This window comes from Xenorhabdus budapestensis (assembly GCF_017743015.1).
GTDB lineage: Bacteria > Pseudomonadota > Gammaproteobacteria > Enterobacterales > Enterobacteriaceae > Xenorhabdus > Xenorhabdus budapestensis.
On the sequence record NZ_CP072455.1, the window covers coordinates 2,682,388 to 2,740,058 of the forward strand.

A 57,671-nucleotide genomic window follows, 5' to 3' on the forward strand; every position below is an offset into this window, starting at 1 on the left:
ACTCAATTTCATCAAGCGCAAAAGGGATTAAACATTTAGGTGGAATAGGTCTATTGAGATCACCAAAACGCATTAATAGCCCGACGGATGAAAGAAGAGCGCCATCCATTAAGCAAGGATGCAAAACAAACTGTTCTCTGGTCGGCTCCAGAGATTCAGGCAATGACAGTTTTGCCAATACATGATCCATCCCCACATATAACTCTTCAATGCCCTGATAGTCTGGTGCCATATATAAGCCCAGGGCATAGTACATTTCATAGTATTGCTTAGGAGAGTATGCGTTTTGCAGATATCTAGATTTCAGATTGTCAATATCATAAACCGGTGGCGGTGTGAGTACTCTTCGTACAGCAACGCCGGAGTTATGAATAGTCTCCTCTTCTACGCGGCTGTACAGTTGGTACTCTGCTTCATCATTTCCATGATTGATAAAACGAATATGCACCCGCTGAGGCTTATCAATAACGCCGATAATCTGGGCCCAGACGACATTTTTCAGTGTCAGCCCTGTTTTTTCGCTCTCTTCTAACAGGGAATTCGGTTTTGAGCCGAATGAGTGATGTGCAGCAACACGGGCCAGTTCTAAATGTCCGACCCCCGGCAACACGCGAATCCCATGGATCACATGCCCTTTCAGGCAGAATTCCTCACCAGAAAATGTGGTGCTAAAACGTTGTTCCGCAAAATCAGAGGTATTTTGATGGACAAACGGATGGATAAATTGACTGGCATCTTCCTGAGACGATATTTCCTTAGACAATAACTTGCTGGCTTCACCTTTAGGGAGCCAATAACGCTCCTTAGCAAACGGATAGGTAGGTAAAGGAATACATCGATATTCAGCACTGCCCCAATATTGCATCCAGTCAATATCAACTCCTGCAACCCAACATTTTGCGACGGTTTCTAATGAAGCTATCGGAAAACCATTGTTCGCCACCGCTTCAAGTTCAATGTGTTGAGCCGTTAAAGCCTCTCCGCGTGCGTTTTGCGCTTGTGTTCCCAGATATTGTGTTCCCAGATATATTGCTGCGTGTTGTTTTTCCGGGTATTCAACAAACGCTTCTAATACACGCCGTAGTTGTTCAATTGATGAAACTATCGTTGCCCAACGATGCGTAAATGCTTCTCTCCCGGTACTGAGCGTCCAGGCCAGTTCGTATAGATTGAAATTCTTTGTAAAATCCGGTTCATTGACCGTTTTACGCAGGTTTACTGCCTGTTGGTAAAGCTGTTCATCGCTTTTTGCAGACAAACAAACCAATACAGGCGTTTCTGTTGCTGTTTCCGCAAAAGGGCTTATGCTGGCGGCAGATTTGTTATCAGGTTCACGCAAAACTATGGCCGCGTTCACATTACTGAACCCATAACTGCTGAAAAATATATGCCGGCGTGTACCCTCCTGAGATGGTGACCAGTCTACCGTCTCTGTCAGGAACTGAATTCCCTTGCTATCTGATGGAATGTCGGCATTCAATTCTGCTTTATCCAGTCCGCGAATCAGGGGGATCTGGTTATATTTGAATGCCAAAAGCCCCTTGATGATGGCGTAAAACCCTGAGCTGGCGTGGTTATGACCAATATTGGGTTTGACCGTACTCACATAACAGGGTGAAGCATCCTGTGAGCGGGCAAAAACATCCACCAAAGCATTAGCCTCAATCGCATCTCCCATTTGAGAAGCAACACCGTGTGCTTCCACATATTGAATTTGCTCAGATAAAAGGTTCGCCCGTTTTAATACGGTCTGAAACAGACTGATTTGTTGCTCTTTATTGGGTTGAGCAAATGAATTGGTTTTACCGCCCGAATTATGACCGGTAGCCTGTACCACACCATAAACATGGTGGCGCTGGTTTAAGACGTCGCTGTTTCTTTGCAAAAGTAAAGCAGCGCACCCTTCTGACGTTCTGTACCCTGAAGCCTTTTCAGAAAAACTGTGGATATTCTCTCCGCCCGTTTCAAATGGCGTCGCAGTGGTTTCTCCCGCTTTCCAGGGATTCAAAAACAGCGAAACACCTCCCACAATAGCGTAGTCACAATCACCCGCTTCAAGTGCCTGACATGCCATATCCAAAGCAACAAAAGCACTTGAACATGTTGTATCAACAACGATGGAGGGCCCATTGAAGTTGAAAAAGAAAGAAATACGATTTGCCAGAAAACAAGGATCGTTCCCCGGAACAATAAACTCCTGGCTTCCCTTATGTTCATCAGGGATCCTGTCTACATAAGAGTTTAAATACCAGCCATCCTGGGCAACAAATACGCCCACCTTCTTGCCAGATAGCGTTGATGCCGCTAACCCTGCATCTTCAAGGAGCTGCCAGCAAGTTTGTAGAAACAATCTCTGCCTTGGGTCGGCAAACATAATTGCAGAGCCCGAGAGAGGAAAGATATGTCTATCGAAGTTATCAATATCTTCAAGAAACATACCGCGTATCTTTTCCCTAAGCCCCCATTTAACCGGTGTTTGGCGGTTATTAAGTTGATAGCGCTCTTCTCCTATCACACCAATCAGAGATCCGCCGTCAACTAATGTCTGCCAATAATGAGATAATGACAAACCTCCACCGAAATGTGCAGCTACGCCGATGATAGAATATTCCATCAATAGCTCTCCTCTTTTTATTTTGGCAAACAATAAACAATCATTTATTTTAAATGAGTGAAACCAACCCTTCGCATAGAGTAAATAGTTCCCCTATGCAAACAGGTTATTTTAAAATAACGATCACAGTGATAATTTATTAATTCGTTATCATGAATAGAATTAATTTTTGTTTATTTTAAAAAATAAAATCATTATTCCATCAGCGTAATACGCTCACCTAATATTTTTTTAGCTAATGGGCCTACCACCGGCTTTGGCCCATATTCAAAACCAATAATATGTTTATCTGCATGTAATTTCTCTATACATTGTTGCCAACGGACAGGGTACGATAATTGTTTAACTAATAAATCTATTAATTGCTCCCGATTATTTAATGGATAAAAGTCAGCAGTCACATTAGATAATACAGAGGCTTTCAGTGGAAAAATATCAATACGCTCAAGAAAACCTTTAAATTCTTCTGCAATATTCGCCATTCTTTTTGAGTGGAATGCGCCATTAACCTGCAAAGGGTGATAAATACCTTTCGCATTTAACACCTTTTCTTTAAATTGAGACAATTCAGATTTATCACCTGAAATAATAAATTGTGTGGGTGAATTAAAATTGGCTATCGTTAAATCACGCAATTTAGAATCCGCCAATAAAGATTCTACCTGTTCCAATTTAAGACCAATGACAGCAGCCATAGCACCCTCAGAGCAAAGCGCCATACATCGGCCTCGTTCCTGAACAATAGCTAAAGCAGTCTCGAAACTGAAAGCACCTGCTGCAAACAAAGCACAATATTCACCTAAACTATGGCCCACAAAGATTTCAATGTTTGTACCGTGTTTTTCTAAGCTTTCTAAATAATAAAGAATGTTAATGACAAACAGAGCGGGCTGCGTGAATTCAGTTCTGTTAAGAACGCGGGTTTCACCTTCACACACCTGAACAAGTGAATACCCCAATACCTGTTGTGTGAGCCTCATATGATATTCATATTTATCAAACAGGTTGCGTCCCATACCTTGAAACTGGGCCCCCTGTCCAGGAAACATTGCGACAGTACATGTTTTCATTGTTCACATCCATCCTGTTTTCTAAATGAAGTGTTTATTTTTTTTCCTCAACTTATAAGTGAGTGACATTTCAATACATATACTCAACTCATTTGTTGGTAAATCGTCTTCTGGATCTAAGACTATTGCCCGATTTTTTGAATAAATCAGTTCGGGAAAAAGTGTTCTGAACGTATCGACCAAGGTGGTTTGGCAGTGAAAAAAGATAGCCACATGCGAATGACCGAAACGATCTAACCGGATTGTGGTTCCCGATCCCGTTTCAAGAGTAAGGTAGCTGGGTTGCCCCCATTTCAAAGTCTCAGTAATTAAACCAACTCCTGCCGTTTTTGATGCGACGTCAAATATTAATTCTCTTATCGTCAATAATATTTTTTGATATCGTTCAGGATAATTATTAAATACCGAGTAAACTTCGTTATTTTGAAATTCTTTCATAAGATTGCTACCTTATCGTTAATTTGTGCGTTGTGGCTATCTCACACAACACGGTCTTTGGATTTAAAAACAAACCTTATAATATTACGGTTTCTGGATTTTATCCAAAAGACATGCCACTTTTAGCAATCAATTCCCCACCCATCCCATCTCTTTATAAGAGACATATTTCTTACGTAATTCACTGTCAGGTACAACAACATCGTTTTCAGACATTTTCTTCCCTTCCAGAGTAAGTCTTTCTACTCTTTGGGATTGAACAAATTCATAGAGCGGATTCTGATGCTGATAAGGCATTTCAATCTTCCAACGGGAAGCAATAGCAATGGATACTGGCGGTTGATTATTAATTGCATGCCACCACCAGGGAGGATTAATTAACATATCGCCCGGCTCCAAAGTAATTCGCAGTTTAGGGATACGGTTATAAAGTGGCTGATGTTCTTCTAAATATCTTACCGGCGCATTGTGTTTAACAAATGAACCAACAAAAATCCCTTTATTAAACATGGAGCTATACATAGCTGCGGAATATTTAGGATGAACAAATATCCACTCTTTACGGCCATAAATATTCAAGAAACAGTTAAGTTCATTAGCACAATGATAAACCGCACCTGTGCCAGGGCCACCGATGAAAAGTTGGGCAATCTTATGATATGAGGCAAAATCACCTAAAAAATTATCAATGCGGTCAATACCAATTTGTTGATGCAAAATAGGATATTCATTAAAAATATCACTTAAGTTCTCAAGATATGCCCGGCTGACATCACCATTTAATACTGCATTGATATAATTACGTAGTGATGTTCCATCTTCTTCAAACAGCTTTTCTGTTGTCGAATACCACAGTTGAAAATCGCCAAAGTTATCCCTGAAATACTCTGGCGTCCATAGCTTCCCACAGGGGAAAGATGAAGCAAATCCTTTAATGACAATAGGACGAATATCTTCAGCATAGATCTGAGCCAATTTCTGCCAGGTAAGTTCCCCAACCTCATAAGTTTCTATTTCTGAATACCCGAATTCTAAAGCCGGTAATGCAAACGCCATACTTTGTTCAGCTTGTTTTAACTCGTTCTGAAACAGATCCGGTTTTGAAAAAAAGTTCCTTAGAAAAAAGATACGCTCATATTCCAAACGTTCTTTTTCAGGTAGATCCACGTAATCATAATTTGAATATGATGTTGTCATGATATTTTCCCCTCAAGTATGGAGTGAATAAAATTAGCCGCCTTATTAACGCTCTGATACGGTAAGATATCCTGTACAGAGAGATTAATAAGAAATCGTTTATTTATGTTCACCACTATTTTTACCAAAGTGACAGATTCCAAACCATAACTTGAAAATAAAGTATCTTGATCTAATTCATCCGGGGTCATATACATAGCAATCATAATTTCCCGGCTAAGAAAATCTTTAATTTCTTCGAGCTTCTCCATATCAAAGTCTCCCTTCCGGAAGTTGAGATATGATCTCTTTATACAGCGGGAGTATTTCATCGGCTGCTTTTTCTATTCCCGCGACTGTCAGAAAGTGATTTGTTGATTCATATAGCGACATTAATTTTGACACTATATCGACATTCTGCTCATCCAAGATGCTACCCTGCATTTTATTTTCAGAACACGACAAGCCTAGCATCACAGCTCTTGCCATCATCTCTTTTAGTGCATTGATTACTGAATCTTCAACCTTACCTTCCATAACTTATGTTCTCCATAGTTATTCTCGCATCGTTATTTCTCACTATTAATATGCAATTCTGAAGTCTTTTATTTCTCATTTAGCCCCACATTTTTTCTCTTTGGTACAATATCAATATAAAGCCGTGACGAGCGATCAAATGGGTATTTCGGCCAAAAACTCCGTTTATTCGCGGTAAGTTTCACCCTTTCATTATCTCCTTTTTTCTCTAACCACATACGCAATGCCTCTGGCAATGCTGCCAGCATTACATCATTATCCTGACAGTTCACAGATGTATGTAATCCATCTACGATGTGTCCTGCCAAAAATGCCGCCAATTTATCAAGCAGTTCCTCATAACTGCCGACTTTTACCACTAATCGAACATCTAAATGTTTACGATAAAACCGTAATGTCGATATTAATCGGGATAACCGTGTGATATGGCGATACTGGTGGATTTGTTCTATCACTGAAATCACATACCGTTTTAATGACTCAATATTATTTGCGGACAAGCAGAACCAATGTTCTTTATCTTCAATAAATAGATTTTCAGATTGATCAATAAAAGGTTCTAAAAGTACAAATGCAGAAACCCCACCTAATCCATATGAGAGTAAACCAACTAATCCTCTGGATTCATTAAATGGCTGGCTGGTATTTTTGATATGTAACCGCTTGCTATCAATATTTTCATTAAGCGCATGTAATTCAGAAATGCCCGGTATCTGTTGATGTTTAATCGCCAGTATTGTTCGCACAAATCCTGCAATACCGGAACATACCTCAAAATGACCTACATTCGATTTCATTGAACTGACCACACAGGATGCGTGCTCTGACTGTGATAAAAACGCTGCAATGGCATCTGCTTCACTGAGATCCCCAACATTAGATGCAATACCATGAGCTTCAACATATTGTAGTTTTTCAACATCCGCCTGTGCTTTTCGAAACGCTCTTTCCATAACGTTTACATGAGTAGAAGCATTTGGTGCAGTAAAGGAATCCCCCTGCCCTCCGTGCCAAGTTGCCGCACTTTTTACTTTGACTAATACCTCATCGCCATCTGCAACCGCTAATTTCAGATCCTTTAACAGAATACAACCAACACCTTCGCTGCGAACAAATCCGTGTGCATCTTTATCAAAGGGTTTCACCATACCATCCGTACTCAGCAGGTTTCTTTTTTGCAATGCGTTAAAACGAGAAGGCAATAAATTGATTTGTGCAGCGGCAATAACAGCTTGTTCCACAACACCTGAGTTGATTAATGCTTCAGCTTTTTCAACCGCGGAATAAACACTCGCGCAAGCAACATTAATCGTTTCGCTTGGCCCCTTAAAATCAAACAAATGGGATAGCCGATTGGCGGATAAATAAGGTGTTGATGAACCAATTGAGAACTCATCTATTGATGAATCAAATTCAGCAATTAATGCGTAATCATTAGCATCAATACAAACAAAAACCGCAGTACTTCGTTGATTAAATTGCTCAGGTGAATAGCCCGCATCAGTTATTGCAGACCAGACACTTTCTATCAGTGTTCTATGCTGTGGATCCATCAGCATGGCTTCCCGGCGAGACAGACCAAAAAACTTATGGTCGAAAGCCAGACAGTCCTTTATGAAATATCCCTGTATTTTTTCTCTTTCGATGTCTTTAGTTAATTCATCCGGCAATATCTGCCAGCGAGACTCTGGGTAAATTTCAGGAGCCAGTACTTTCTTGCTAAACAATGGCCAGGCATCGCGCCAGTGTTCAGAACCACACATACGTAAATCAATTCCAATAACACCAACATCCTCTTCATTAATGTCGATTTGTGGAGATGTATGAAGTTCAGGCTTACTCTGTAGATGAAGGTCTTCATTACATGGTTTGTCAGAATATTGACTCAGGTACTCTACCAAAGCATGTATGCTAGGTTTTTTTGCCAAAACCACACTATTTATCATTAATCCCGTTACCTGACTGAGCTCCCGCGAGATCCCCTGCATCGCGATAGAATCTATTCCCATATCGGAGAAACGCGTTTTTAAACCAATATTCTCTGGCTGTAATCCCGTCATATCCGTAATAACCGACAAAATGGTGGAAATCAGCCCTTGCCTGTCTTTCAATATCGATTGACGTGCAAGCCGGTGATTAAGCGCCTCATCGATTTTCTCACCCACACCAGCCACAACACAGAGTTCTGCCGGTTGATGAATAAGTGCATGATTAAAAATCCTGATGCCATCATCGGTTAACAGAGGGTCAGTACCCGTTGTTTCCTGTAACATGGATACCGCTGATTTATTAATTCTCATGCCGCCATCCAACCAGTAAGGCCAGTAGATCACCGTTGTTCGTCCGGCTCGCAACCCTTCTGATTGTTTCTTATTACGATTATGAGCAAACTCGACGAGGTAATGATTAGCTGCTGCATAATCCGTTTGCCCGGGGTTTCCGAACAGAGCAGTTATTGAGGAGAACACAATAAATTGTTTAACAGGAAGCGAACTGGTGAGTTCATCTAACAATTCACATCCAATAATCTTACTTTCAACAATGTTTCTGACATGCTGTTCCGTCTTTAAAAACATACTTCGATCATCAATACTTCCTGCACTGTGTATGATGAGATCAATGTTTTTATATTGAGTGACAATATGTTCAACGACAGCGGTGAGTGCCTGACGATCGCAACAATCTGCCTGAATATATTCAATAGTTCCTTTTTCTGATGCTCTATAATTCACGGGCAATTCATCACACTTTCGACGACCAGTAATCACAACATTTGCATCAAACGTATTTGCTAAATATTTGGCAAATATTTGCCCAAGACCGCCAGCTCCTCCACTGATTAATACTATCGGTTTAAAGCCCAATAGAGATTTAAAACCAAACAGCGCTTCACGTTGTTGTGCTGATTCAGCTGGAAATACACTGACGTGATAGTGTAAGGCTTCTAACAGGAGAGCATTTGATCCTTTTCCATCATTCAAACGCCGACAGAAAGAGCCAGATACCGGTATTTGAAATAGCTTAAGACATTGCTCTATATGTTGTGAAACAGTGACATTATGGAATTGATACCAACCACAAGGGAGACCGAATTCTTTTTCAAGCGATAGTGCATGTGCATAGAGTGTATTTGCCCAGATGTTTTTTCGGTCAGACAATAATATCCACGAACCGGGCCTTGTTAATTCGATGGCTCTGATGAGTTGCCCCAGAAAATGTAAATACCAGCTAATCCAGTCGCTACCTGAGGCATCATTTGGCAAGCAGGGAAGTTCAAAATATCGCTCAGATGAAACATGCTTTCTCAATGCTGAAGATTGATCTTCATCCAACATAGAAAAAATAATTGGCGGCCTGTTTTTCTCATGACTTAGCTCATCATAAAATGATGTAATTGAAGAAAATAGCGGTTCAACTTGGTATAAAGTAGTGTCATTATTCTGCTTTTCATTTTCGATTATTTCCTTTTTTTTCGTTTCAAGCTCATCAGGAAAATAAGTATTATGCTGAAAAGGATAAGGCGGAACATAAGTAATACGGTCATTAGCTGCTGAAAATAAATCTTTTAAGCTATCCCGTTCTCCATTCAACCAGGCAGCCACTTTTTCATATTCTGGATATCCGCTGGCAGGGAATGTTTCAGCAGCTAATCCATTGGCAAAAGAGATAATTTTTCCCAATAGCTCTTGCCGAGTGTGATATATAAAAGCGACACGGTATGGAAGGTTTGTTCTTTTGGCCAAGGTGTAGGCACAATCACTCACTGAGGCTGTAGGCGTGTTCTGAAGAAACGTCGAAATCAACAGGGCATATGCTCTTAATGCCTTATCTGAGAATGCTGAAAATGCAAACAAATGGTGGGTAGATTCTGGCCTAAAGATCTTCTTATCTTGATACTCAGAAATAATCGCATGAGCATTGACACCACCAAACCCAAAACTACTAACACCGAAGCGTCGTATTCCTCCGTTTGATGGCTGCCAGTCACACTCTTTAGTGAGGATACGGAAAGGACTTTCCTCCAAAGCTATTTTGGGGTTTAATTCATTAAAATGAAGCATAGGTAACAGGCGTTTCTTTTGAATAGAAAGTAGCCCTTTAATCAAACCAACCATACCCGAAGCTGATTCAAGGTGTCCAACATTCGCCTTGGAGCCTGATAACACACAATAAGCCGTTCCTAATGTTTCTCCACATTCTTTGGCATGGGCACGGAATGCACGTTTCAATCCATTAACCTCAATCGGATCCCCTTTTGGCGTTCCCGTACCATGAGATTCAACATAGGAAATTGAATTTGCTGAAATATTGGCTTTCTGAAGCGCTTTTCTTATTACATTCGCCTGAGCATAAGCACTGGGGGAAGTGATCGTGGCAACACTACCACCATGATTTACGGCCACAGCATCAATGATGCCATAGATCCGATCATTATCTGCTAACGCCTTTTCAAGCGGTTTTATCAGGAGCATTCCTGCCCCTTCTCCGCGAACATAACCATCCGCTTGTTTATCAAACGTTTTACAACTCCCGGTTCGAGACAACATCCCGGCTTGGGAAAAAGCAACAAAATACGTGTGACTGAACAGGTAACTCACTCCTCCTACAAAAGCAGCTTCACAATCACCAGACTGAATAGATTGCACTGCGTAAGAAAGTGCCACCAAAGAGCTCGAACATGCGGTATCAACAGGGACACTGGGGCCTTTTAGATCCAAATAGAAGGAAATTCTATTGGGAATTAGCGTAGTATAAGTTCCGGTTGAAAGATGCCCTTGAATATTAGTTACTGATTTTTCCAAACGTTCCTTATAATCAAAATTACATACACCAAGAAAAACACCAATATCAGCAGATTTCACATCAGAAACGCCATATCCCGCGTCCTCTAAACATTCAACCGCTAATTCCAAAGAGATGCGCTGCTGCGGATCCATCAATTCGGCTTCACGAGGCGTGATATTAAAATAAGGGGCGTCAAAACGGTCAAAATTTTCTACTAAACCAGCCCAACGACTTAAAGATTTATTTTTTTCAAAATGTGGCGAATAATATTCACTAACCGGCCATCTGGATTCAGGAATTTCAACAACAGCAGATTTTTTTTCTTGATATAATTTCCAAAATGACTCTTGGTTGTAACATCCAGGGAAACGGCAAGATATCCCCACAATCGCAATTTTTTTTCTGTCATGCATGCACGTATCCCTCTTCTGTTCCTTCTCTTTAACCATATGAAAACCCCAGTTACCTATAGAAAACTATAAGCTCTATTTCAAAGAAAAAAGCTCAAAAGTGAGCATATTAAGAAATTATTTATTCATTTCTAAAATGGACTATGAAAATGATTATTTTTGACTTGTGAATTAATAAAATAATATTCTTTCAGTTTTTAAAGATACTTTAAGCAGATCTATTTTAGTCATAAACACCTTTTGGAGATTTTTGGTTGCCTAAACATTTCTCAAATTCAGTGCTGAGATAAATTACCAATTCCTATCTTTTTGATGCTTTTGTCAAAACTCTGGCACAACACAGTCATTTAACTAATAATGTATTCTTAGAAATTGGTATTTTTTCCCGCCATTATTGCCCGTCCTTCTCTTCTTATTGATATAATAAGTTCAATAACACATTATATTAATAAACTTTTTTACATTAAGTTTCACTTTTAACCTGTTTAATGGTAAATACAACCTATTTATCAATAAATGTCCAATCTTTTATCTATTCGAATGTGGAAGATATCGGCATAAATGCTACTTTACGTTGATACGAATTGAAGGATAAAGTCAAATAAACAGTCGATATAATATTTTTTATATTGGGTTAAGTATAATTATTTCGGCGATTTTTTAGCATTATGACTAATACAGTATCTATCGATATTCTATTTTTATAAATACTTCAATAAAAAATATAATAAAGCATCATTTAAGGTGAGAGCATGAATGTTAAAATGAATTATATTCAAACCAAATTGATATAAAAGTTAATAGTTTGCTTTTAATGCAATCAATATAAGGATGGTTTTCATCCTCAATATGTTTGAAAATAAATGCGCTGGAAAAACGCCCACGCTCTCACCCCGGATATAATTTAGCCAAATCAGATATTTTTATCCAAAGATGAATACATTTAAAAAAATCTTTGATAATAACAATTTTGTATGTTGACTTTCTGGGCTACGTTTTAGCACTGAACAATTTTTCAAACTCTATCAATAGAATTATTCTATTGTTTCCCAAGATGAATATAAGAAATAAGTCACCAAATTATTTATTACTCTACTAAATATTCTTCAATTCTTTTCTTATCAACAATCAGAAAGCAATCTTTAGACTCCTTAATGATCCCTTGCCTAAGAAAAACATTCATAAAATATCCGACACGGGATCGGGTTGTACCTACCATATAAGATAGATCCTGATAAGAAATTTTGTTCTTAATAGAAGATACATTATCATTTTTAATTTCTGAGGCCATCCTCATCAAAGAATAGGCTAATCTCTTCTCACTATTAAAGATGACAAAGCTAGAAATTGTCTTCTGGTGTTCTATGATTTTATTTGCCATATAAATTACAAAATGATAAAGGATGACTTTACCTTTTATTTCTTCTAAAAATGAAGAAAAATTTATCTTTTTTATTGCGCAATCAATTAAAGCTGTCGCCGTTTCAGGTATAATGTCCCCAGATAAACCACTTTCACCAAAAAAATCTCCTTCTTTATAAAAACCAATGTTACATGTTCTGCCATCTTCGGTTTGGGTAGAGACTTTAACATGCCCTTTTTCTATAAAATAGAAATTTCCTCTCCCTCCTCCAACATATATATATTCATCTTTGTAAAATCTTATATTCTTAACAGAAGCACTATCGCCACGGATAAAGTCAACAATACTACCATTGAAATTTCCAGCACTATTGCTCATTAGCATTACCCCATTGTTTTAATTAAATAGATAACCCTGGAAAAATCATTATAATTTTAAAAAGCCATACAAAACCTTTAACTTTCCTTTAACTTTCCGTAAACGTAACTCATATTTTTGGGACAGGATGCTCAATATTGAGCATTCCAGCCTTAATAAGCTGACAATCTGCTATTTTTTCCAGAAAAATCTTATTCGCCAAACGAAGCTTGGAGCCATATTAAGAAGGTTATTTCCACAAAATTTCCATTATAAATTCTCTCGCTTGGCGACTTAGTACCTAAAAATCATTTGAGGTGTAAAGTAGATGGGCTATTACAGGAACGGTAGCCGTTTTTGTTCAAAGAAGACGGGCGGGTTCCCCTTAAAACTGGGTTGCCGAGGGAGCCAGTGCTGGTAACGATCACTTCCAAACAGCGATTACGATCTGTCCGAACACACTGCTTTCATTCCTCCATACATACACCCTTGATTTATGGAATCGAGAAAGGCTTTAACATTATCAAATGTTATCATTCGGCTTGCCTGAGTTCGGGCAGACTCTCCTTTTGCGCATTGGTGAGCGAGGTTTTCTTTTATGCTATTTTACTTATCCTATAAAATTTAGTCGCTTATTAACTTCACCTGAAATTGAATTAAAACTAGTCAATTTATGTGAACATAAAAAGGTCTATGTTCAATGAATTTCAAGTTGCGTCGTGGCGGCAAAAGAACGACAAATTCGTCGGGAACGAATTCGCCCAGCCAAAGGCTGGCCTCCGGTGAGAGGCAGAAGCCTCTCATTAATTCCCGGGAGCATAGATAACCGGATGTTTATAAAAACGGTGACCGGAGTGAGTGAGCGCAGCCAACAAAGAGGCGACTTGAAAGACGAAGAGTATATTCATATGAATAAATTGGTCTCTACTAAATGCGGTGACAAAATGAAAAAGGCCACGCCGGAACGCAGCCTTTGATTATTTAAAAATGGTTCTATTCAATAAACCCTAAGTCATCGCGCCTATGTCGTTTCTGTTCCTGATAAAAATTTTCATGTGGACCAAAGTTCAATAGGTATAACTCTAATTTTCCTTCAATCCAGTGATAACCGATCAATGTTAATTGCTTATTCAAGCGAAATTTATGAACACGTAGAAAACTCAAATCTCCTTTCTTCTGTTCACCAATTTCAGGATTATCAATGATCATGTCTATTTCATCTTCTACTACGCTAAGAAGATTTTCAGGTAACTTTGATAATGCTTTAGAAAAACGCCTTGTTTGGTAAATCTCAATTTTGGCGTTTTTTGGTCTTTCTGACATAGGGAGTTACCTTTTGGTTGCCCACTTCGCTCTTTGCCAGTAAAGATTCAAGAATAAAAGCATATGGCAAATCAGGGTTTTCCTCAGCTATCTTGCCGATTTTAGCCCAATATTCTATTTGCTTAGGTACGCTTCTACTTGCAACTTCTGCATGAATCTTCACTTCATTAACGAAGTCATCATCAAGTCGAACACTAGTTGCCATTAGAAAACCTCGCTTTCTACGCATAAACATACTGATTATTGCATTCTTTTGTCTCTTTTTGCATCTATTTATTGCAATAAAGAGTACAAAATGATCTAATCTCCTTCACGGCTGCTGGACTGGATAATATGCACCATAAGGTCAGCTGGCTTTTCACAGGGCTGTTTGCCCGAATAATTTTGAACAGGTGAAAAATACCAGACATCGGGATAAGGCACCTCTGCCGTTACCGAGAACGAACGGCGCAATAAACCGTATTCCTGCCGCAACTCTTCATACTGACGTGACAAGGTAAGGTGAGATTCTACCAATTCATGGTATAGTTTGTTCAACTCCACGTTGGCCTTTTCTTTAATTAATCATGTGATTTTTCATCCAAACGCTTATCAATGATACGGTTCACAATCTCACGCAATTTTTCTACACCAATAAAGCCCACAGCACCACCAAGTGCAGGTGACATACTGCTGGGAATACCAACCAGTTCCAGCGCACTTGAGAATCCCCATGACAACGCCCCGCATAAAAAAGGTTCAGCCCAACGGTTTTTTCGTTCTACACCGTCATAAATCAGACGTCCATAACAGATCATAATAGCCAGCAAGGAGCCGGATATCTGTGGCCAGGCATCTCTCAGGCTATCCATAAGTTCAATCCATAAATCAGGATGTTCTTTCATCATTAGTCCCATAATTGAATAATTGACGTCACAGATATAAAGTTATTTCTGGCGGTTCAATCACGGTTCCGATGATATTGCCCAAATCAGAATCGGTCAGACAGGGATTGATCCAATACTGAGTGACGTTTGTATATATCCATATTAGCCTCAGCATAAAGCAATCACACTGTCATATACTTGTGTCTTGCTCAGTACTAAATCACACAGTCAAATGTTCCTCAACGTGTGCCACAGGTCATTAATTAGTTTCATCGCATTCATTTTTTCGTTGGTTACCACAATGCCAATATCACGGCAGCGTTCTTCGGAACATTTTGCTAGTACCTTGTCCCAACAGTACGCCTATAATAGTAAGAGTACCTCCAATAAACTGAATTAAGTTGAACCTGTTTTCTACAATTATCTGTATTATTAATGCAAAGACAGGTACAAAATTAAAAAATATCGCTGTTTTACCTGCCCCACGAATAGTAATACCTATATTCCAAAATAAATAAGCAAGAAAAGAACCAGCAATACCCATATAAATACTCGCCAAATGGCTCTCAAGTGGAGCTGATAATAATGCAGGAACAGGAGATTCAACAACAATTGTAACTATTACCAATATAATCATGCCAAAAAACATTGTCCAACTTGTGGTTTCAAGTGGAGTTGCTTCTGTAACAAATACACGAATTCCAACGGTGTAAATTGCCCAACTGAGACTCCCTGCAAAAATAATCAATACCCCTTTTTCTATATGAACCGTGCTACCAAAGATCAACTGACCATTGGTAATTACCAATGCCACACCAAGTAAACTAATAATCATTCCAATTGTTCGTATTATTTCAGGAAAACGACGATTAATAATAGCTTCTAAAATATTGGCAGAAACTGGAGTCGTTGCCATTATTAATGCAGCAGTCACAGGATGTCCATGTTGGAGACCAACAAACAATGCTCCATTAAATCCCGAAATACCAATTCCTCCAAGGCAAATAAAAGCCAACCAATTTTTCTTAAACGCCCTGCCATTAATTTTTCTTCTGAACATCATAAAAATGAAAATACATAAGACAGCAAAAACAAAACGTTCACCAGAAGCTGTCCACGGAGGGAGATCTACAAGAGCTATTTTAGTTACCTGAAAGTTTGAACCCCATAAAAATGTCGCAATTAACGTCAGAACAACCGCTATCTGTGGTGTTATTCGTATGTTCATGATTTAACTCTCTTAATTTTTAAAAAGATAACTGGGTTGTTTTTCCTGGAATTATTGTGGCATAGTTCAAAAATGAAATATTTAGACATAAACAGAAAATAATTTTCCAAAAATGGAAATCATAATATGCAATCACTTATTTGGGATGATATTCGAGTATTCCTGGCAGTCGCACAAACTGGAACTATCAGTAATGCATCAACGCTTCTTAATATTGGTATCGCAACGGTATCGCGAAAAATTGAACGGCTTGAAACAATTTTCGGAATGCCTTTATTCCTCCGTCATCAGACAGGTTATCAGTTAACGGAAGATGGAAGAGAACTACTGGAAAAAGCCAAGGCAATGGAAATAGCTGCAAATTCATTTCTGGCTGAGGCTGATATACGTACAAAAATCGCTGGTAAAGTCCGCCTCGCAACAACCGAACTTCTTGCCAATAATTTAATTATTCCTAATCTATCAACCTTACAAAAAAACTACCCAGATCTGACGCTGGAAATCATTACTGATGTACATACTGTAAATCTTCATCGCCGTGATGCTGATTTAGCCCTTCGCCTTGTCAGACCTGAACAAGGTCATGTTACAGTGCGTCAATTAGGTATATTGGGTTTTGGGTTATATGCCAGTGAAAAATATTTTATAAATCATCCGGCTAAGATACCTGAAGGCGTATATGACAACATCCACTTTATCAGTTGGACTGATAAATACCTGCAACTCCCATCATCCAAATGGATAGAGAAAATCCTGAAAGGCCGCCCACTCTCTATAGCTACAACTTCACTTTCAGCCCAAATTGCAGCAGTAAAAGCAGGTTTAGGATTAGCAATACTGCCCCACTTTATTGCCAACACTACAGATTTTATTTGTGTTTCACAGCAACCGGAGTTAGAACAACCTCTTTGGCTTGTTATTCAGGCAGATTTGGCACACTCTCCCAGGATAAGGAAAATCGCGGATTTTCTAACAGATGTTGTTTCTCAAAATCGAAAGCAACTCTCCGGGTAAATTAAAATTACGAAAAAAGATAAAGAAATCAAATTATCTTTAACAATACATACATTACATAAACATACCCCTCTTTCTTGTCCGCGAACCCCCTTTTACTATTTGTCTATAATATTTACTACAAAGTGATTGTAGTAAATATTATATAGTTAATTAATTCTACTGTTATAGTAAAATTTACAATAATCACTATATAAAAATAATTTCATGCCAATTTATGGACAATATTCTTATTGCAAAAGAAAAATATTTAACATAGATTACTCCGAAAGTGACATTGATGTCTTTTTCAATGGCAATAAAATGAAAGCACAGAAAAAGCATCAATATATTTTAGAACAAGCATACAAAGTCTTTATCGAGTTGCCAGATATGAATTTATGATCCAGGAATCACAGACAAACAATAGTAATATTGCATGTGAAACATATGAATTCAATGTAAAAATCATTCTTAAATTAACTGATTTTGACCAAAAACAGGCAGAAAAAACTTTCCTCATATTAGATCAAGCCCATACGACTTTGGATACATCGATACGCAAAGTAATGTTATTACTGAATAATCCAATAGTATTTAAGCAAAAAATTCTCTTTTTAGGGGATGATGATTTAACATCTTTAGCTTTAATGATGGCATCTAAAAAACTAGGCCATTATTGCAAAAATAATATTTATGTCAAAGATATAGATAAAGAACTATTGGAGTTCATTAGAGAGGTATCAAAAGAAAATAATTTTATCATTAATACAGAATTCGTAGATCTGAAGCACTCTAATAAATATGCTAAATCCTTTGATGTTATCTTGACAGATCCACCATATACTTTCGATGGATTAAAATTATTTTTATCATAGAGATGAAAAATTGCGAAACAGATAAATTAAAGTCTGTGTCAGCTATCGAAACCATGATGATTGATATTGCTCATAAATGTGAATTCAACATTATCAACTGCCATTTTCATCAATCCAAACTCAGGGGAGTTAGTGGTGCTGTGATATTAACAGAGTCACATTTTACTATGCATACCTGGCCTGAATATAACTATGCAGCCCTTGATTTACTAATATGTAGTGATTTTGAGCATCATGAAACTCTTATGAAACAGCTACAAAGCCAATTAAATTCATAAGAATATGAGTGGAAAATATTACAACGAGGTTTTTAATTATCGGATAAATTTAACAATCCACTAATACCCTCCCTGGTATTAGTAAATTATTTCAATGATGAGGAAAATACATGGTTATATCCAGTTGATTTTACTAATATTTTTATAATTCATGTCTGGCAGATAGGTCCATCTGACCAAACATGACTAAAATTTGATTTATTATCGAAATAAAAATCTGGTTATGACATAAATGAAAGAATAAAAAGCAGTTTTATTTAGTATTTTAAGATTTAATAAAATATTATAATATCCGATTATTTATTAGGGACATTGCCATAACATCACAATATTGACCATTTTTAAAGGCAGCTTTACGTTGAATGCCTTCCATTTCAAAACCAAATTTAGTGTACAGCTCTATCACTTTCTCATTATCAGTGAATACTTCCAATTCAATCCTAGTACAAGCAAGCCAATTGAAAGCATAGTCAATGGCAAATTTCATCATCTTTGAGCGAATACCTCTACCTGAATAGCCAGCATCAATACCGATACCAATGCCTACAACATGTCTGCGTCTTGGATTAACGTAAGTAAATAATCCTATTGTACCTACTACCTTGCCATCTATTATTTAAATATAGTTATTTTTACTGAATCCATTACTTTTTGAGGTGGCCTATGAAGCAAGAAAACTCAACTATTTTTTCATTGATAAAAAATCTTGAAATGAGCCTGCATAGAGAAAAAAGAAATGATAATAACTGGGTAAATACCATCTTACATGATGATTTTTTGGAAATAGGAAAGTCAGGTTATGTTTATACTAAAAAAATTGTTGAGGATGCATTAAAAGAAGAAAGAAATACTATTTCACAGATTTTTTCAAAAAACTTTAATATGCAGAATTTGGATAAAAATATTGTACTTCTTACTTATCAATCTTATGAAATGGATAAGTCAGGACATCCACATAACAAAGTCCTGCGTTCATCCATTTGGCAGTTATCGGCATCTGGTACATGGCAACTAAGATTCCACCAAGGGACAAAAATGGCAGACTGACCATACAAGCTATCTGTCACAAAGCTGTAGTAAAAAGCAGGTTATTTAGGAATGATAAAAAATGGCCCTACATCGGGGCCATTTTTTATACAGAGTGATTATTCAACAATTAAATACGGACTCTGCGCCTTTTCACAACCTGAAACCCAATCATTAAAATAATAAACCAGGCTGGTGTAACAATCAGTGCCTGCCCGGTATCAGGCTGCAAAGACAGCAATACCAAAACAGAAGCAAAGAAGGCTAAGCACACCCATGACATAACAATACCGAATGGCATTTTATAAATAGATGCTTTATGCAACTCAGGGCGGCGTTTCCGATAAGCCAGATAGGAACACAAAATCATGCTCCAGATGAACATAAACAGAATGGCAGATACTGTCGTTACCAATGTAAAGACACGCATTACATCGGGGATAAAATAGATCAAAATGACGCCACAGGAGAGGCATAAACACGTAAATATCAAACCCGATGCAGGCACCGAGCGCCGGGAAAGACGGCTGAACTGTTTTGGTGCATCCCCTTCTTTTGCCAAACCAAATAACATCCGGCTAGTGGAGAAAACCCCACTGTTTGCCGAGGAAGCAGCAGAAGTCAGAACCACAAAATTCACAATACTGGCTGCTGCCGGTAATCCAATCAGAACGAATAATTCCACAAATGGGCTTTTATCTGCCACAATCGCGCGCCACGGTGTAACCGACATAATAACAGTCAAGGCTAACACGTAAAATGTGATAATTCGGATCGGAATGGCATTAATTGCTTTTGGCAGGGATTGCATTGGATTTTTGGTTTCCGCAGCAGCGGTTCCTACCAATTCAATTCCAACAAAAGCAAATATAGCGATTTGAAAGCCCGCAAAGAAACCACTCAGCCCCATTGGAAACATACCTCCGTCATTCCAAACGTTGGTAAGGGAGGCAATGTGCCCCGCAGGTGATTGGAAATGGATGCCAATCAGTACTCCCCCTGTCACAATCAGGGCAACAATGGCAACAATCTTAATCATCGCAAACCAAAACTCCAATTCTCCGAACAATTTTACTGTCGCGAGATTCAGAGTCAGCAATACCAAAACACATAGAAGTGAAGTGGCCCACTCAGGAAAATCAGGTGTCCAATATCCGACATAAGAGGTAATAGCGACAACATCAGCGATACCGGTAATCACCCAGCAGAACCAATAAGTCCAGCCTACAAAAAAACCGGCCCATGGCCCAAGTAGATCTGTGGCAAAGTCACTGAATGACTTATAATGCAAGTTGGAAAGTAATAACTCTCCCATTGCACGCATCACAAAAAACAGCATAAATCCAATGATCATATAGACAAAAATGATCGATGGCCCCGCCAGAGAGATAGTTTTACCTGATCCCATAAACAGACCAGTTCCGATAGCTCCTCCAATAGCAATAAGCTGTATATGTCGGTTAGTCAGACTTCGCTGAAGGTGCGAGCCCTCAGTTTCAGGTGGGTGTGTGAGTTGTATTTTTTCTTCCATAGTTGTATCCAGTTTATTCTCACAGCATGACCTCAATAGCAGCAAGCTGTGTTTAAGGAGCCATTGTGACATAGACAACTACAGTATTAACAGAAGGAATTTACACGAAAAACCAATAGGTTGTATTTTACGCTACTCACAAAATTAGATGTTGTATTTATTTTATTCATTTACTGAAAGTGTATATAGAGATAGAACATTGACTAATTAATTGCCAGGGGACGATAATCAATATATTGGGTCGTTAGCTCAGTTGGTAGAGCAGTTGACTCTTAGACCCACCAGAATTATCAAGGAATTGCGTTAATTTTGTGAGTCCTTTGTTTTTTCTAGGATACCTCTAGGGAGTAATAGAAAGTATAAATGATTAACTTTTTTCCATTAAATGACTTACGGCGCTGCTGTTGCTCTTCACTTAATACCACAACTACAGACAAAGTAAGGACAAAGCAGCTTGTCCCTAATACCGACAGAAGGTGGGAGAGTTATTTTGAGTAGAAAATAACAAAAGGGGCGTTAAAAACCGCCCCAATGAAGTGCCTCGAAAATTAGGTATCTAGCAAATGCAATTTTTTTATTCTAATCTATACCATCCCATCAGAATAATATAACTATTGGTAATATTGATTACTTCCCTATACCCAGTACTTGATGTTGTTCCAGAAACAGTATGGTTATGGGCACCAATATTTACAGAATGAGAATGATTGCCCTGAGTATCTGTATATGCAACTTTATAATTATCTGTATATTTAGCTCCGATAATTGATACTCCTTTCTGAACATATCCACCCCATATAGGTTCCCGACTTTGATCATATGATAATGCCGTAGCATGCTGATGATCACCCGCAACACTGGTTGATTTTATTCCATAATCAAATGAATCTGTTGTAGCTGAAAATGAGTGATTATGAGGAGGCAGTTGTGAAGCTTTCAATGTGATAGTGTCATTTCCTCCTATTGATAAAATGTCGGAACCATCTAAAGCTCCTAGTCTGATAGTTTTATTTTCGCCAATATATTCCCAGACTGTGTCAGGGAATAGGATGTTTGGATTTTTACTTTGAGCAAAAAATGTAACAATCCCAACAGGATATAATATATCAATGGTTACAGCATGTTTTTCCCGTTCTAACGCTAATTCATCTTCAGTTAACGTTTTTATTGTGCGCTTCTTATTTTGAATGCTCATATTGATTCCTCATGTATTAACAACGTACATTGCTAGTTAATTAAGCCAAAGAGGTTTAATTGAAAATATCTTTGGCAATATGAGGCGGTAGAATACTTCTCCGCCTGTGAACATCAATAAAATCAGTTCATCAATACTGGAGAGTACGGCTTGGATAAATTCAGCTGGTTAATATTTGGTAAATTGTATGCTTTGATGGCAGAATGGCACAAAATAACAAATAGTAAATAATAAAATTTATCAAATAACTGATAACACTTGGTGCTATAAAAATGAGATATTCCATAAAGATGGTTGAAATAGCGACCATCATAGTTCATTGATTATTAATAATTTCTTCTCATTGATAGAAGCAAGTAAAGTCCATTAATTAACTAAACGCTGTCAAAGTTAGCCAATCGCTGCTGTTGTTTATCACTCAAAGTAAACGCAAATTCTTCATGCTCAATCTGCCATGTACCAAACTCTTAACCGTTAACAAAAGTCATTTAATAAAAAATCTTACCTCAAGTAAATTTATACCATCGTTTCTTCTGCAAAAAGGATAAAGTACATAATTGACAATTAAATAAATTGGCTAAATATCCGAGGTGATTATGGAAAATATTTCTTCTCAGGAATTAAAGCAAAGAAATACTATCAAAAAAGATAAAATAAAATCAGGTAATATACAGGTACAGGATGTCATTAATATAGATAAAATATTAGAAGATGTGAAGCGATTTAATTTAAACACCGTAAATGTTCCTGTTGAAATAGATATTCCAGAGGTAACATCTTCTAAATTTACTGTGAACCAATATCAAAAACAGCATGCTATTAATCTGATTAAAGAATTATTAAAGCATGATATAAAAATTATCGTTGAACCGTTCCCATTCATCCAGCAAGGTTCCATCGGTGAAACGGAATGGAACCCAAACGATATTAATGAATTTTTCTGGAATTGGAAAACAGTTGTATTACAAGATATTTTTGATTCAATAACTAATAAATATAATATTTATGGATTAAAAATTGCTTCTAATTTTATTCATATGGAGTATGCAGAAGGGTATTGGAATGATGTTATCGATTTTACCCGTAAGCAATATGATGGTAACGTTATATATCAGATGAATTCGTGGATAACGGCGGTTTGGGATCCTTCCTATGAAGCTAAATTTATACAGAGGATAAACCGGCCTTATTTAAAGAAAGTGGATTTTGTTGGCATCGACTGCTGGTTTGAACTTTCAGACAAGAAAATTCCATCTTATGAAGAAGTAATAGAATGTTTGTTTTCAACGACTATTTATAGTCGTGCTCAAGAAGTTATCTACCAAATTGAACGGTTACATCGTTCAACTAAAAAATCGGTATATTTTGGTGGGTTTAATATTCCTGCATGTGAATATGGACTGCGAACTCCGTGGAATCCTCATACATCAGATACATTCTCAGCAGAAATACAAATTAATGGATGGCGTGCTTATAGAGAAATAATGGAGCCAAAATCCTATTTTAAAGGTTTCTCCATATGGTTTATTGGATCTTGTGATAAAAAACATCCATATCAAATCCATAGTAAAGAAGCGGAAATAATTATTAATGAGTGGTACAAGGAATAGTTTTAGTTATTCGACATTAAAATATAATGGTTAAAGAAAATACCGTAGTTTAAAAAATATGGGTAGTTTAAGAAAAATAAGTAGTTCAAGCTTGCTATTTTCTTCTGTTAATTACCAGAAAGAGCTTGAACTACGTTATAGGGCTGAAGATTATGGAATTATTGCAAACGAACGTACTGGAAATCCCGCAGCCTTTTCTGGTTTAGCAACAATATTAAAAATAACCGCTCCACGAGTTGGCACTTGATCTAAATTGGTCATTACTTCTATTTGATAAGTATCTTGTGCCAATACATAATTCTCGCTGAGTAACGCACTATTCTTTCTGGAGTCTTTGGCTGAATCAGTATCAAAAGTCTCGTGCCCGATAGCTTTTATTTTTCTTTCTTCAAAGAGAAAATTGAGAGCATCTAATCCCCAGCCGGGTGTCTGGTTATTTCCGTTGATATCTTTATTATCCATTTTTTCCTGAGATGGCCAGCGTTTACTCCAGTCTGTTCTTAGTGCGACAAAAGTGCCTGCTTCAATAATGCCATGTGTGGCTTCAAACTGGAGAATATCATCTTTAGACAGTGAGAAATTAGGCTCTTGTTTTGCCCGTTCTGACTGGTCAATGACAATTAATGGTAACACTAGTTCTTTTAATTCCAATTCATTCAAGAAACGAGCATCAGGTATAAAATGGCAAGGGGCATCAATGTGAGTACCATATTGACCAACAAAGGTAAATTGTTGGGCGAAAAATCCATCTGGATAACTAAACAGTGTTTTAATTTGAGCAGGGTTAAACATAAAAAAATGGGGTGAGTCTTGATCAAAACTATGTGTCAAATCGATCCATTTTTTGGATTTTAATAAAGTGAGTGCCTGTAAGATATCGTTTGTCATAACAGCCTCATCTTGTTTAATTGTAGGGGCGTTTTTGAGAAAGACAGGGTACATTTTCAATGTAGGTGACTGCTTAAGCAGTCACCAAGACCTGTCTGTTTGTGAATATTAATATCTTCCAAGAGTGATATCAATATAGGTGAGATTGGTAAATGAACACTCCTACTCTGAGATAATTAATGAGGTAATAATAACCATTGGAGATTTGTCATTATCGATAAAAGGGTTAGTAACTGCTATTGTTTGGTAATAAAGTGGTTCCCATTCTGAATAGGTTATTGGTAACTTATTTTTTACCAGTGGATGCCTGCCGATTAATAGCATAAAATTAAAAAAAATTTTCATATCATTCCGTTGAATATCTGGTTTTTAATTAATAATAAATTTTTATTATTCTTCCATCTGCTTATTGTCTGAAAAATCCATTATCATCATCCATGAGTTAATTTTTTGTTTTGAAAATGTTTGTGTTTTTATATTTATTGTTTACAGGTTATGCATACAATATAATGCCGAATTAGACTACCCGAAAAAGGGATGGTGACTAAATGACACCACCTGAAATGAATATGAATAAACGATACCGCTAATTAATATTATATTAATAAAATATCATGGTGTTGTTGTTATATTTATGTCTTATCTGTTGTAGATGTCAGCTCCATTTCATAATCACTGATAGGGAATTGCCCATAAGTATCATGTAATAATTGCTTACAGCTTTCCTGTTTAATCAGGTCGCTAAGTTCATCTAATCGTTTTTGCAATAATCTCCTAGTTTCTTTTTCATTATCTAAGACAGTCTGCAAAATTTTGGTTAATTTCTGCTGCAATGAAATAGGAGCATCTGAATCTTTTGATAATAAAGTAACCACTTCCACTGCTTTCAGGTAGGTGATTTCCATATCAACAAGTGCATCCCACTTTTCATTTCTAGCTAAATCAAGCATCTGCTCACTTAAATTAAGGATCTGCTGGTAAGCTGACAAAAGATCCAGATCATTTTTCATCAAACAATATCCTGACTGGCGTTGTAATGAGGACCTATTTGCCGCCAAGAATCTGAAATCTCGGAAAGTAAATCAATCACTTCGGTAATAGCCTTCTCATCGTTGCGTAAATTAGCATGGAGTAAACGACGACTCATATAATCATATAAAGCAAAAAGATTCTGGGCAATCTCTCCGCCTTTTTCGAAATCAAGTCCCTCTTTGAGACCATTATCAATGATATTTATCGCCTTTGAAATAGCTAAACCTTTTTCCGGAATATTCCCCTGCTGCATCAGAATAATTGCACGACGCAGGGCGCTGAGCGCCCCATTGAACAATATCTGAATCAACTGGTAAGGAGAGGCATTCATAATTTCGCTCTCAAGATCTACCTGAGCGTATAACTGGCTTGCCGAACGTTGATACATAATATCCTTTATTATTTTAAAAGCTGGGCCAAGGATAAACCTGATTGGTTCATTGAACTGATAAGCTTATCCAGTGCTGTAAATTGTTTTTTATAACGCGCCATCGTAGCATCAATATTTCTGTTGGTCTGTTCTACTTGCCTTTCTAGTGTTTTCAGACTTTTATTGATACCTTCGGTTACTGTTGCGATAGTTCCTTCATGGCTATCCAACGTTTTTTTCAATAAATTATAGGTCTGGGTTGCAAAACCAGTTTTTTCTCCATCCCCCATAAAGAAAGCTTTAACGTTGGCAGGTTTTTCTTTCAGGTTTTTTTCCAGTTTTTCGTTGCTGATTTCCAACGTACCATCCAATTTCTGTTTGATGCCCAATTTATTCAGGGTAGCAATATCAACGACTTTTTGTGCTGCAAACAATTGTTGCCTTAGTTGGCTTTGAATACCTTTTAAAGTACCGTCACCCAATAAGGGACCATTGTCTTTCGAAGCCGCTTCACCTTTTCCAACCTTTTTAAATTTGGTCAGTGAATCAAAAGTGGTTTGTACTTCATTATAAGCATCAACCCACTTTTTGATCGCCTCTTTCATTGGTTCGATATCACGGGATATAACCAAAGTTTCTGGTTTAACCACTTCTTGAGTTTCGTCACTTTTTCCCGGGACTTTTTCTGTGACTTTTTCCGAGACTTTTTTCAGGCTTAGGGTAATGCCTTCCGGGGCATCTTTTATCTCATTAGTTTGGCGTTCAATTTCAATGCCATTGACTGTTAATTTCGCATTGGTCGCTTTCACTGTTTGTGTCATTGCACTAGTGCCGCCACCTTTGCCGCCAGATGTATAGTTCAGCAAATTACCCAACTGATCATCACCTTCAACTTTGATGGTCATGACGGATTTTGTGCCGGCTTTTTTCGAAGTCAGGATCAGATAGTTTTTATTATCTTCTGCTTTGATGATGCTGGCATTAACGTTACCCTCTTTTTTATTGATGACATCACGGATTTCAACCAGAGAAGTTTCATTATCTTTCAGGGAAATAGAAATGCGCATTGGCTCTTTTTTACTTGGTTCACCTGGCTGATCGATAATAATGGTACGAGTACCTTTACCTTGTTCTCCTTGCAGGGCTTTTACATCAGCAACTTCCGTAGAGCGCAGAGACTGGGCCTTCGCAAGTTGTTTTATTTCAATAACATAGTTACCCGGACTGGCTTTAGAATCCGTACTGGGCGTAAATGTTTTATGATCTTCGCTGGTTTTGGTCGTATTGAGTTTATCGAATTTTTTGAGTTCTTCGGATGCGCTCTTTAACTTTTCCAAACTACCTTTTAATGTGCCAAAACCGGTTAGCTTAGCTTTATAGCTGCTTTGTTGTTGTGTTAATGGTTGTAAACGTTTTCTTTCATTTGCTTCAAGTTTATCCAGTAAGTTTTGATCCATCATCCCAGATCCGATTCCTACTGAGGAAATGCTAGCCATATTGACTCCTTTTAATAAAAAGCATCACTGGACTTGTTATCGGATTAATTTGTGAAAAGTTTACTGACAAAATGATTTTTTTGATTGACAGAATAATTGATGAGAACAGGCGCTGTTTGGGTTATCGGGGAAAAGGGAGAAAAAAATAAAAAAGTTTTTTCAAGAAATATTAAAGGTTCTTTTTAAGGGGCCGATAAAACTGTTGGCGGTGATGAACACCGTGAGCGAATAGGCTCAAACTAATTATATCGACTTGATTTTAAAAGGAACTCTACTATGGCATCAGTCATTAATACTAACTATTCATCTCTGCTGGCTCAGAACAACTTGACCAGATCTAAAGGCGTTTTAGGCTCTGCTATTGAGCGTCTGTCTTCTGGTTTACGTATTAACAGCGCGAAGGATGATGCTGCTGGTCAAGCGATCGCTAACCGTTTCACTGCTAATGTTAAAGGCTTGACTCAGGCTGCTCGTAACGCAAACGACGGTATCTCCATTGCTCAGACTACCGAAGGTGCTCTGAACGAAATCAACAACAACCTGCAACGTATCCGTGAACTGACTGTTCAGTCTCAAAACGGTAGTAATTCTAAAAGTGATATCAAATCAATTCAGGACGAAGTTAAACAGCGTTTGGACGAAATTGACCGTATCTCTGAACAAACTCAGTTTAACGGCGTGAAAGTACTGAGCAAAGATAGCAAAATGACTGTTCAGGTTGGTGCAAACGATAATGAAACTATCACCATCGATTTGAAAAAAATCGACAGTACTGTTCTGAAACTGGATAAGTTCGATGCAACTAAAGCTTCTACTTTTGGTGAGCAATTAACCGAAGTTAAAGGTAAAGTAGATGATGGTACTGGTAAAAAAGTTGACGGCAAAGTGAAAGTTGATACTTCTGCTCTTAAAGATATCTCTGAAGCTAAGGTCTTTCAGAAAATGAAAGAAGATGGCAAAGCTGACGGAGATAATCTCCTGATGTCTTACAAAGATGATAAAACAGGTGAGACTAAGTATGCTGAAGTAAAAGCCGATGAAAATGGAAAAATAACTATTAGTAAAGAATACCCTCCAAAAGTTAACGATCGCCCTCTGGATGCTCTGGACAGCGCTCTGGCAACAGTCGATGGCCTGCGTAGCTCCCTGGGTGCAGTTCAAAACCGTCTGGAATCCACTGTTAACAACCTGAACAACACTGTTAACAACCTGAGCGCTGCTCGTAGCCGTATCGAAGACGCTGACTACGCAGTTGAAGTTTCTAACATGAGCCGTGGTCAGATCCTGCAACAGGCTGGTACTTCTGTTTTGGCTCAGGCGAACCAGATTCCACAAACTGTTATGTCTCTGCTGCGTTAATTTTTATTTTCCAGCTAAGGATTTATGCAGGGCAACCTACATAGCTCCCGCTTATAAAATAGGGATCGGCTTGCCGATCCTTATTTTTTAGCCTCTGTTTTACAGAAACTGTTTAATAAAAACGGTTTTAACGTTCGTCAGGGACAGCCTGAAACTTGCGATGCATTCGGGCGGACAACAAAAATTTCGCATAGGTGAAAAAGAAGCGCTTTTACTTCATTGTTCAAACGATTGTACCGATTAGGTGATTGGATAATGGTATCCAGTCTCTTATCCAAAGGTGTCTGTTGTTGTGAGCGATTTGTATACCGCCGAAGGCGTGATGGACAAAAATAGCCTCTGGAAGCGCTATGTACCACTGGTTCGCCATGAAGCACTGAGGCTACAGGTAAGATTGCCTGCCAGTGTAGAGCTTGATGACCTGCTTCAGGCCGGTGGCATAGGGTTACTGAATGCAGTGGAACGTTATGATTCCTTACAAGGAACGGCGTTTACCACCTATGCGGTGCAGCGCATCAGAGGTGCAATGCTGGATGAGTTGAGGAGCCGTGATTGGGCGCCGCGTAGTGTTCGACGCAATGCACGGGAAGTCACGCAAACCATCCGTAAACTTGAGCAAGAGTTAGGCCGTCCAGCCAGTGAGCAGGAAGTTGCTAAAGAATTAAAGATTAATCTGATAGAATATCGGCAAATACTGTTAGAAACCAATAACAGTCAACTATTTTCTTATGACGAATGGCACGAAATTCATGGTGAAAGCTGTGAGCCGGTAATTGAGGAAGAGCATGAGACAAACCCTCTCCAACAGTTACTGGAAGGTGACCTCCGTCAACGGGTTATCGATGTCATTGAGTCGTTGCCTGAAAGGGAAAAAATGGTTCTTACGCTGTATTATCAGGAAGAACTTAATCTTAAAGAGATTGGCGCGGTACTTAATGTGGGGGAATCTCGCGTGAGTCAGCTCCACAGCCAGGCAATAAAAAGGCTGCGGGCGCGTTTGAATCCAGAGAAGTAACTTTTTGCTTATTTGTTTTTTGTTAAGACTACACACAGGGCTTTATCTCTTATGTCTGTTACAACACAAAAGAAACGGCCTCTTAGCCGTTATATTAAGGATTATAAACATAGTCAGACTCATTGTTTGCATTGTCATAAGACTCTTGACCGTATTTCCCTTGTTTTTAACGGTCAGGTCATCAATAAAGAAGCAATTTCTGAGATGACTGAACTGGTTGATGACAAAACATGGAATGAGTTACAGGGTAAATTTGTAGCGCTGTGCCGCTTCTGTAGTGAAATTTATTGCAATAGCCAAACTGATTACTTCGACATAATGTCATTTAAACAGTATCTGTTTGAACAAACAGAGATGAGCCATAGCACAGTACGTGAATATGTGGTTCGTTTGCGGAGACTGGATGAGTTACTGACATCAAGTAATTATCCTGAAGAAGAGTTCACACCAGAAAAAATTCAGGAAAAATTGAGTGAGAAATTGTCTCAGTCCGCTTTCAGTAACTACAATATCGCGCTGCGTAAATATGAACAATATCTGAGCTGGCAACAGAACGGACATTGTTAATTAGACAAAGACATAACGTCTGTTGGGCTGAACAATTTAAGAGGGGAATGTGATAATAACGCATTTCCCTCTGCTTTTTTAACCCATCTTTTTTAACCAATAGTCATTAAGCTGGCATTACCACCTGCCGCCGCAGTATTAATGCTTAAAGAACGCTCGTGCAATAAACGCTCCAGTAGCAGATTAGTTTCACCACGGGCAAAGCCTTGTACAGAAATAATCGGCCCTTTACGTTGCGCGACAGTTTCACAAACATAGCGAAGTTGATCACAATCACCATGATAAATGACCGCTTCCATTGCTGTGTCTTCATTCTGCCAGTCATTGACCAAATGAATAGAATAACGAATTTCATCCGGTAACTGTTGCAGCAACTGTTGGTGCAGATCATCTTTTTCCCAAATAGCTTGGCAGCCGACAGAAAGCACCGCCGCCAATTGGATCAGCGCATCCTGCTCATTATCCGCAAGACAAAGGACTTGACCACGCGGTAACAGGGTATAGGTATTACGTTCTCCCGTAGGTCCCGGTAATACACGCGTTATTCCTCCCTGAGCCAGTAAACTATATTCCTGAATAACCTTGTTCAGTTCTGAATGATTACATACTGTTGCCCATTCAGCCAATGTGTTGAAAGGAGAATGTAGGGCAATTCGGGCTTTGGCATCCAGTGAATACTCTTCATCCTGTCGCGCCAGTGTTTGAGTAGCAGCATTGACTGGACGTTGGGACAACAGACGATAAAGATAGAGTGGCCCGCCTGCTTTTGGCCCTGTTCCCGATAATCCTTCACCACCGAATGGCTGTACGCCGACGACAGCCCCTACCATATTGCGGTTGACATATAAATTTCCGACTTTCGCTTTACTGGTAACTTGAGCGATGGTTTCATCGATACGAGTGTGAATACCCAATGTTAAACCGTAGCCGGAGGCGTTAATCTGATCCAACAACTTATCCAATTCATCCCGTTTAAAGCGCACAACATGCAGAACCGGGCCGAAAATTTCTTTTTTTAATTCATCAAAGCTGTCCAGTTCGATAAGTGTTGGTTTGATGAACGTACCTTGTGACCATTCTTGGCTGTCTGATGTATTTTCAGCCTGATAAATCGTTCTGCCTTTGGTACGCATGGTTTGAATGTGGCGTTCGATATTTGCTTTCGCTTCAGCATCAATCACCGGGCCGATATCTGTAGCCAAGTGTTCCGGGTTGCCCATCCGGCATTCAGTCATCGCCCCTTTCAACATAGTGAGTGTTCTGTCGGCTACGTCATCTTGTACACAGAGAATGCGCAAGGCAGAGCAGCGTTGACCAGCACTGTCAAAGGCAGACGCAATAACATCGGTAACAACCTGTTCTGTCAGGGCAGAAGAATCGACAATCATCGCATTCATGCCGCCTGTTTCTGCAATCAATGGCGTTGGACGCCCTTGTGCATCAAGGCGACCGGCTATATTGCGTTGTAACAGGCTGGCAACTTCGGTAGAGCCGGTGAACATCACACCACGTACGCGCTCATCACCTACCAGCATTGCGCCGACGGTTTCCCCTTGTCCCGGTAGCAATTGCAGGACGTCGCGGGGAATGCCTGCCTGATGTAGCATTCTAACGGCAACTGCTGCAATCAACGGTGTTTGCTCTGCTGGTTTTGCCAATACACTGTTACCAGCGGCTAATGCTGCGGCAATCTGACCGGTGAAAATTGCCAGAGGGAAGTTCCATGGACTGATACAAACCACAGGTCCCAGCGGGCGATGTGTATCATTGGCGAAATCCTGACGAACTTGATCCGCATAATAATAGAGGAAATCCACCGCTTCACGGACTTCTGCAATAGCATTGTTAAACGTTTTACCCGCTTCACGCACCAGAATACCAAGCAGGGATTGCAGGTTGTTTTCTATCAACTCCGCAGCACGCACTAAGATAGCCGCTCGCTCTGATGGTGGTGTTGCAAACCAGATTGCTCCTGCATTAGTGGAAACTTCCAGCGCATGGTTGACTTCCTGCTCAGTGGTTTCACGAACATAACCAACGGTATCAGAAGATTTGGCCGGGTTATTGACAGGTTTGGCTACAGGTAACTCTCCGGTATGGGTGTAATCACCACCCAACAGCGGTTCACTATTCCATGTTTCCATTGAAGAACTCAGCAGGGCGCTGGAAAGTGAAGCCAGACGGTGTTCATTGGAAAGATCAAGCCCCGATGAATTGACGCGGGTTTTACCATACAAATCAATTGGCAATGGGATTTTCGGATGCGGCAGGCCGATTTGCCCTTCGGATTTAGCCAACTCTTGTACCACTTTCACTGGATCGGCAACCAATTCATCAATCGGCAGGGATTTATCTGCTATGCGGTTGACAAACGATGTATTAGCCCCATTTTCTAGCAAGCGGCGCACCAGATAGGCTAATAACGTCTCATGTGTTCCGACTGGCGCATAAATGCGACATGGTCGATTGAGCTTACCATCAGCAATTTTGCCAACCACCTGTTCATAAAGCGGCTCACCCATACCATGCAGGCACTGGAATTCATATTGGCCCGGATAGTAATTTTGCCCGGCGAGATGGTAGATAGCAGACAGAGTATGGGCATTATGAGTAGCAAATTGTGGGTAAATAAGATTAGGAACGGAAAGTAACTTGCGGGCGCAGGCAAGGTAAGAAACATCGGTATACACTTTGCGGGTATAGACCGGATATCCTTCCAGCCCATCGACTTGAGCACGTTTGATTTCGCTGTCCCAATATGCGCCTTTTACCAAACGGATCATCAACCTGTGACGGCTACGTTGTGCCAAATCGATAATACTGTCAATCACGAAAGGACAGCGTTTCTGGTAAGCCTGAATCACAAAGCCAATTCCGTTCCAGCCTTCCAGTTGTGGTTCAAAACAGAGTCTTTCCAGCAAATCGAGAGAAATTTCCAGGCGATCAGCTTCTTCTGCGTCGATATTGATACCAACATCATACTGGCGAGCCTGTAAGGTCAGCGCAAGTAAGCGCGGATAGAGTTCATCTATAACACGCTCATACTGGGCACGGCTATAACGGGGATGTAGGGCAGAGAGTTTGATGGAAATTCCCGGCCCTTCATAAATGCCACGCCCGTTTGATGCCTTACCAATCGCATGGATAGCTTGTTGATAAGAAACCATATAAGCCTGTGCATCTTCTTCAGTCAGAGCGGCTTCACCAAGCATGTCATAAGAGTAACGGAATCCTTTTTCTTCCAGCTTGCGCGCATTGGCGAGAGCCTGAGCAATAGTTTCCCCTGTCACAAACTGTTCGCCCATCAGACGCATTGCCATATCTACGCCTTTGCGTACTAATGGTTCACCGCTCTTACTGATGATCCGATTTAAGGATTTAGAGAGTTTGGCTTCATTGTGGGTAGAGACCAGTTTACCTGTAAACAACAATCCCCATGTAGCAGCGTTAACGAACATGGACGGGCTTTGACCAAGATGTGAATACCAATTGCCGTTACTAATCTTGTCACGGATCAGGGCGTCACGGGTTGCTTTATCGGGAATGCGTAGCAGCGCTTCGGCAAGGCACATTAATGCAACACCTTCCTGTGAAGAAAGTGAAAACTCTTGCAATAACCCCTGAACCAGACCGGAACGACCAATACCATGTTTCTGTTGGCGTAATTTCTCTGCGATGGAATAAGCAAGTTTATGGGTTGCCTTAGTTTGTTCTTCTGATAATTGAGCCCGTTGCAGCAACATAGGAACTGCTTGTGTTTCAGGCAGACGATACGCAGCAGTAATTGCGGAACGTTTCACCGATTGGGGTAAAATATGTTCGGCAAAATCCAGAAATGGTTGATAAGGGGCCTCAATCTGTGATTCTTCTTCGGAAATCTTTTCTTCTTTGTTATTCTGGGCGGCTGATATTTCTGGGATCTTTTCCTCATTTTCCAGACGTTCGAGATAATTAAAGATGGCTTGCTTAATCAGCCAGTGTGGTGTGCGTTCAATTCGTTGTGCAGCAGTTTTAATACGATCACGCGTTGCTTCATCGAGCTTCACGCCCATAGTGGTACTACCCATTCTCACTCCTTAATAGGTAAGACTAATCAAGTTACAGAACAATATCTTCCATGTTGCAACTTTGTGCAACCATGTTAAAAGCTGTTGTTTGGAATTTGTGAAATTAATCTGATTTTGATGAATGTAGTTGGTGAGCTTATTATTAATGAATTATCTATATGATACATAATATATTTTTATCATATTTATGAATCAAATCATAATCGACCGTTTTATAAAAGGTACAACTTCTGGAGCATAAATGTGACTTGGCAAGCGTTTCTTGTAAAAAATACCGTTAATCAGTTGTTAAAAATGTTTTAGCTAATCTAGGATAGAGAGTGATTTAAAAACAATTACAAATATAAACTATACATACCGGAATAACTCCACCTTCAGTAAAATTATCTTCGGGTACAACTCTGGTATAACCGGACAAGTGGATACTTGCTTTGAAGATATATTGGGCTGATAGGGGAATTTTAAATACAGATAACATCATTGACGCAAATCAGACCGTCTGAATAAACAGGATTTGCAAAAAAATACTATGGAGAAGAACCTGCATGACAGTAAATTCACCAATGCTAATTACCTTTATTGTCTATATTGCTGCGATGCTGCTAATAGGCTTCATGGCTTACCGTGCCACCAAAAATTTCGATGATTATATTCTAGGTGGCCGGCGATTAGGCAGTGTGGTAACAGCATTATCTGCTGGCGCTTCTGATATGAGTGGCTGGTTATTAATGGGGCTACCGGGTGCGATTTTTTTAGCGGGTATTTCCAAAGCTTGGATTGCATTAGGTTGTCTGCTTGGTGCATATCTGAACTGGCGATGGGTTGCAGGGAGATTGCGTGTACATACTGAAGCTAATAATAACGCCTTAACATTACCGGATTATTTTACCAATCGTTTTGAAGATAAAAGTAAACTTCTGCGCATTATTTCCGCATTAGTCATTTTGATTTTCTTCACAATTTATTGCGCATCTGCTGTTGTGGCTGGCGGATTGTTGTTCGAAAACACATTCGGTATGAGTTATGAAAAAGCGATTTGGATTGGTGCATTAGCTACCATCGCTTATACCTTTCTCGGTGGTTTTCTGGCTGTAAGCTGGACCGATACAGTTCAGGCATCTTTAATGATTTTTGCTTTGATTCTGGTGCCTGTTTTGATCCTTTTTAAACTTGGTGGATTTGAATCAGCTATTGATATTATCAAAGCAAAAGATCCTGCTTATCTGGATATGTTTCAGGGTGTACAGACCATCACTATTATCTCCTTATTAGGGTGGGGATTCGGTTATTTTGGTCAACCACATATTCTGGCTCGCTTTATGGCGGCTGATTCTCATCAGACTATCCATAAAGCCCGTCGTATCAGTATGACCTGGATGTTTTTATGTCTCGCAGGAACAGTTGCCGTTGGCTTCTTCGGTATTGCCTATTTTGAGCAAAATCCAGCACAAGCTGGGAATGTTATGCAAAATAGTGAACGTATTTTCATGGAGTTGGGGGTCATTTTATTCAATCCGTGGATTACTGGGGTATTACTGTCTGCTGTTCTGGCTGCGATTATGAGTACCTTGAGTTGTCAATTGCTGGTTTGTTCCAGTGCATTAACAGAAGATCTTTACAAAGCATTTATACGGACTAAAGCAAGTCAAAAAGAACTGGTGTGGATTGGTCGTTTGATGGTTCTGGTGGTCGCAGCTATCGCGATAGCGATAGCGACCAACCCGAACAACAAAGTATTGGCTTTGGTCAGTAATGCCTGGGCTGGCTTTGGCGCTGCATTTGGCCCGGTAGTGTTAATTTCAGTGCTCTGGAAACGGATGACACGTGATGGGGCATTGGCTGGTATGGTGGTGGGTGCAATCACGGTACTGGTATGGATGGAATACCAATGGTTTGGTTTGTATGAAATCATCCCAGGGTTTATTTTTGCTTCTTTTGCGATTGTGGTAGTGAGTTTGTTGGGTAAAGCTCCAAACCAGGCTATTCAGCAGCGTTTTACTGAAGCAGAAGCTCTGTATAAGACTAAATAAATTCTACTAAAAAGCCTCTGATATTTCGGAGGTTCATTCATTAATTATCCCCTGTATCTTTCAAATTACAGTTTTGTTGAATGCAACTTGAAAGGTGGAGGGGTTATTATCAATTAATCCCTTCATGTCCAATTTCAATCAAACAAAGCTGGTCTCCAAAAATTTATTGGAGAACCAGCTTGCCTAAGTTTTAATTAGGACTCTGATGCAGATCCAGACATGGATGCAGGATAAAGATAAGCAGACCACTCATTATACTGACAAACAAATATAGAAGCATGTTTTGATGACAATGGATTAGCTAAATTAAAAACTTTGTTTCTTAAATCAGTAGCAGAACTTAGTGATTTTCCAATATAAGTTCCGGCAGGTAAAACCATAATTTCGCCATTGTTGTATCTGACTGTTCTATGAAAATCAATTATTTTCATAGATTCATTAAGAGCATTATGTTCTCTTGGACCTGCACCAAAAATTTCAACACGAATCAGATAATTATTCATATATCGTCTCTCTTTTATTTAAGAAAATATCAGTTATCCACTTTTTTTGACCACAGAACGTTATAATTACATCCAATCTCTTTCCGAGGCTGGTGTGCCGGTGAATTTAACAGGTATTAATGATATTTTGCCATATCAATAATTCACAGTTATTTGAGGAAATAGTCATGTAATCGGAAATAGCAAAGTATAGGAAAGGAAATAGTATTTTTTGCGGATTTTAATATTCTGAAAAATGAATATTTAATTATAGAGTTAAGAAGTAAAGTAGCTTTGTAATAATGAGAAAATAAAAGTTATTAAATTATTTGTTGTCTGATAACGTTTGTAAGAGTACAGTTTTCAAATTGGGGTAATGACTTTTATTTATTGATAGTGATGAATATTTAAATAATGACGACACTGTTTCAAGTCATGTATTAAATAGTTAGTTGTTGTGATATGCTTCCCGCCTTTTAAGGGTAAAGCATGGTCAAAGTTGACGTCTATTGCCGTTATTGTCACAAATCAGAACAGGTCAAAGGACATAGAATACACTTATCAAGCCTGCAAACCCGGCGTTAAAGAGCAGATTGTCGACATAGCGATGAATAACGGGGGAATTCGTGACACCGCTCGAATCCTGAAAGTCGCAACAGCCACCGTCATGAAAACGTTAAAAACCTCACGCCCCGAAACGTAACGACGCTGCCCCTTGATGGAAATAACATTCAGCTTATCGGTGAAATAGACGAGCAATGGTCATTTGTGGGGAACAAGAAAAATCAACGCTGGTTTTGGTATGTTTGGGAGTCCCGCCTAAAACGAATAGTGGCCCATGTTTTTGGCGATCGCAGTAGAAAAACGTTAGACAAGCTACTTGCTCTCTTATCGCCCTTTAATATTCGGTTTTACTGCACAGATGATTATGTTGTTTATGATAACCTTCCCGAGGAAGATCACCTGACTGGAAAGACGTTTACTCAACGTATAGAGAGAACGAATTTAACTCAGCGTACTCGAGTAAAAAGACTGAATAGAAAAACTATCAGTTATTCAAAATCCGAAGAAATGCACGATAAGGTGATAGGGACTTTTATTGAGCGTGAGTACTATTTTTGATATTCAATCTAACTATTTAATACATAACCTCCCCCCGAACTGAATAATTACCCGCAGGCTGATAACTTCCAGCAGGTTGATAATTCCCGCGCGGCTGATATTTATCGTCCGATTCCGGTTTGGTGTAACTTTCTCCCTTTGAGGCATAATTGCCAGCTGGTGCATAGTTGCCCTTTAGTTGATACTGTCCGTCACTCTCCTCTTTGGAATAGCAGTAACCGGCAGTCAGATAATTTCCCATCGGCTGATATTTAGCATCGGATTCAGGTTTGGTATAACTCTCCCCTTTCAATGCATAATTCCCGGCAGGCGCATAGTTGCCTTTTGGCTGAAAACGTTGATTGGCCTCTTCTTTGTTGTATGCCCCCACTTCACCGGCAGTCAGGTCGGCTTTTAACTCTATTCAGGCATTGCCTGCGGCGGGGGCTTCCTTATTGTTCTCAATGCGGGATTGCCAGAGCTTTTGGTTGTGGTACACCAACGCCCGCAACGGGTACGGTTGTACATCGGTTAACCATTGCGCCGCGCCGAACGTCTGGATTTCCCCCACAGCTTCCGTGATATCGTGGAAAATCCCGCTCATTTTCTCGCGTTCGATATCTTTCGCTGCCGGATCGATATTCTGGTCACGCTCGTAATCGTAGCCATAGCCCTGCGTATAAGATACTGCGCCATCTGGCTGGACTTCATTAGGAATAGCCACTCTGTCCCCTTACGCGGCAAAGGGCGTTTTAAAGATTTTAGTCATGGATTTAAGCTCCGAAATTACTGCTTAAGTAATTGGTGTGTTTTTTGCCCAGTGGTCAGTTGCAGGATGTAATCACTGTTACGCCGGAAGTTGCCTTTAAAGTTTCGTTTCTTGTCAAAACCAATGCCTGTCTTAGTCTTGTCACTGGGGGCAACGTCGATCCCCAGCGACACATCCAGAATGCGTGCCCAGACTGCTAGCCCAAAATCATTAGCGGTGTCGATATTGAACACGTCTCGATACCAGTGGTGCCAGAATGCCACATTGCTGTGCTCAAAATAGGCAGCTTTGCGATGTGCTAGCGTATTCAGCTTCGGGGCGTTTTCGTACTGCCAGAGAATGGCGCGCAGCAGGTCAGAATGAAAATCAAACGCTTGTATTTTCATGTCATCACCACCTGCACTGAGCCGCGATGCAGCCGGGCGACTTCGTTAAGTTTGATGGGGATCGTGCCCATCAGCCAATTCTGACCATCCCTTGACAGCTCCACTTTGGTGATAAACAATCGGGCCTCAATGCTGTTAATCGCTGCTGAGATGTCAAACAGTGACACTTCCTGCCCGACCACCAGACCGCTGTCGCCGTCCAGTTCCCCGCGTACCCACTGTTCAATGGCATCAGGGATCAGGCTTTGGGCGTCCATCGTGGATTTTTTCACCGTTACGCGACAGAAGATGATTTTTTCACTAGGGCGATCAAAGCGAATTTCATATTCCTGCCCGCTCACCCGCTCAGTGACGGTCACCACTTCTTGCCCATTATAGGCCGCACCGATGGTTTTACTCTCCTTGCCGATAATCAGGGTGCTGATAGTTTCAAACCGCGCCCCAGTTACTGACTCGGCCTGTGCACCTTTCGGGATTATCGTATCGGGCACACCGCCGAATTCGACATTGCTGAGGTAAGAACGCGTGGCGGCAAAGCGGCTGCCGCCCATCAGTGCCCAGATCGCATCTAAAAAGATGCCTCCGGCGATATCAGGGTTAATCTGGTTGGCAAGTTCGGCATTGTTCCTGACCATAGCGTCACGGTTTTCGATCTCCATCGTCACCAGTACGCCTTGCGGAGTTTCCGGTAACAGGTCGATGTCCTGCCCGAACGCGGCGTAAAAATCATTTTCCTCCGCCTGCCGACCAAATACGGTTTTCCAGTACGGCAGACCCTTATCCACTTTATGCAACATTTCCCCGCACCAAATCATTATTGGTATCGACTGCAAAGCTAATCATAGTGGTGCTCCCGTGTAGCCATTCCCCGTGTGAACACCGCTGTGTTGATGGGTATCACCAATATTGCGCCCGTTATGGCGCATCGTGCCACCATAGGAATCACTGTTACCATTGACCGCATGGTTGCCATTAATCGTGACATTGCCGGTGAATATCGTTTCCGGCGTATTCACTTCAAATTTCGGCGTGTCCAGTACAGCCTTATCTTTGTGCAGTGACAGACAAACGCTGCCATCCATTGACTGGATCACCAAGGCATCAATGTTTTTGCCCTCAATCACCCAGCCTTTCAGGGTATCGGGGAAGAACATGGCGTCACTGAACGAATGCAGCCGCGCCGTGTTGGGCTGGTCTTCCTGCCCTCCACGCTGGCAGATCAGGCTGATATCCCGGTCGTTGGCTTTTAACCAGCCAAAATCACCGGGTTTAATAGGAACGCGCAGAAAAAAGCCCCCGCCACCAAAACGAAACACTGGGATGTTATGCCCCGATGCGCGAGATATCATCTGTCCTTCGGTCGTGGCTATCATTACCAGCGGTTTAATGACTGTACGGTTGGTTTGGTCGTCATAACTGACCACCGTGGCGGGCAGCATATCTTCAACATTGAGCAACAGGTTACGAAATGCCACCATAAACTGCCCTGCCAAACTGCCTTCACTGGCGATATCGCTATTGGGTTGATTCATCTTTACGCTCGCTTACAGGTGGCGGTGTAGAAAAAGGCATTATCGTGAGAGGCAATATCAAATTTCAGTTGCTCAATAATGTAATCGCCGTTGAGGGATTTATTCAGTTTACTGTCCAGACGCAACATGCCGCCAAGGAATGTTCTGCTCAAGAAAAATCGGACACTTTTACGAAGGCCATTTCATATTCCACGGGTGTTAAATCATTATTGGCCGTGTGCAATCGTGTTAAATTGTAATAATGCAGATAATCCAATCCATCTTTTTTCCTCTCTGCCTGGTTTTCATGATGGGTTTTGAAGAGCCAATCCTGTTTCAAACTGCCAAAGAAACGTTCGACAACAGCGTTATCCCAACACGCCCCGACATCCCCCCAAACATTCCCCCACCAATACAATCCATTAACTCAAATACGCTTTTTTGTTGCATTCCTATAAATTAGCTCTCTTTCCACTTCATAGATGTAAGCCATCCCTGATCAACGGCTCAGCAGAGCTAATTTATTATAATGGGTTACTTTATATTTCTATGATGCTTTCGGTCACGACTTCAACCATCCTTACTTGAGTATCCATAACTCATTGAAAAATTCTAATCATCAATATAAATGGAATGTAATTGGGTATTCTAAAACTGCATATTCATCACTTCACGATACGCACTATCCAGCTTATTCTTGACCTGAATACCGATTTGCAACGAGATGCTCGCTTTCTGCATATTGACCATCACATCATTCAGTTCCACACCTGGTACACCCAGAGTGAAGTTTTGTGCCTGTTTAGCCGCATTCACACGGTTTTGGTTTATTTTTTCTACCGCGGCGGTAAGCTGACTGGCAAATCCTCCCTTTACAGGCATAGGTTTAGCAATATTGCCTGCTTGTAATGCCTGCGTCTGCATTTGTTGTAGTACACCTTCAATTGCCTGAATTGACATAAAAACCTCGTGTTAAATCACCCTATTGATTACGTGATTAAATGCCATATTAGCCGTAGGCTGGTTGGCAGTTTTTCCAGGCTGCCACCGTAACATAGCCCTTTCAATCTAAAGCGGGTAATTGAAGTAAAAATTCGAAGCTTATTGTGCCATTAAAAGATATGTGAACAGCGAATAATGACGAGATTAATTATATCAATCGTTTTCAAGTTGCTTCGCAACGGCAAGAGGATGAGTTCTCAGCGGCATAATCAACCATGTCACAGGAGCGAACACCGCCAACCAAGAGGCAACTTGAAAGACGATGGGTATATAAGAAGAGTTTTTTCGCTTGCGTATGGGGAGTCTGTTTTGTTACGCCACGCTTTTAGTATTCATGTTGACCAGCAAGGCAAGGATCGTCTATGAGTGCAGCAACAACCGACGCTGAGAATCCACAGAAGGGTTTCAGCGCTATTATCAACAGGATAAAAGCTGATCCAAAAGTTCCATTATTATAGCAGAATCAACATAACCTGACATATTCAATATGCTCCGTAAACAACTCATCAACTGAACATCTTTTTTGCCTCCTTATCGCTTTTGCTCCGCCCCATTTGTGTTCTATAGGGTTCAAATCCGGACTATAAGCGGGAAGCCATTCCAGTTGACATCTGCTGTCTGCTATCGCTTGTGTCGTGTCATTCCGTTTATGGAAAGGCGCATTATCCATCACTATCACTGCTCCGTGTGGAAGCTTTGGCAGCAAATCTTGCGTCATCCACGCATAAAAAACATCGGCATTAATATTCTCGGTAAATAAGCTTAAGGTGACGAAGGTATTTTCGAGAATGGCGCCAATGACGTTGATACGGCCTTTTGCGTGCCAGTCATGCGTACCAAAACAGCGTAACCCTTTTTCCGAATATCCATGTTTACGTGGCATCGATTGAGCAAAACCACTTTCATCCAAATAAACAATGGGTCTGCCAGTCTGTTCATAATCGCTGATGCGCGCGATAAATGCCTGACGAGCTTGAGGATCAGCGCGAGGGTGTTGGAGCGTTTTTTTTCTGGGTGATCCGAAGTCGTTTCAAGGCGTAATGAATAGCCGATTGCGAGACACCTAAACGTTTTGCTCTTTCCCATTGATAGTCATCAGGAAAATTTTGGACATCCGCAATGAGTACCTCATCAGGGATTTTCGTGGCGGGTTTATCGCGGGTCATGCAAGGTTCTATTTTATTGCACCACCGGAACAAGGTACGCATGGAGATTTCAAAATGGGCACTCGTTTGTTCGAAAGTCAACGAATGCTTGTCTTTGTATGCCAGTACTCGCTTTCGAAAATCTAAGCTGTAGCCCATCTCATTTTATGCCTTGTCATCTTAGATTTAGATATTATGTCATATTAATATGATTTAGCTATAGTTGCTGGTTCTGCTGCCATCGCTATTATCGTCGCTCTTTTTCTCTGGTTGCGCAGCCCTGATTATCGGGTGCTCTACAGCAATCTGAGTGATAAAGATGGCGGCGAGATCGTTACACAATTAACTCAAATGAATGTCCCTTACCGTTTTGCCGAAAACGGCTCTGCCATCATGATACCGACTGACAAGGTTCATGAAATCAGACTGAAACTGGCACAACAAGGGTTACCTAAAGGGGGGACTGCAGGCTTTGAGTTATTGGATAAAGAGAAGTTCGGCATCAGCCAGTTCAGTGAACAAGTTAATTACCAACGTGCACTGGAAGGAGAGTTAGCACGTACCATTGAATCACTCGGCCCTGTTCAAAGCGCCCGGATCCATCTGGCATTGCCAAAACCATCCCTGTTCGTGCGTGAGCAGAAATCACCATCTGCTTCCGTAACAGTGGGGTTACTGCAAGGCCGTATTCTGGATGAAGGACAAATCAATGCCATTGTCCATATGGTTTCAAGTAGTGTTGCTGGTTTACCGCCAGGAAATGTCACCATTGTGGATCAGGCCGGGCGTCTGCTGACACAGTCCGATGCTAACGGACGTGATCTGAACACGACCCAGTTAAAGTACATACAAGAAATCGAGAATCGCTTCCAGCATCGCATTGAAACTATTCTGGCGCCTGTCGTCGGTCGTGGCAATGTACATGCTCAAGTGACAGCGCAAATTGATTTTTCTCGCCGCGAAGAAACCGCAGAAGAGTATAAACCTAACCAGCCACCTAATCAGGCTGCCGTTCGTTCAAAACAGACCAGTTCAAGCGAACAAAGTGGTGGGCCACTGGTTGGTGGTGTTCCGGGGGCTTTGTCAAATCAACCGAGTGCTGCACCAAGTGCGCCGATTGAGAAGCCTAAAACGAACACTAAAGGTGACGAAAAATCTGATCAAGGACGCAATAGTAATAACCGCTATGAGCGTATGATTAGCAACAATCGCAATAACCGTCATGACGAAACCATTAACTATGAAGTGGATCGCACCATTCGCCATACCCAGTTACAGGCTGGCGGTGTGGAGCGTCTCTCCGTTGCGGTTGTAGTTAATTACGCTACCGTTCAGGGAAAAAATGGCCCGGAAACTCAGGCTCTGACGCCAGAACAGTTATCCCAGATTCAGGCATTGACCCGTGAAGCAATGGGTTTCTCTGCCGAACGCGGCGATAGTCTGAACGTCGTTAACACACCGTTCAATGACACATCCGAAGTGATAGAAACGCTGCCATTCTGGCAACACCCTGTCCTGTTGGAGAAATCATTAGAGTTGGGTCGTTGGTTACTGTTAGCGTTGGTTGCATGGTTGCTATGGCGCAAGATGATCGTGCCACAAATTGCTAAGAAACGTACAACGGAAAAAGCAGCACTGGAAGCGCAGAAAAAACAGAGTAAGCAAAAAACTGAATCCAATGCTGAGCTGGATGAAAAAATGCGCCGTCAGCTGGCTCGCCAACGTGTTAGTGCTGAGATCCAAAGCCAGCGTATCCGTGAACTTGCAGAAAAAGATCCTCGCGTAGTTGCGCTGGTGATCCGTCAATGGATGAGTAACGAACAATGAGCCTGACCGGAACAGAAAAAAGCGCCATCATGTTAATGACCCTGGGAGAAGATCAGGCAGCCGAGGTGTTTAAGCACCTGAACTCCCGGGAAGTTCAGCAATTAAGTATTGCGATGGCGGGGATGAGACAAATCTCCAATCAACAACTGGCAGAAGTACTGGCGGAATTTGAGGAAGATGCCGGACAGTACGCTGCTCTCAGTATCAATGCCAACGATTACCTGCGCAGCGTATTGGTGAAAGCGTTGGGTGAAGAACGTGCTTCCAGCCTGCTTGAGGATATTCTTGAGTCCCGCGATACCACAACGGGTATCGAAACCCTCAACTTTATGGAACCTCAGACGGCAGCCGATATGATCCGTGATGAACATCCGCAGATCATTGCCACTATTCTGGTTCACTTGAACCGTGGTCAGGCAGCAGATATTCTCGCCATGTTTGATGATCGCCTGCGTAATGACGTCATGCTGCGTATTGCTACCTTTGGCGGTGTTCAGCCAGCCGCATTGGCTGAATTAACCGAAGTACTGAATAATCTGTTGGATGGTCAGAACCTGAAACGCAGCAAAATGGGTGGTATTCGTACTGCGGCTGAAATCATCAACCTGATGAAAAGTCAGCAGGAAGAAAGCGTTATCGAAGCGGTTCGTACCTATGACGGTGAACTGGCACAGAAAATCATTGATGAAATGTTCCTGTTCGAAAACCTCATTGGTGTGGACGATCGCAGTATCCAGCGTCTATTACAGGAAATTACAACCGATTCGCTGTTGATTGCATTGAAAGGCTGCGATCAAGCACTGCGCGATCACTTCCTCAACAATATGTCGCAGCGTGCTGCTGAAATTATGCGTGATGATTTAGCAACCCGTGGCCCAGTTCGCATGTCTCAAGTGGAAGCTGAACAGAAAGCCATTCTGCTTGTGGTTCGTCGTCTGGCAGAAAGCGGGGAAATGATCCTGAATGGCGGTGACGATACCTATGTCTGACAATTCGAATAATGGAAACTGGCAGCGCTGGCTGCCAGGTGAATTGACACAGTGGGAAACATTACAGGCAAAACTGGAATCGCTGGACGATGAACAGGAACCCAGTGAACAGGAGCGGCTGCAAGAACAAGCCAGAATACTGGACGAATTGAAAGAACAAGCTCGTCAAACTGGTCATGAGCAAGGTTTTGCTGAAGGGCTATCCCGTGGATACGAGCAAGGCGTTGAGGAAGGACGACAAGCCGGGTTTGAACAGGGATTGCAGGAAGTCAGAGAGCAACAACAAGCGATAATCGGACAGTGGGAAGCACTATTAACTGATTTTAAACATTCGCTGGATGGATTGGATACCGTTATTGCTTCACGTCTGATGCAGCTTTCCCTGACTGCTGCTCAGCACATTCTCGGGCAACCAGCAGTTTGTGATGGCACTGCCTTACTAAATCAGATCCGTGAATTTATCCAGCAAGAGCCACTGCTCAGTGGTAAACCACAATTGCGCGTTCATCCACAAAATATTCCACTGGTTGAACAACAGTTGGGTGAGATCCTGAAACTGCATGGCTGGCGCTTGATTGCTGACAATAAACTGCATCCGGGAGGCTGCAAAGTCAGCACTGATGATGGCGATCTGGATGCCAGTCTGGCGACACGCTGGCATGAAATGTGCCGTCTGGCGGTATCAGGAGAATTGTGATGACGACAAGACTTGGGCGCTGGCTGGCCACATTAGATTCAATGGAAAAACGTCTGGATAAAACGCCGAAAGTGCGTCGTTATGGGCGTTTGACCCGCGCCACGGGCTTGGTACTCGAAGCAACGGGTTTACATCTGCCTCTGGGGGCAACCTGTCTTATCGAACGGCAAAATGGTAATGCCATTGAAGAAGTTGAAAGTGAAGTCGTGGGTTTTAATGGCGAAAAATTGTTATTGATGCCTTTGGAAGAATTGGAAGGTATTGTCCCGGGAGCCCGTGTTTATGCCCGTTCTTACGGTACAGACGCTGGTGGTGGACACCGTTTGCCACTAGGGCCAGAGTTACTCGGCAGGGTATTGGATGGTGCAGGCCGTCCCCTTGATGGACAACCTGCCCCTGATACAGGCTACCGCGCTCCTCTGACTACACCACCACTCAATCCCCTGCAACGCACTCCTATCAGTGATGTGCTGGATGTTGGTGTTCGTGCTATCAACTCCTTACTAACCGTTGGCCGTGGGCAGCGCATGGGATTATTTGCCGGTTCAGGCGTCGGTAAAAGTGTGCTCCTTGGCATGATGGCTCGTTACACCCAGGCTGACATTATCGTTGTTGGCCTGATTGGTGAACGTGGCCGGGAAGTTAAAGATTTCATCGAAAATATTTTGGGTGAAGAAGGCTTGTCCCGTTCAGTCGTTGTCGCAGCACCTGCTGATATTTCTCCGTTACTGCGAATGCGTGGGGCTTCCTATGCTACTCGCATAGCTGAAGATTTTCGCGATCGCGGCAAGCACGTTTTACTGATTATGGATTCCCTTACCCGTTACAGCATGGCGCAACGTGAAATTGCACTGGCTATCGGTGAACCTCCGGCAACCAAAGGTTACCCCCCTTCTGTATTTGCCAAATTGCCGACACTGGTAGAGCGAGCGGGTAATGGCGTCAGTGATGGTGGTTCAATTACAGCCTTTTATACCGTTCTGACAGAGGGGGATGACCAACAAGATCCGATTGCCGATTCTGCTCGTGCCATTCTGGACGGCCATATCGTGCTATCGCGGACATTGGCAGAATCCGGGCATTATCCTGCCATTGATATTGAAGCATCAATCAGTCGTGCCATGACTGCACTGATTGATAATACCCATTATCGACGGGTACAGCAGTTCAAACAGCTACTTTCCAGTTACCAGCGTAACCGGGATCTCATTAATGTCGGTGCTTACGCTGCCGGTAGTGATCCTGTGTTGGACAGGGCGATTGAACTGTATCCGCATATGGCTCAGTTCCTGCGTCAAGATATTGAGGAACGTAGTGAGTACGATGCAGCATGTACCCAACTGCAACAGCTATTACCGATCTAAGATGCTGAGGAAATAAATGCAACGACACTCCCCTCTTATGACTTTGCGTGGCCTTGCTCAGGACGCAGCAAAAAAAGCCGCAGTACAGCTTGCACAGATACGACAGAGTCATCAGCAAATGGAGCAGCAACTCGCAGCGTTAATGGATTATCAGGATGAATACCGTACACGTTTAAACACCACACTCAGCGGCGGCATGTCCAGCTCAATGTGGCAAAACTATCAGCAGTTCATGAAAACGCTGGAAATGGCAATTGAGCAACACAAATTACAGCTCAACCAATGGAAAAAACGGCTTGAGCAAGCCATATCACAGTGGCAGGAAAAACAGCAGCGTCTGAATGCCTTCGACACTCTGCAACAGCGGGCAGAACACAATTTGAAGTTACACCAAAATCGCATGGAGCAAAAACAAATGGACGAGTACGCACAACGTGGTGCACAACGGAGAATGAAACAATGAATCTCACTCTTTTGCCTACTGATTTAACATCAACGGAAAAAGCGACAGGAAAAAGTCAGCAGACCCTATTGGACAGTAACGTGTCTAAAGACAAGACACCTGAATTTGGACAGTTTCTCAATGCAGAGACGGACACTTTACAGAAAACCTCTGTTCAGACCCGTTCTGCTCAAAGCAATTCTGCTAAAACTAATTCTGTTCAAAGCAATAAAGTCCGCGGAAATTTGTTGCAGAATGGTGAGAAACGTTCCACTGATAACAAAATAGAAAGTGAATTAACCCCTTCATCAGTTGTAGCCAGCCAAACAACCATACAGGATAAGTTTTCGACCTTAACTTCAACATCAGCATCAGCATCAGCATCAAATAGTGATGCAGAACTTACCTTGCTGGATGATGAAGACCTTTTGTCTGCTGAAACGTTGATCAACGCTATGCCTATTCAGCTAGCCGGATTAATCAATCGCCAGTCAACCGGGGGCTGTTCAGAAAATCCAGATGACTTGTCAGACGTTGACAACAGCATTGATGGCACGTTAGCTGACAAACTTGGTAAAAAAGCTAAGGGAGATATAGTACTGACGATTACAGATCCGGCAGAACATAACGAAGATAAGGGTTTGGATGACGATATCCGCTCTTTTATCAGACAAGATGCTGCCTCAATCAATAATGGACAAACTTCTGTCAAAAACCGATCCGTATTGGCATCAACTAGCGGAAAAGTGAAATCAACTGCTAACAATACTGACCAAAATTCAATTCCATCAGCGAGTGGAAAGGAGAATAGCGGGAAAGAGTTCGCGCTCATACAAGGGGCATCAACATTAGCAACGGCTTCTACGGAGACTTTCCCTTCTGGAGCACTACACACCTTGTTTGCTTCTGTCCAAATTTCCGCGGGCCATCAAACAAACGGACAATTCCAGTTAAATGGTACACCTGCGCCTTTACTGAGCGCCCATCTTGGCAGCGAAGAGTGGCAGCAGCAACTAAACCAACACGTGTTGTTTTTTAACCGTAATGGATTACAACAAGCTGAATTGCGCTTACACCCGCAAGAGCTGGGGGCATTGCATATCCGCATGAATGTTGAAGACAATCAGGCACAATTACATTTTGTCTCTGCCCATCAACATGTCCGTGCCACTTTAGAAGCAGCTCTGCCTAATCTTCGCCATGCGCTGGCAGAAAATGGCATCCAACTAGCTCAAAGCAGTGTAGGTAGTGATACATCAGGGAATTGGCAACAGGAACAGTCAGCAGATCCACAGCAACATGCCAATACCAGAACCTATGCTGAAAGTAATGGAACACTAGCAGCAGCACCAGTACCAACAACTCATGAATCAACGATCCGAATTACGCCTCAACAACTCGCTTCAAGTCGGGGGGGCGTTGATATTTTCGCCTGATTATCTGCCTGATTTCATAATTTACGGCAATAAACTGTAAAAAAAGGAAACAAGGCCGATAACAAACGCGTGAGTTAATAGTTTTTTCCACGTTTGTTCCTGCTATTGCCGGAACAAAGACGCGGGATAATTGATATTGAATTTGATGAATAAGGAGCTCCGCCACGGAATGCGCGGTATCTTATTCGTTACAGAAAACAGGAATTCGTCTGTCCATGTCTGATTATAGCTACGAGCGTAAACGCACAAATCCAATTTGGATGATACTGTTAATACTGATTGCTGTTCTTAGTACCGCCATAGGGGGATATAGCTGGTGGACAATGAAGCAATCCAGCAATAACAGTTCAGAAAAAGCCAAAGTCATTCATACTCCGGTATTCATGACATTGGAGCCTTTCACCGTCAATCTGATCGACAGAGAAGATCATTTTGATCGTGTTTTGTATGTCGGAGTGACATTGCGTCTGTCCGATGAAACAACTCGTCAGCGCTTCCATGATTATCTGCCAGAAGTTCGTAGCCGTATGCTGCTGTTACTATCCCGCCAGAAATCGACTGATCTGGCGAAAGATGACGGCAAAGTACGTTTAGTGGAAGACATTAAACAGACACTGAGCCCGACACTGATACCCGGTGAACCTGATCAGGTAATCACCGATGTATTGTTTACTACGTTTATTCTGCGATAATCACGATGAGTGACAATATTCTTTCACAGGCAGAGATCGATGCTCTGCTCAATGGTGACAGTGCTGCTGCGGATGACGTAGAACAAATCGCGTCATCAGTGGAGAGTGAGGTTCGCCCTTACGATCCCAATACACAACGCCGTGTTGTACGTGAGCGTTTGCAGTCACTGGAAATCATCAATGCACGCTTTGCCCGCCAATTCAGGATGGGGTTGTTTAACATGCTGCGCCGCAGTCCGGATATTACTGTCGGTGCCATTAAGATCCAGCCTTATCATCAGTTTGCCCGCAATTTGGCCGTGCCGACTAACCTCAATCTGGTTCACCTGAAACCATTGAGAGGAACTGCACTATTCGCTTTTGAACCTAATCTGGTTTATATCGCTGTTGATAACCTGTTTGGTGGTGATGGCCGTTTCCCGACTAAAGTAGAAGGCCGTGAATTCACCTATACCGAGCAGCGTATTATCAACCGGATGCTGAAACTGGCGCTGGATGCCTATCGCGACGCCTGGGATTCTATCTTTAAACTTGAAGTGGAATATGTGCGTTCCGAGATGCAGGTAAAATTCACCAATATCACGACTTCACCCAACGATATCGTGGTAACTACGCCGTTCCAGGTGGAGATTGGCGACCTGTGCGGGGAATTCAACATCTGTATTCCATTCGCCATGATCGAACCTCTGCGTGAACTCCTGACCAATCCTCCGGTGGAAAATGTGCGTCAGGAAGATGGGCAGTGGCGTGAAAGTCTGGTGAAACAAGTTCAGAACTCAGAGCTGGAACTGGTGGCGAATTTTGTTGATATCCCCCTGCGGTTGTCAAAAATTCTCCAACTGAAAAGTGGCGATGTTTTACCGATTGAAAAACCTGAACGTCTCATCGTTCACGTTGATGGTGTGCCAGTGCTCACCAGCCAATATGGAACACTCAACGGGCAGTATGCCCTGCGTGTTGAACACCTGATTAACCCTGTTTTAAATGCTCTGGATGAGGAAAAGCCCAATGAGTGATGCTAAACAACCCGCAGATACCAGATCGACTGAAGACTTGTGGGCAGAAGCGCTGGAACAACAGGCCGCACAGCAGACCTCTGACAGCGGCACGTCAATCTTTGAGAGCCTTGAGCCGCAGGATGCGCTCTCTCAGCTCTCCGATATTGATCTGATTATGGATATTCCCGTTAAGCTCTCCGTTGAGTTAGGGCGCACCAAAATGACCATCAAACAACTGCTGAAACTGTCTCAGGGTTCAGTAGTATCACTTGATGGCCTTGCCGGTGAACCGCTGGATATCCTGATCAACGGCTATTTAATTGCTCAAGGAGAAGTGGTTGTCGTCTCTGACAAATACGGTATCCGTATCACGGATATCATCACGCCTTCTGAACGTATGCGTCGCTTGAGTCGTTAACCATGATAGCGAATCAGCCTGCCTTTCATGCTTCTTTTCAAAATGGTGCGGCATCAAATGCCGCACCGACTATTCCAATGACTAATGCCCCTTCCCTCTCTGCGGGACAAACGTTTATGCAGGTCAGCAGTGCGCTGGGTGGGATCTTATTGTTGATTTTTTTCATGACATGGCTGATCCGTCGTCTGGGTCTTTCGCCTGCCAAGAACAAAAATCACCGACTGCTTAATGTCAAAGCAAGCTGCTCACTTGGACCAAAAGAACAGGTTGTGGTGGTTGAAATCGAAGATAGCTGGCTGGTGTTGGGGGTGACATCCCAACAAATCAATGTATTACATCGGCTCCCTGTCCCCCCCGATAACACGGAAAAGGAAACCGTACTTAAAACACTTCCTTTCGGTCAGTTATTAAAAAATACGCTCCAGCGAAAAAGCAAAAACGGCAAGGATAACGATGAAAAATAGAGTTTTTTTATGACAGGCAATCAAAAGACAGGCCGAAAATTTGTCTCGCGCATTCATCTGGTGCGTCTGGCAACTGTATTTATGGCATTTTTGCTACCACTGTTTCCCATGAATGCTGCCGCGAAACTACCCGGTATCATTAGCCAGCCACTGGTCAATGGTGGACAAAGTTGGTCACTGCCGGTTCAGACCCTGATTTTCATCACCGCACTGGGGTTTATTCCTGCGGCCTTACTGATGATGACCAGCTTTACCCGCATCATTATTGTGCTAGGTTTGCTGCGCAACGCACTGGGAACACCTTCTGCCCCCCCGAATCAGGTCATGCTGGGATTAGCGCTATTTATGACCTTTTTCATTATGGCCCCGGTATTCGATAAAGTTTATCAGGATGCTTATCTGCCTTTTAGCGAAGATAAAATCACGCTGGAAGTTGCACTGGATAAAGGCTCTCAACCTGTACGCCAGTTTATGCTGCGTCAGACACGGGAAAATGATTTGGCACTGTTTGCCCGCCTTGCCGATCAAAAGGCATTTGAAACGGCAGATTCTGTCCCGATGCGTGTTCTGGTGCCGGCCTTCATTACCAGCGAATTGAAAACGGCGTTTCAGATTGGTTTTACGCTTTTTATCCCTTTCCTGATCATCGATTTGGTTGTAGCCAGCGTCCTGATGGCTCTAGGGATGATGATGGTTCCACCTGCCACAATCTCATTGCCATTCAAACTGATGTTGTTTGTTCTGGTAGATGGCTGGCAATTATTGCTTGGCTCGTTGGCACAAAGTTTTTATGTCTGATGAAAGTGTCAGACAAAAATATTCGGCGCTAAATATCATTGGAAAAGCTCAAGAACGGTTTGAAAAATTATGACTCCTGAATCAGTAATGGCCCTCGGTGTTGAAGCAATGAAAGTCGCATTGGCGCTGGCTGCCCCGCTGCTTTTATCAGCGCTGATATGTGGTTTAGTGATCAGCTTGTTACAGGCCGCAACACAGGTAAACGAAATGACCTTATCGTTTATCCCTAAAATTCTGGCCGTTGTTGTCACTATTATTGTTGCCGGACCGTGGATGCTGAATCTGCTGTTGGATTACATGCGTACACTTTTTAGCAGTATTCCAACCATTATTGGTTAATCATGATCCCGTTTGATAGCGAAACACTTTCCCGCCTCGTCAGTGATTTTTTCTGGCCAATGGTGCGTCTTTTGGCATTGTTCAGTATTGCCCCGATTTTCAGTGAAAAACAGATGCCGATAAAAGTCAAAATTGGCCTGGCATTAGTGATCACTGCCTTATTGGTTCCAAACATTCCTTCTCCTCAAATCCCGATTTTTTCCGTTGCCGGGATTTGGGTTTTGATACAGCAGATGCTGATTGGTGTTGCCCTGGGATTAACCATACAGATTGCGTTTGCTGTAGTGCGTTATGCGGGTGAAGTGCTTGGCTTGCAGATGGGACTCTCTTTCGCCACATTTTTTGACCCTACCGGTGGCCCGAATATGCCGATCTTAGCGCGTATTCTGAATATGCTGATGCTACTGTTGTTTCTGGCTTTTGATGGTCATTTATGGATATTGTCTATTCTGGCAGATACCTTTTATTCCATCCCGATTCAATCTACCCAATTGAACCCCAGAGGTTTTCTATTGTTAGCACAAAGTGCCAGCCTGATATTTATTAACGGTATGATGCTGGCAATGCCAATGATTACTCTGCTTCTGGTATTGAACTTTTCTTTAGGTATGCTGAATCGCATGACACCTCAACTTTCTGTGTTTGTGGTCGGTTTTCCCCTGACTCTGACAGTCGGTATTTTCACGCTTTCCCTGTTGTTCCCAATGCTGGTGCCATTTACTGAGCGATTATTTAGCGAGATGTTCGATCGTCTGGCATTAATCATTAATATTATGGTGCTGTAGATATTATTTATCTGATAAACCCGTCATTTGGCGGGATAATTTCCTCGTATTCTCCATTCCTGCTAATGTCCCGATAAATCCCACTTCGCCCTGTCTTCTCTTCATCCAAACACCATCCACCATAGCATCCGCATTCACGATTAACATTTCCATTACAAAACTATCGACATACGGTATTTATTTCAGTTAATTTAATTTCTGATTGTTATAGTAATACATGTATTTAATGTAGGATTTCCCTACCAACCATACCCAATTCATTCTTATCGAAGGACAGTTAAAAGAAATATTTTATTTATTTTCAAATGGATGAAACAAACCAAAACCGAACTATTATCAAGGAGAAATGAGAATGTTACATAACAACTCTTCACAAACTTCCTCAGCAGTTCGTAATAATAATTCTCTCCCCCCGCATACATACCCACTTAGTTCTCCTCAGCAAGCCGTCTGGTTTGATCAGGCCATTCACCCCAATTCTTCTCACTACAATCTCAACATTTTTGTCTGTATTGAAGGAGAGCTGAATGAAGAATTATTTATCCGTGCCTTTGAAAATATTGTTTATAGTCATGACACTCTACGTTTACGATTTACCAACACCCACGCTTTGCCCACCCAAGAGATTGTTCATTCTCTGTCTGTAGCTATGGATATAGTCGATTTTTCATCGTATCAAGATGCTGAAATCAGAGTACAACAATACATGGATGCCGAGTTTATACGTCCATTTCAACTGAATGATGAATTATGGCGTTCCAAGTTATTGCGAGTAAGCAATACCTGTCGGTACTGGCAGTTTTGCAGTCATCATTTAATTATTGATGGAACTGGCCTGTGCATACTGCTTGACAAGGTTATTGATCACTATAACCTTCTGATGAGAGGAGAAACACTGAGTAACTCAGCTCACTCTTATCTGGATTTTATTACGGATAACCTCAATTACCTTGCTTCTGAACATTACTTACAAGATATGCAATTTTGGTTGAAGCGTTATGAAAACCTGCCTCCTCCCTTACTCCAGCTCCCTAATTTCAATAACACTGATGCCAATAATATCAAGAGCCACAAACAAGCTAAACCTATCGCTTCCAAGCCTGTTATTTGGTCAGTCGACCAGACACTTTTTGAACGTATTAAAAAGGCCGGTGGCAAACAGGGATTCCCCCTTCTGCATTTCATGTATGCCCTTCTGGCCTGCTATTTCGTTCGAACAGCAGATGTGGATGAAATCGTTATCGGTATTCCCTTACACAATCGCCAAAATATACAACAGAAGCACACGATGGGAATGTTCGCATCCGTGCTCCCTATTCGCATCACCCTTTCACCAGAGGATACATTTCGTGATGTCATACACAAAGTCGTAACCGAAATGAATCTTTGCTATAAGCACCGAAGCTTTCCCATCGTAGAACTAAACCGACAAATACATACCCGACAAAAATTCTCGGCTCCTCGATTATTTGACGTGACCTTATCTTTCGAACCGTTCAGAGTTAATCTGCATATGGAAGGAGAAAGCACCAACGTCAAACTCTTCGACCTACATTCTGGTGCTCCTTATCCTCTCGCTATCAGAATCAAACAATACACAAACACCTGTCATGAAGATATTGATTCCCCACTTTCCATTGAGTTCTATTTTTCTCCTGATTACCTGAGCACTACGGAAGTTATAACGCTTCAGTCCCGCCTTGCGGTCTTGCTTGATGCCGCTCTCACTTCTCTGGAAACACCATCTCTTACGAATACGAAAATAGTCAATCTGCCTATCCTGACCGACATTGAACGCCAACAAGTTTTGGTGGATTTCAACGCCACCCAAACTGAGTTTCCACAGGAGGCACTAATTCATCAACTGTTCGAAGCACAAGTGCAGCGCACACCAGATGCCATAGCCGTGCTCTTTGAAGAGCAATCATTAAGCTACGAAGAGCTGAATAAACGAGCCAATCGTCTGGCACATCATCTGATTGCGTTCGGCGTGCGTCCTGACGACCGGGTGGCAATTTGTGTTGAACGCGGTCTGGAAATGGTGGTCGGTTTATTAGGTATTCTCAAGGCTGGTGGCGCCTTTGTGCCACTCGATCCGACTTATCCGGCCAAGCGGCTGGCATATATGTTCAATGATTCAGACCCCGTGGCTCTGATTACTCAAAAAGCATTTACCCAGAAAACAATGGCAGAAACGTGGAACAGTAACCTGCCAACTATATTGCTTGATACACCATTGCTTGATACACCAGAATATTCTGTTTTGGATGAAGGATCAGAAGAAAACCCAAAAGCCCGGGCACTGGGGATGACTTCCCGCCATCTGGCTTATGTCATTTATACCTCCGGCTCTACAGGGCAGCCCAAAGGCGTCATGATAGAACATCGCAGTTTGTGTAATTATATTGTCACCCGGAAAAACGTACTAACCATCACACCAGATCATCGAATCCTGCAATTTGCCTCAAACAGTTTTGATGCCTGTATGTGGGAATGTTTTATGACCCTCATGGCAGGCGCCCGCCTTTATCTTGCCAAACGGGACAACCTTCTGCCGGGTACAACGCTGTCTGACTATTTAGAGACACATGCTATTACTCTCTGCATCTTATCCCCCACGGTTCTGGCAACAATGGATACTATTCCGGCAACACTACAAACCTTAATCCTGGGAGGGGAAGCGTGTCCGCCTACGCTGGTGAAACGCTGGGCACAAGGACGACGGATGCTCAATGTATATGGCCCGACTGAAACCACCATTTGTGCCACTTTTTACCAATGTGACAGTCAGGAAGACAAAGCGCCGCCGATTGGTTATCCCATTGCTAATACCCAAATCTATATTCTTGATATTTATGGTCAACCCGTTCCGTTAGGGATTGTAGGAGAGATTCATATCGCTGGTGTCGGCGTTGCCCGCGGCTACCTGAACCGCCCAGAACTCACTGCTGAACGTTTCCTTACCAATCCGTTCTCTTCTGAACCCGACGCACGTATGTACAAAACTGGTGATCTGGGGCGTTGGCTACCCGATGGCAAGATTGAATATCTAGGCCGCAATGATTTTCAAATCAAACTACGTGGCTTACGCATTGAACTGGGAGAGATCGAAGCAAGATTACGGCAATGCCACGGTGTACATGAAGCTATAGTGCTACCTTATGAAGATTTTTCCCATGAGAATCTTTCTCATCAAAATACGTCTGATGACAATAGGTCAGCTTCAAAACATCTGGTCGCCTACTTACTACCAGAGGCAGATGTTGAATTGGAGCCAATGGCCTTACGGCAACAACTCTCACAACATCTTGCAGAATACATGATACCCAGTGCCTTTGTGACGCTCGACACCTTTCCTCTGACTCCCAATGGCAAACTCAACCGCCAGGCTCTCCCAAAACCAGATCACAGCGCAATCGTCACTCGCAGTTACCAAGCGCCTATAGGAGACATCGAAACCACTCTGAGCCAAATTTGGCAAACATTGCTCGGAGTGAAACATGTCAGCCGCTACGACCACTTTT

52 protein-coding genes and 5 pseudogenes (2 of these 57 only partly in view) are annotated in these 57,671 nt (G+C 41.6%); 25 read left to right on the forward strand and 32 right to left on the reverse strand.

The window, feature by feature from the left end:
• The 8 genes from HGO23_RS11570 to HGO23_RS11605 form a co-directional block, all read right to left on the reverse strand.
• Positions 1 to 2,614 carry the start of an SDR family NAD(P)-dependent oxidoreductase gene (locus HGO23_RS11570; protein ID WP_209026713.1) on the reverse strand. 7,745 nt of this gene lie to the left of the window's left edge, so 2,614 of the gene's 10,359 nt are visible here — the first part of the coding sequence; the start codon lies at positions 2,612 to 2,614; its stop codon lies off the left edge, out of view.
• A 194-nt stretch (positions 2,615 to 2,808) separates the two neighbouring features.
• On the reverse strand, positions 2,809 to 3,684 hold the full coding sequence (locus HGO23_RS11575; RefSeq protein WP_099135668.1) for an ACP S-malonyltransferase: 876 nt from the start codon (positions 3,682 to 3,684) through the stop codon (positions 2,809 to 2,811).
• A gap of 21 nt (positions 3,685 to 3,705) precedes the next feature.
• Entirely contained in the window at positions 3,706 to 4,122 is a 417-nt protein-coding gene (locus HGO23_RS11580) for a DUF1801 domain-containing protein (protein ID WP_099135669.1), read from the reverse strand.
• 129 nt (positions 4,123 to 4,251) lie between these two features.
• A complete protein-coding gene (locus tag HGO23_RS11585; RefSeq protein ID WP_099135670.1) occupies positions 4,252 to 5,319 on the reverse strand; it encodes a cupin-like domain-containing protein in 1,068 nt (355 codons plus the stop codon).
• Entirely contained in the window at positions 5,316 to 5,570 is a 255-nt protein-coding gene (locus tag HGO23_RS11590; protein WP_209026714.1) for an acyl carrier protein, read from the reverse strand. Before HGO23_RS11590 ends, HGO23_RS11585 begins: the two co-directional genes overlap by 4 nt.
• 1 nt (position 5,571) lies before the next feature.
• Positions 5,572 to 5,835 carry a hypothetical protein gene (locus HGO23_RS11595; RefSeq protein ID WP_169923043.1) on the reverse strand — a complete coding sequence of 88 codons (264 nt, stop codon included), beginning with the start codon at positions 5,833 to 5,835 and terminating at the stop codon, positions 5,572 to 5,574.
• A 68-nt stretch (positions 5,836 to 5,903) separates the two neighbouring features.
• Positions 5,904 to 11,033: an SDR family NAD(P)-dependent oxidoreductase gene (locus HGO23_RS11600; RefSeq protein ID WP_209026715.1), complete on the reverse strand. Its 5,130-nt coding sequence runs from the start codon at positions 11,031 to 11,033 to the stop codon at positions 5,904 to 5,906.
• A gap of 1,084 nt (positions 11,034 to 12,117) precedes the next feature.
• Entirely contained in the window at positions 12,118 to 12,771 is a 654-nt protein-coding gene (locus tag HGO23_RS11605; protein ID WP_209026716.1) for a Crp/Fnr family transcriptional regulator, read from the reverse strand.
• A gap of 833 nt (positions 12,772 to 13,604) precedes the next feature.
• Here HGO23_RS11605 and HGO23_RS19945 point away from each other — a divergent pair.
• Complete coding sequence (locus HGO23_RS19945) at positions 13,605 to 13,727, forward strand: hypothetical protein (RefSeq protein ID WP_280529519.1); 123 nt, start codon at positions 13,605 to 13,607, stop codon at positions 13,725 to 13,727.
• A gap of 16 nt (positions 13,728 to 13,743) precedes the next feature.
• Here the strand turns inward: HGO23_RS19945 and HGO23_RS11610 are convergent, their stop codons facing one another.
• From HGO23_RS11610 to HGO23_RS11630, 5 genes are all read right to left on the reverse strand, one after another.
• Positions 13,744 to 14,073 carry a type II toxin-antitoxin system RelE/ParE family toxin gene (locus tag HGO23_RS11610; RefSeq protein WP_099135674.1) on the reverse strand — a complete coding sequence of 110 codons (330 nt, stop codon included), beginning with the start codon at positions 14,071 to 14,073 and terminating at the stop codon, positions 13,744 to 13,746.
• A complete protein-coding gene (locus tag HGO23_RS11615) occupies positions 14,042 to 14,278 on the reverse strand; it encodes a TA system antitoxin ParD family protein (RefSeq protein ID WP_099135675.1) in 237 nt (78 codons plus the stop codon). Before HGO23_RS11615 ends, HGO23_RS11610 begins: the two co-directional genes overlap by 32 nt.
• A gap of 95 nt (positions 14,279 to 14,373) precedes the next feature.
• Positions 14,374 to 14,616 carry a site-specific DNA-methyltransferase gene (locus HGO23_RS11620; RefSeq protein ID WP_244589888.1) on the reverse strand — a complete coding sequence of 81 codons (243 nt, stop codon included), beginning with the start codon at positions 14,614 to 14,616 and terminating at the stop codon, positions 14,374 to 14,376.
• A gap of 17 nt (positions 14,617 to 14,633) precedes the next feature.
• Positions 14,634 to 14,957: a phage holin, lambda family gene (locus tag HGO23_RS11625; protein WP_209028772.1), complete on the reverse strand. Its 324-nt coding sequence runs from the start codon at positions 14,955 to 14,957 to the stop codon at positions 14,634 to 14,636.
• Between the two features lie 292 nt (positions 14,958 to 15,249).
• Positions 15,250 to 16,167 carry a DMT family transporter gene (locus HGO23_RS11630; protein ID WP_244967792.1) on the reverse strand — a complete coding sequence of 306 codons (918 nt, stop codon included), beginning with the start codon at positions 16,165 to 16,167 and terminating at the stop codon, positions 15,250 to 15,252.
• Positions 16,168 to 16,293: 126 nt separating this feature from the next.
• On the opposite strand from HGO23_RS11630, the gene HGO23_RS11635 reads away from it, so the two are divergent.
• From HGO23_RS11635 to speD, 3 genes are all read left to right on the forward strand, one after another.
• On the forward strand, positions 16,294 to 17,181 hold the full coding sequence (locus tag HGO23_RS11635; RefSeq protein WP_209026717.1) for a LysR family transcriptional regulator: 888 nt from the start codon (positions 16,294 to 16,296) through the stop codon (positions 17,179 to 17,181).
• A 380-nt stretch (positions 17,182 to 17,561) separates the two neighbouring features.
• Complete coding sequence (locus tag HGO23_RS19665; protein ID WP_244967793.1) at positions 17,562 to 18,038, forward strand: bis-aminopropyl spermidine synthase family protein; 477 nt, start codon at positions 17,562 to 17,564, stop codon at positions 18,036 to 18,038.
• Positions 18,039 to 18,040: 2 nt separating this feature from the next.
• Complete coding sequence (gene speD / locus HGO23_RS19670; RefSeq protein ID WP_244967794.1) at positions 18,041 to 18,316, forward strand: adenosylmethionine decarboxylase; 276 nt, start codon at positions 18,041 to 18,043, stop codon at positions 18,314 to 18,316.
• Between the two features lie 283 nt (positions 18,317 to 18,599).
• Here the strand turns inward: speD and HGO23_RS11645 are convergent, their stop codons facing one another.
• Positions 18,600 to 18,932 carry a GNAT family N-acetyltransferase gene (locus tag HGO23_RS11645; RefSeq protein WP_339353682.1) on the reverse strand — a complete coding sequence of 111 codons (333 nt, stop codon included), beginning with the start codon at positions 18,930 to 18,932 and terminating at the stop codon, positions 18,600 to 18,602.
• A gap of 47 nt (positions 18,933 to 18,979) precedes the next feature.
• Here HGO23_RS11645 and HGO23_RS11650 point away from each other — a divergent pair, with 47 nt between their 5' ends.
• Positions 18,980 to 19,363: a nuclear transport factor 2 family protein gene (locus tag HGO23_RS11650; protein WP_099135680.1), complete on the forward strand. Its 384-nt coding sequence runs from the start codon at positions 18,980 to 18,982 to the stop codon at positions 19,361 to 19,363.
• A gap of 109 nt (positions 19,364 to 19,472) precedes the next feature.
• Here HGO23_RS11650 and cycA read toward each other — a convergent pair whose 3' ends face one another.
• Together cycA and HGO23_RS11660 are read right to left on the reverse strand one after the other, a co-directional pair.
• On the reverse strand, positions 19,473 to 20,873 hold the full coding sequence (cycA, locus tag HGO23_RS11655; protein ID WP_209026718.1) for a D-serine/D-alanine/glycine transporter: 1,401 nt from the start codon (positions 20,871 to 20,873) through the stop codon (positions 19,473 to 19,475).
• Positions 20,874 to 21,447: 574 nt separating this feature from the next.
• The gene (locus tag HGO23_RS11660) at positions 21,448 to 22,068 is read right to left on the reverse strand and encodes a phage baseplate protein (protein ID WP_244589890.1); all 621 of its coding nucleotides are present in this window, start codon (positions 22,066 to 22,068) and stop codon (positions 21,448 to 21,450) included.
• A gap of 596 nt (positions 22,069 to 22,664) precedes the next feature.
• Here HGO23_RS11660 and HGO23_RS11665 point away from each other — a divergent pair.
• Complete coding sequence (locus tag HGO23_RS11665; RefSeq protein ID WP_209026719.1) at positions 22,665 to 23,678, forward strand: glycoside hydrolase family 113; 1,014 nt, start codon at positions 22,665 to 22,667, stop codon at positions 23,676 to 23,678.
• A 150-nt stretch (positions 23,679 to 23,828) separates the two neighbouring features.
• On the opposite strand, the gene HGO23_RS11670 is transcribed toward HGO23_RS11665, so the two are convergent.
• From HGO23_RS11670 to fliD, 4 genes are all read right to left on the reverse strand, one after another.
• Complete coding sequence (locus HGO23_RS11670; RefSeq protein ID WP_099135765.1) at positions 23,829 to 24,566, reverse strand: cyclase family protein; 738 nt, start codon at positions 24,564 to 24,566, stop codon at positions 23,829 to 23,831.
• Between the two features lie 632 nt (positions 24,567 to 25,198).
• Positions 25,199 to 25,576: a flagella biosynthesis regulatory protein FliT gene (fliT, locus tag HGO23_RS11675; protein WP_099135684.1), complete on the reverse strand. Its 378-nt coding sequence runs from the start codon at positions 25,574 to 25,576 to the stop codon at positions 25,199 to 25,201.
• Entirely contained in the window at positions 25,576 to 25,986 is a 411-nt protein-coding gene (gene fliS, locus HGO23_RS11680; protein WP_099135685.1) for a flagellar export chaperone FliS, read from the reverse strand. Before fliS ends, fliT begins: the two co-directional genes overlap by 1 nt.
• Before the next feature lie 11 nt (positions 25,987 to 25,997).
• A complete protein-coding gene (gene fliD, locus HGO23_RS11685) occupies positions 25,998 to 27,464 on the reverse strand; it encodes a flagellar filament capping protein FliD (RefSeq protein ID WP_099135686.1) in 1,467 nt (488 codons plus the stop codon).
• 276 nt (positions 27,465 to 27,740) lie between these two features.
• On the opposite strand from fliD, the gene HGO23_RS11690 reads away from it, so the two are divergent.
• The 3 genes from HGO23_RS11690 (at position 27,741) to fliZ (ending at position 30,405) form a co-directional block, all read left to right on the forward strand.
• On the forward strand, positions 27,741 to 28,823 hold the full coding sequence (locus tag HGO23_RS11690) for a FliC/FljB family flagellin (RefSeq protein WP_099135687.1): 1,083 nt from the start codon (positions 27,741 to 27,743) through the stop codon (positions 28,821 to 28,823).
• A 292-nt stretch (positions 28,824 to 29,115) separates the two neighbouring features.
• Positions 29,116 to 29,838 carry an RNA polymerase sigma factor FliA gene (locus HGO23_RS11695; protein WP_047680173.1) on the forward strand — a complete coding sequence of 241 codons (723 nt, stop codon included), beginning with the start codon at positions 29,116 to 29,118 and terminating at the stop codon, positions 29,836 to 29,838.
• A 51-nt stretch (positions 29,839 to 29,889) separates the two neighbouring features.
• Positions 29,890 to 30,405: a flagella biosynthesis regulatory protein FliZ gene (gene fliZ, locus HGO23_RS11700; RefSeq protein ID WP_099135688.1), complete on the forward strand. Its 516-nt coding sequence runs from the start codon at positions 29,890 to 29,892 to the stop codon at positions 30,403 to 30,405.
• 92 nt (positions 30,406 to 30,497) lie between these two features.
• Here fliZ and putA read toward each other — a convergent pair whose 3' ends face one another.
• The gene (gene putA / locus HGO23_RS11705) at positions 30,498 to 34,472 is read right to left on the reverse strand and encodes a trifunctional transcriptional regulator/proline dehydrogenase/L-glutamate gamma-semialdehyde dehydrogenase (protein WP_209026720.1); all 3,975 of its coding nucleotides are present in this window, start codon (positions 34,470 to 34,472) and stop codon (positions 30,498 to 30,500) included.
• 545 nt (positions 34,473 to 35,017) lie between these two features.
• On the opposite strand from putA, the gene putP reads away from it, so the two are divergent.
• On the forward strand, positions 35,018 to 36,502 hold the full coding sequence (putP, locus tag HGO23_RS11710; RefSeq protein ID WP_209026721.1) for a sodium/proline symporter PutP: 1,485 nt from the start codon (positions 35,018 to 35,020) through the stop codon (positions 36,500 to 36,502).
• Positions 36,503 to 36,696: 194 nt separating this feature from the next.
• Here the strand turns inward: putP and HGO23_RS11715 are convergent, their stop codons facing one another.
• Positions 36,697 to 37,005 (reverse strand): type V toxin-antitoxin system endoribonuclease antitoxin GhoS, encoded by a 309-nt coding sequence (locus HGO23_RS11715; protein WP_209026722.1) that lies wholly within the window; start codon positions 37,003 to 37,005, stop codon positions 36,697 to 36,699.
• A 468-nt stretch (positions 37,006 to 37,473) separates the two neighbouring features.
• Here HGO23_RS11715 and HGO23_RS11720 point away from each other — a divergent pair.
• Positions 37,474 to 38,106 (forward strand): annotated as a pseudogene (locus tag HGO23_RS11720) (IS1 family transposase).
• A gap of 307 nt (positions 38,107 to 38,413) precedes the next feature.
• Here HGO23_RS11720 and HGO23_RS20065 read toward each other — a convergent pair.
• From HGO23_RS20065 to HGO23_RS11765, 9 genes and pseudogenes are all read right to left on the reverse strand, one after another.
• A pseudogene (locus HGO23_RS20065) lies at positions 38,414 to 38,809 on the reverse strand (phage baseplate protein); the annotation flags it as partial.
• Positions 38,810 to 38,895: 86 nt separating this feature from the next.
• Positions 38,896 to 39,240 (reverse strand): annotated as a pseudogene (locus HGO23_RS11730) (baseplate wedge 1 family protein); the annotation flags it as partial.
• Positions 39,237 to 40,037 carry a baseplate J/gp47 family protein gene (locus HGO23_RS11735; RefSeq protein WP_209026724.1) on the reverse strand — a complete coding sequence of 267 codons (801 nt, stop codon included), beginning with the start codon at positions 40,035 to 40,037 and terminating at the stop codon, positions 39,237 to 39,239. The gene HGO23_RS11735 and the pseudogene HGO23_RS11730, both read right to left, overlap by 4 nt.
• A gap of 42 nt (positions 40,038 to 40,079) precedes the next feature.
• Entirely contained in the window at positions 40,080 to 40,772 is a 693-nt protein-coding gene (locus HGO23_RS11740) for a Gp138 family membrane-puncturing spike protein (protein ID WP_209026725.1), read from the reverse strand.
• 2 nt (positions 40,773 to 40,774) lie between these two features.
• A pseudogene (locus tag HGO23_RS11745) lies at positions 40,775 to 40,909 on the reverse strand (baseplate hub protein); the annotation flags it as partial.
• Between the two features lie 11 nt (positions 40,910 to 40,920).
• Positions 40,921 to 41,145, reverse strand: a pseudogene (locus HGO23_RS11750) (integrase core domain-containing protein); the annotation flags it as partial.
• A 254-nt stretch (positions 41,146 to 41,399) separates the two neighbouring features.
• Positions 41,400 to 41,711, reverse strand: coding sequence for a flagellar hook-basal body complex protein FliE (gene fliE / locus HGO23_RS11755; protein ID WP_099134813.1), 312 nt, complete (start codon positions 41,709 to 41,711; stop codon positions 41,400 to 41,402).
• Positions 41,712 to 42,216: 505 nt separating this feature from the next.
• Positions 42,217 to 42,711, reverse strand: coding sequence for an IS630 family transposase (locus HGO23_RS11760; RefSeq protein ID WP_244967959.1), 495 nt, complete (start codon positions 42,709 to 42,711; stop codon positions 42,217 to 42,219).
• Between the two features lie 22 nt (positions 42,712 to 42,733).
• Positions 42,734 to 43,057 (reverse strand): IS630 transposase-related protein, encoded by a 324-nt coding sequence (locus HGO23_RS11765; RefSeq protein ID WP_099137150.1) that lies wholly within the window; start codon positions 43,055 to 43,057, stop codon positions 42,734 to 42,736.
• Positions 43,058 to 43,168: 111 nt separating this feature from the next.
• Here HGO23_RS11765 and fliF point away from each other — a divergent pair, with 111 nt between their 5' ends.
• From fliF to fliR, 13 genes are all read left to right on the forward strand, one after another.
• Positions 43,169 to 44,725, forward strand: coding sequence for a flagellar basal-body MS-ring/collar protein FliF (gene fliF / locus HGO23_RS11770; RefSeq protein ID WP_425330495.1), 1,557 nt, complete (start codon positions 43,169 to 43,171; stop codon positions 44,723 to 44,725).
• Positions 44,722 to 45,714, forward strand: a complete 993-nt coding sequence (gene fliG, locus HGO23_RS11775; RefSeq protein WP_099134815.1) for a flagellar motor switch protein FliG — start codon at positions 44,722 to 44,724, stop codon at positions 45,712 to 45,714. The genes fliF and fliG overlap by 4 nt, the downstream gene beginning before the upstream one ends.
• Entirely contained in the window at positions 45,707 to 46,411 is a 705-nt protein-coding gene (fliH, locus tag HGO23_RS11780; RefSeq protein ID WP_209026727.1) for a flagellar assembly protein FliH, read from the forward strand. Before fliG ends, fliH begins: the two co-directional genes overlap by 8 nt.
• Positions 46,411 to 47,775 (forward strand): flagellar protein export ATPase FliI, encoded by a 1,365-nt coding sequence (fliI, locus tag HGO23_RS11785; protein ID WP_209026728.1) that lies wholly within the window; start codon positions 46,411 to 46,413, stop codon positions 47,773 to 47,775. The genes fliH and fliI overlap by 1 nt, the downstream gene beginning before the upstream one ends.
• Positions 47,776 to 47,791: 16 nt before the next feature.
• Positions 47,792 to 48,238 (forward strand): flagellar export protein FliJ, encoded by a 447-nt coding sequence (gene fliJ / locus HGO23_RS11790; RefSeq protein ID WP_209026729.1) that lies wholly within the window; start codon positions 47,792 to 47,794, stop codon positions 48,236 to 48,238.
• A complete protein-coding gene (locus HGO23_RS11795; RefSeq protein WP_209026730.1) occupies positions 48,235 to 49,653 on the forward strand; it encodes a flagellar hook-length control protein FliK in 1,419 nt (472 codons plus the stop codon). The genes fliJ and HGO23_RS11795 overlap by 4 nt, the downstream gene beginning before the upstream one ends.
• Positions 49,654 to 49,868: 215 nt before the next feature.
• Complete coding sequence (fliL, locus tag HGO23_RS11800; RefSeq protein WP_099134820.1) at positions 49,869 to 50,345, forward strand: flagellar basal body-associated protein FliL; 477 nt, start codon at positions 49,869 to 49,871, stop codon at positions 50,343 to 50,345.
• 5 nt (positions 50,346 to 50,350) lie between these two features.
• Complete coding sequence (fliM, locus tag HGO23_RS11805; protein ID WP_099134821.1) at positions 50,351 to 51,361, forward strand: flagellar motor switch protein FliM; 1,011 nt, start codon at positions 50,351 to 50,353, stop codon at positions 51,359 to 51,361.
• A complete protein-coding gene (fliN, locus tag HGO23_RS11810) occupies positions 51,354 to 51,761 on the forward strand; it encodes a flagellar motor switch protein FliN (RefSeq protein ID WP_099134822.1) in 408 nt (135 codons plus the stop codon). Before fliM ends, fliN begins: the two co-directional genes overlap by 8 nt.
• Before the next feature lie 2 nt (positions 51,762 to 51,763).
• Positions 51,764 to 52,225: a flagellar biosynthetic protein FliO gene (gene fliO / locus HGO23_RS11815; RefSeq protein WP_209026731.1), complete on the forward strand. Its 462-nt coding sequence runs from the start codon at positions 51,764 to 51,766 to the stop codon at positions 52,223 to 52,225.
• A gap of 81 nt (positions 52,226 to 52,306) precedes the next feature.
• Complete coding sequence (gene fliP, locus HGO23_RS11820; RefSeq protein ID WP_099134906.1) at positions 52,307 to 53,023, forward strand: flagellar type III secretion system pore protein FliP; 717 nt, start codon at positions 52,307 to 52,309, stop codon at positions 53,021 to 53,023.
• 69 nt (positions 53,024 to 53,092) lie between these two features.
• On the forward strand, positions 53,093 to 53,362 hold the full coding sequence (gene fliQ / locus HGO23_RS11825) for a flagellar biosynthesis protein FliQ (protein ID WP_099134824.1): 270 nt from the start codon (positions 53,093 to 53,095) through the stop codon (positions 53,360 to 53,362).
• Positions 53,363 to 53,364: 2 nt separating this feature from the next.
• Positions 53,365 to 54,147 carry a flagellar biosynthetic protein FliR gene (fliR, locus tag HGO23_RS11830; RefSeq protein WP_099134825.1) on the forward strand — a complete coding sequence of 261 codons (783 nt, stop codon included), beginning with the start codon at positions 53,365 to 53,367 and terminating at the stop codon, positions 54,145 to 54,147.
• A gap of 3 nt (positions 54,148 to 54,150) precedes the next feature.
• Here the strand turns inward: fliR and HGO23_RS11835 are convergent, their stop codons facing one another.
• Positions 54,151 to 54,300, reverse strand: a complete 150-nt coding sequence (locus tag HGO23_RS11835; RefSeq protein WP_169923020.1) for a hypothetical protein — start codon at positions 54,298 to 54,300, stop codon at positions 54,151 to 54,153.
• Positions 54,301 to 54,493: 193 nt separating this feature from the next.
• Here HGO23_RS11835 and HGO23_RS11840 point away from each other — a divergent pair, with 193 nt between their 5' ends.
• On the forward strand, positions 54,494 to 57,671 hold the beginning of the coding sequence (locus HGO23_RS11840) for an amino acid adenylation domain-containing protein (protein ID WP_425330496.1). The gene runs 8,636 nt beyond the window's last position; 3,178 of the gene's 11,814 nt are visible here — the first part of the coding sequence; the start codon lies at positions 54,494 to 54,496; its stop codon lies beyond the right edge, outside the window.

Excerpts from the sequence above, each read along its gene's own strand:
- HGO23_RS11600 (WP_209026715.1), bottom strand. The coding sequence starts at position 11,033 with ATGCATGACAGAAAAAAAATTGCGATTGTGGGGATATCTTGCCGTTTC.
- HGO23_RS11765 (WP_099137150.1), bottom strand. The coding sequence starts at position 43,057 with ATGGGCTACAGCTTAGATTTTCGAAAGCGAGTACTGGCATACAAAGAC.
- HGO23_RS19665 (WP_244967793.1), top strand. The coding sequence starts at position 17,562 with ATGATCCAGGAATCACAGACAAACAATAGTAATATTGCATGTGAAACA.
- fliM (WP_099134821.1), top strand. The coding sequence starts at position 50,351 with ATGAGTGACAATATTCTTTCACAGGCAGAGATCGATGCTCTGCTCAAT.
- speD (WP_244967794.1), top strand. The coding sequence starts at position 18,041 with ATGAAAAATTGCGAAACAGATAAATTAAAGTCTGTGTCAGCTATCGAA.
- HGO23_RS11630 (WP_244967792.1), bottom strand. The coding sequence starts at position 16,167 with ATGAACATACGAATAACACCACAGATAGCGGTTGTTCTGACGTTAATT.
- HGO23_RS11635 (WP_209026717.1), top strand. The coding sequence starts at position 16,294 with ATGCAATCACTTATTTGGGATGATATTCGAGTATTCCTGGCAGTCGCA.
- HGO23_RS11670 (WP_099135765.1), bottom strand. The coding sequence starts at position 24,566 with ATGACAAACGATATCTTACAGGCACTCACTTTATTAAAATCCAAAAAA.
- fliD (WP_099135686.1), bottom strand. The coding sequence starts at position 27,464 with ATGGCTAGCATTTCCTCAGTAGGAATCGGATCTGGGATGATGGATCAA.
- fliE (WP_099134813.1), bottom strand. The coding sequence starts at position 41,711 with ATGTCAATTCAGGCAATTGAAGGTGTACTACAACAAATGCAGACGCAG.
- HGO23_RS11585 (WP_099135670.1), bottom strand. The coding sequence starts at position 5,319 with ATGACAACATCATATTCAAATTATGATTACGTGGATCTACCTGAAAAA.
- HGO23_RS11615 (WP_099135675.1), bottom strand. The coding sequence starts at position 14,278 with ATGGCAACTAGTGTTCGACTTGATGATGACTTCGTTAATGAAGTGAAG.
- HGO23_RS11580 (WP_099135669.1), bottom strand. The coding sequence starts at position 4,122 with ATGAAAGAATTTCAAAATAACGAAGTTTACTCGGTATTTAATAATTAT.
- fliP (WP_099134906.1), top strand. The coding sequence starts at position 52,307 with ATGGCATTTTTGCTACCACTGTTTCCCATGAATGCTGCCGCGAAACTA.
- HGO23_RS11575 (WP_099135668.1), bottom strand. The coding sequence starts at position 3,684 with ATGAAAACATGTACTGTCGCAATGTTTCCTGGACAGGGGGCCCAGTTT.
- HGO23_RS11595 (WP_169923043.1), bottom strand. The coding sequence starts at position 5,835 with ATGGAAGGTAAGGTTGAAGATTCAGTAATCAATGCACTAAAAGAGATG.
- fliI (WP_209026728.1), top strand. The coding sequence starts at position 46,411 with ATGACGACAAGACTTGGGCGCTGGCTGGCCACATTAGATTCAATGGAA.
- HGO23_RS11735 (WP_209026724.1), bottom strand. The coding sequence starts at position 40,037 with ATGTTGCATAAAGTGGATAAGGGTCTGCCGTACTGGAAAACCGTATTT.
- HGO23_RS11625 (WP_209028772.1), bottom strand. The coding sequence starts at position 14,957 with ATGAAAGAACATCCTGATTTATGGATTGAACTTATGGATAGCCTGAGA.
- HGO23_RS11715 (WP_209026722.1), bottom strand. The coding sequence starts at position 37,005 with ATGAATAATTATCTGATTCGTGTTGAAATTTTTGGTGCAGGTCCAAGA.
- fliQ (WP_099134824.1), top strand. The coding sequence starts at position 53,093 with ATGACTCCTGAATCAGTAATGGCCCTCGGTGTTGAAGCAATGAAAGTC.
- fliL (WP_099134820.1), top strand. The coding sequence starts at position 49,869 with ATGTCTGATTATAGCTACGAGCGTAAACGCACAAATCCAATTTGGATG.
- HGO23_RS11740 (WP_209026725.1), bottom strand. The coding sequence starts at position 40,772 with ATGAATCAACCCAATAGCGATATCGCCAGTGAAGGCAGTTTGGCAGGG.
- fliG (WP_099134815.1), top strand. The coding sequence starts at position 44,722 with ATGAGCCTGACCGGAACAGAAAAAAGCGCCATCATGTTAATGACCCTG.
- fliN (WP_099134822.1), top strand. The coding sequence starts at position 51,354 with ATGAGTGATGCTAAACAACCCGCAGATACCAGATCGACTGAAGACTTG.
- fliT (WP_099135684.1), bottom strand. The coding sequence starts at position 25,576 with ATGAAAAATGATCTGGATCTTTTGTCAGCTTACCAGCAGATCCTTAAT.
- HGO23_RS11605 (WP_209026716.1), bottom strand. The coding sequence starts at position 12,771 with ATGAGCAATAGTGCTGGAAATTTCAATGGTAGTATTGTTGACTTTATC.
- HGO23_RS11835 (WP_169923020.1), bottom strand. The coding sequence starts at position 54,300 with ATGGAAATGTTAATCGTGAATGCGGATGCTATGGTGGATGGTGTTTGG.
- fliR (WP_099134825.1), top strand. The coding sequence starts at position 53,365 with ATGATCCCGTTTGATAGCGAAACACTTTCCCGCCTCGTCAGTGATTTT.
- HGO23_RS11650 (WP_099135680.1), top strand. The coding sequence starts at position 18,980 with ATGAAGCAAGAAAACTCAACTATTTTTTCATTGATAAAAAATCTTGAA.
- HGO23_RS11665 (WP_209026719.1), top strand. The coding sequence starts at position 22,665 with ATGGAAAATATTTCTTCTCAGGAATTAAAGCAAAGAAATACTATCAAA.
- HGO23_RS11795 (WP_209026730.1), top strand. The coding sequence starts at position 48,235 with ATGAATCTCACTCTTTTGCCTACTGATTTAACATCAACGGAAAAAGCG.
- fliS (WP_099135685.1), bottom strand. The coding sequence starts at position 25,986 with ATGTATCAACGTTCGGCAAGCCAGTTATACGCTCAGGTAGATCTTGAG.
- fliO (WP_209026731.1), top strand. The coding sequence starts at position 51,764 with ATGATAGCGAATCAGCCTGCCTTTCATGCTTCTTTTCAAAATGGTGCG.
- HGO23_RS11660 (WP_244589890.1), bottom strand. The coding sequence starts at position 22,068 with ATGAGCATTCAAAATAAGAAGCGCACAATAAAAACGTTAACTGAAGAT.
- HGO23_RS11610 (WP_099135674.1), bottom strand. The coding sequence starts at position 14,073 with ATGTCAGAAAGACCAAAAAACGCCAAAATTGAGATTTACCAAACAAGG.
- fliZ (WP_099135688.1), top strand. The coding sequence starts at position 29,890 with ATGTCTGTTACAACACAAAAGAAACGGCCTCTTAGCCGTTATATTAAG.
- putP (WP_209026721.1), top strand. The coding sequence starts at position 35,018 with ATGACAGTAAATTCACCAATGCTAATTACCTTTATTGTCTATATTGCT.
- HGO23_RS11590 (WP_209026714.1), bottom strand. The coding sequence starts at position 5,570 with ATGGAGAAGCTCGAAGAAATTAAAGATTTTCTTAGCCGGGAAATTATG.
- HGO23_RS11690 (WP_099135687.1), top strand. The coding sequence starts at position 27,741 with ATGGCATCAGTCATTAATACTAACTATTCATCTCTGCTGGCTCAGAAC.
- putA (WP_209026720.1), bottom strand. The coding sequence starts at position 34,472 with ATGGGTAGTACCACTATGGGCGTGAAGCTCGATGAAGCAACGCGTGAT.
- fliJ (WP_209026729.1), top strand. The coding sequence starts at position 47,792 with ATGCAACGACACTCCCCTCTTATGACTTTGCGTGGCCTTGCTCAGGAC.
- cycA (WP_209026718.1), bottom strand. The coding sequence starts at position 20,873 with ATGGAAGAAAAAATACAACTCACACACCCACCTGAAACTGAGGGCTCG.
- fliH (WP_209026727.1), top strand. The coding sequence starts at position 45,707 with ATGTCTGACAATTCGAATAATGGAAACTGGCAGCGCTGGCTGCCAGGT.